50 protein-coding genes, 4 pseudogenes and 1 riboswitch (1 of these 55 cut by a window edge) are annotated in these 57,528 nt (G+C 58.7%); of the genes and pseudogenes, 27 read left to right on the plus strand and 27 right to left on the minus strand.

Features of this window, described 5'->3' with window-relative positions; all coding sequences use genetic code 11:
* Positions 1–165 precede the first annotated feature (165 nt).
* Positions 166–1,170 carry a low-specificity L-threonine aldolase gene (gene ltaE / locus ACIOYV_RS21440; protein WP_401326824.1) on the minus strand — a complete coding sequence of 335 codons (1,005 nt, stop codon included), beginning with the start codon at positions 1,168–1,170 and terminating at the stop codon, positions 166–168.
* Positions 1,171–1,366: 196 nt separating this feature from the next.
* Positions 1,367–1,537, plus strand: a riboswitch (FMN riboswitch).
* A gap of 102 nt (positions 1,538–1,639) precedes the next feature.
* Between ltaE and ACIOYV_RS21445 the strand changes: the two genes are divergently transcribed.
* On the plus strand, positions 1,640–2,149 hold the full coding sequence (locus tag ACIOYV_RS21445) for a 6,7-dimethyl-8-ribityllumazine synthase (RefSeq protein WP_054044746.1): 510 nt from the start codon (positions 1,640–1,642) through the stop codon (positions 2,147–2,149).
* 122 nt (positions 2,150–2,271) lie between these two features.
* Here the strand turns inward: ACIOYV_RS21445 and astE are convergent, their stop codons facing one another.
* The 7 genes from astE to ACIOYV_RS21480 form a co-directional block, all read right to left on the minus strand.
* Entirely contained in the window at positions 2,272–3,282 is a 1,011-nt protein-coding gene (gene astE / locus ACIOYV_RS21450; protein WP_401326828.1) for a succinylglutamate desuccinylase, read from the minus strand.
* Between the two features lie 12 nt (positions 3,283–3,294).
* Complete coding sequence (locus tag ACIOYV_RS21455) at positions 3,295–3,582, minus strand: hypothetical protein (protein ID WP_010457234.1); 288 nt, start codon at positions 3,580–3,582, stop codon at positions 3,295–3,297.
* A 51-nt stretch (positions 3,583–3,633) separates the two neighbouring features.
* A complete protein-coding gene (gene astB / locus ACIOYV_RS21460; RefSeq protein WP_401326831.1) occupies positions 3,634–4,980 on the minus strand; it encodes an N-succinylarginine dihydrolase in 1,347 nt (448 codons plus the stop codon).
* Positions 4,981–5,146: 166 nt separating this feature from the next.
* Complete coding sequence (gene astD, locus ACIOYV_RS21465; protein ID WP_401327022.1) at positions 5,147–6,616, minus strand: succinylglutamate-semialdehyde dehydrogenase; 1,470 nt, start codon at positions 6,614–6,616, stop codon at positions 5,147–5,149.
* The gene (gene astA, locus ACIOYV_RS21470) at positions 6,613–7,638 is read right to left on the minus strand and encodes an arginine N-succinyltransferase (protein WP_054044755.1); all 1,026 of its coding nucleotides are present in this window, start codon (positions 7,636–7,638) and stop codon (positions 6,613–6,615) included. Before astA ends, astD begins: the two co-directional genes overlap by 4 nt.
* Before the next feature lie 53 nt (positions 7,639–7,691).
* Entirely contained in the window at positions 7,692–8,711 is a 1,020-nt protein-coding gene (gene aruF, locus ACIOYV_RS21475) for an arginine/ornithine succinyltransferase subunit alpha (RefSeq protein WP_054044757.1), read from the minus strand.
* 196 nt (positions 8,712–8,907) lie between these two features.
* Positions 8,908–10,128, minus strand: a complete 1,221-nt coding sequence (locus ACIOYV_RS21480) for an aspartate aminotransferase family protein (protein ID WP_163912738.1) — start codon at positions 10,126–10,128, stop codon at positions 8,908–8,910.
* A 307-nt stretch (positions 10,129–10,435) separates the two neighbouring features.
* On the opposite strand from ACIOYV_RS21480, the gene ACIOYV_RS21485 reads away from it, so the two are divergent.
* Entirely contained in the window at positions 10,436–15,460 is a 5,025-nt protein-coding gene (locus ACIOYV_RS21485) for a dermonecrotic toxin domain-containing protein (protein ID WP_401326835.1), read from the plus strand.
* Positions 15,461–15,491: 31 nt separating this feature from the next.
* On the opposite strand, the gene argR is transcribed toward ACIOYV_RS21485, so the two are convergent.
* From argR to acs, 7 genes are all read right to left on the minus strand, one after another.
* A complete protein-coding gene (gene argR / locus ACIOYV_RS21490; RefSeq protein WP_401326838.1) occupies positions 15,492–16,472 on the minus strand; it encodes a transcriptional regulator ArgR in 981 nt (326 codons plus the stop codon).
* Positions 16,473–16,720: 248 nt separating this feature from the next.
* A complete protein-coding gene (locus tag ACIOYV_RS21495; protein WP_054044765.1) occupies positions 16,721–17,485 on the minus strand; it encodes an ABC transporter ATP-binding protein in 765 nt (254 codons plus the stop codon).
* Between the two features lie 27 nt (positions 17,486–17,512).
* On the minus strand, positions 17,513–18,625 hold the full coding sequence (locus ACIOYV_RS21500; protein WP_401326841.1) for a M14 family metallopeptidase: 1,113 nt from the start codon (positions 18,623–18,625) through the stop codon (positions 17,513–17,515).
* 1 nt (position 18,626) lies between these two features.
* A complete protein-coding gene (locus ACIOYV_RS21505) occupies positions 18,627–19,325 on the minus strand; it encodes an ABC transporter permease (protein WP_054044770.1) in 699 nt (232 codons plus the stop codon).
* A complete protein-coding gene (locus tag ACIOYV_RS21510; protein WP_401326844.1) occupies positions 19,322–20,011 on the minus strand; it encodes an ABC transporter permease in 690 nt (229 codons plus the stop codon). Before ACIOYV_RS21510 ends, ACIOYV_RS21505 begins: the two co-directional genes overlap by 4 nt.
* Before the next feature lie 91 nt (positions 20,012–20,102).
* Positions 20,103–20,876, minus strand: coding sequence for an ABC transporter substrate-binding protein (locus ACIOYV_RS21515; RefSeq protein ID WP_401326847.1), 774 nt, complete (start codon positions 20,874–20,876; stop codon positions 20,103–20,105).
* A gap of 959 nt (positions 20,877–21,835) precedes the next feature.
* Positions 21,836–23,791, minus strand: coding sequence for an acetate--CoA ligase (gene acs, locus ACIOYV_RS21520; protein WP_401326850.1), 1,956 nt, complete (start codon positions 23,789–23,791; stop codon positions 21,836–21,838).
* Positions 23,792–24,207: 416 nt separating this feature from the next.
* On the opposite strand from acs, the gene ACIOYV_RS21525 reads away from it, so the two are divergent.
* The 7 genes and pseudogenes from ACIOYV_RS21525 to ACIOYV_RS21555 all read left to right on the plus strand — a co-directional run bounded on the left by ACIOYV_RS21525 (position 24,208) and on the right by ACIOYV_RS21555 (position 29,655).
* Entirely contained in the window at positions 24,208–24,471 is a 264-nt protein-coding gene (locus tag ACIOYV_RS21525) for a DUF2790 domain-containing protein (RefSeq protein ID WP_163912730.1), read from the plus strand.
* A 26-nt stretch (positions 24,472–24,497) separates the two neighbouring features.
* Positions 24,498–24,692 (plus strand): annotated as a pseudogene (locus tag ACIOYV_RS21530) (hypothetical protein); the annotation flags it as partial.
* 511 nt (positions 24,693–25,203) lie between these two features.
* Entirely contained in the window at positions 25,204–26,454 is a 1,251-nt protein-coding gene (locus tag ACIOYV_RS21535; protein ID WP_054044782.1) for a ribonucleotide-diphosphate reductase subunit beta, read from the plus strand.
* Positions 26,455–26,832: 378 nt separating this feature from the next.
* The gene (locus tag ACIOYV_RS21540) at positions 26,833–27,366 is read left to right on the plus strand and encodes a Bro-N domain-containing protein (protein WP_401326855.1); all 534 of its coding nucleotides are present in this window, start codon (positions 26,833–26,835) and stop codon (positions 27,364–27,366) included.
* Positions 27,367–27,486: 120 nt separating this feature from the next.
* The gene (locus ACIOYV_RS21545) at positions 27,487–28,182 is read left to right on the plus strand and encodes an HNH endonuclease (protein WP_401326857.1); all 696 of its coding nucleotides are present in this window, start codon (positions 27,487–27,489) and stop codon (positions 28,180–28,182) included.
* A 95-nt stretch (positions 28,183–28,277) separates the two neighbouring features.
* Entirely contained in the window at positions 28,278–28,616 is a 339-nt protein-coding gene (locus ACIOYV_RS21550; protein ID WP_401326860.1) for a hypothetical protein, read from the plus strand.
* 55 nt (positions 28,617–28,671) lie between these two features.
* Positions 28,672–29,655, plus strand: a complete 984-nt coding sequence (locus ACIOYV_RS21555; RefSeq protein ID WP_401326863.1) for a hypothetical protein — start codon at positions 28,672–28,674, stop codon at positions 29,653–29,655.
* 3 nt (positions 29,656–29,658) lie between these two features.
* Here the strand turns inward: ACIOYV_RS21555 and ACIOYV_RS21560 are convergent, their stop codons facing one another.
* From ACIOYV_RS21560 to ACIOYV_RS21575, 4 genes are all read right to left on the minus strand, one after another.
* Complete coding sequence (locus ACIOYV_RS21560) at positions 29,659–30,855, minus strand: hypothetical protein (protein WP_401326866.1); 1,197 nt, start codon at positions 30,853–30,855, stop codon at positions 29,659–29,661.
* A gap of 44 nt (positions 30,856–30,899) precedes the next feature.
* Entirely contained in the window at positions 30,900–32,051 is a 1,152-nt protein-coding gene (locus ACIOYV_RS21565; protein WP_401326868.1) for a hypothetical protein, read from the minus strand.
* A gap of 34 nt (positions 32,052–32,085) precedes the next feature.
* The gene (locus ACIOYV_RS21570) at positions 32,086–33,243 is read right to left on the minus strand and encodes a hypothetical protein (protein ID WP_401326870.1); all 1,158 of its coding nucleotides are present in this window, start codon (positions 33,241–33,243) and stop codon (positions 32,086–32,088) included.
* A 105-nt stretch (positions 33,244–33,348) separates the two neighbouring features.
* Entirely contained in the window at positions 33,349–34,158 is an 810-nt protein-coding gene (locus tag ACIOYV_RS21575) for a sulfite exporter TauE/SafE family protein (protein WP_401326872.1), read from the minus strand.
* 111 nt (positions 34,159–34,269) lie between these two features.
* On the opposite strand from ACIOYV_RS21575, the gene ACIOYV_RS21580 reads away from it, so the two are divergent.
* From ACIOYV_RS21580 to ACIOYV_RS21590, 3 genes are all read left to right on the plus strand, one after another.
* Positions 34,270–35,037, plus strand: coding sequence for an AraC family transcriptional regulator (locus ACIOYV_RS21580; RefSeq protein ID WP_401326875.1), 768 nt, complete (start codon positions 34,270–34,272; stop codon positions 35,035–35,037).
* A gap of 93 nt (positions 35,038–35,130) precedes the next feature.
* Positions 35,131–35,448 carry a helix-turn-helix transcriptional regulator gene (locus ACIOYV_RS21585; RefSeq protein ID WP_054613790.1) on the plus strand — a complete coding sequence of 106 codons (318 nt, stop codon included), beginning with the start codon at positions 35,131–35,133 and terminating at the stop codon, positions 35,446–35,448.
* A gap of 11 nt (positions 35,449–35,459) precedes the next feature.
* Positions 35,460–35,720 carry an XRE family transcriptional regulator gene (locus ACIOYV_RS21590; RefSeq protein WP_401326879.1) on the plus strand — a complete coding sequence of 87 codons (261 nt, stop codon included), beginning with the start codon at positions 35,460–35,462 and terminating at the stop codon, positions 35,718–35,720.
* A gap of 52 nt (positions 35,721–35,772) precedes the next feature.
* On the opposite strand, the gene ACIOYV_RS21595 is transcribed toward ACIOYV_RS21590, so the two are convergent.
* On the minus strand, positions 35,773–36,822 hold the full coding sequence (locus ACIOYV_RS21595; RefSeq protein WP_163912707.1) for an MBL fold metallo-hydrolase: 1,050 nt from the start codon (positions 36,820–36,822) through the stop codon (positions 35,773–35,775).
* A 216-nt stretch (positions 36,823–37,038) separates the two neighbouring features.
* Between ACIOYV_RS21595 and ACIOYV_RS21600 the strand changes: the two genes are divergently transcribed.
* The 5 genes and pseudogenes from ACIOYV_RS21600 to ACIOYV_RS21620 all read left to right on the plus strand — a co-directional run bounded on the left by ACIOYV_RS21600 (position 37,039) and on the right by ACIOYV_RS21620 (position 41,147).
* Positions 37,039–37,647, plus strand: coding sequence for a TetR/AcrR family transcriptional regulator (locus tag ACIOYV_RS21600; RefSeq protein WP_401326881.1), 609 nt, complete (start codon positions 37,039–37,041; stop codon positions 37,645–37,647).
* Positions 37,648–37,806: 159 nt separating this feature from the next.
* A complete protein-coding gene (locus ACIOYV_RS21605; protein WP_401327024.1) occupies positions 37,807–38,883 on the plus strand; it encodes a diguanylate cyclase in 1,077 nt (358 codons plus the stop codon).
* A gap of 283 nt (positions 38,884–39,166) precedes the next feature.
* Positions 39,167–39,844: pseudogene (locus tag ACIOYV_RS21610) on the plus strand (PAS domain-containing protein); the annotation flags it as partial.
* 114 nt (positions 39,845–39,958) lie between these two features.
* A pseudogene (locus ACIOYV_RS21615) lies at positions 39,959–40,396 on the plus strand (methyl-accepting chemotaxis protein); the annotation flags it as partial.
* A 202-nt stretch (positions 40,397–40,598) separates the two neighbouring features.
* A pseudogene (locus ACIOYV_RS21620) lies at positions 40,599–41,147 on the plus strand (DUF1003 domain-containing protein).
* Here ACIOYV_RS21620 and ACIOYV_RS21625 read toward each other — a convergent pair.
* Positions 41,144–42,085, minus strand: coding sequence for a LysR family transcriptional regulator (locus tag ACIOYV_RS21625; protein ID WP_401326884.1), 942 nt, complete (start codon positions 42,083–42,085; stop codon positions 41,144–41,146). The pseudogene ACIOYV_RS21620 and the gene ACIOYV_RS21625 sit on opposite strands and share 4 nt — an antisense overlap.
* Before the next feature lie 15 nt (positions 42,086–42,100).
* Between ACIOYV_RS21625 and ACIOYV_RS21630 the strand changes: the two genes are divergently transcribed.
* Together ACIOYV_RS21630 and ACIOYV_RS21635 are read left to right on the plus strand one after the other, a co-directional pair.
* The gene (locus ACIOYV_RS21630; RefSeq protein WP_401326887.1) at positions 42,101–42,808 is read left to right on the plus strand and encodes a CTP synthase; all 708 of its coding nucleotides are present in this window, start codon (positions 42,101–42,103) and stop codon (positions 42,806–42,808) included.
* Positions 42,805–43,128: an antibiotic biosynthesis monooxygenase family protein gene (locus ACIOYV_RS21635; RefSeq protein WP_401326890.1), complete on the plus strand. Its 324-nt coding sequence runs from the start codon at positions 42,805–42,807 to the stop codon at positions 43,126–43,128. Before ACIOYV_RS21630 ends, ACIOYV_RS21635 begins: the two co-directional genes overlap by 4 nt.
* Before the next feature lie 125 nt (positions 43,129–43,253).
* Here ACIOYV_RS21635 and ACIOYV_RS21640 read toward each other — a convergent pair whose 3' ends face one another.
* A complete protein-coding gene (locus ACIOYV_RS21640) occupies positions 43,254–43,580 on the minus strand; it encodes a DUF2025 family protein (RefSeq protein ID WP_401326893.1) in 327 nt (108 codons plus the stop codon).
* Positions 43,581–43,815: 235 nt separating this feature from the next.
* Between ACIOYV_RS21640 and ACIOYV_RS21645 the strand changes: the two genes are divergently transcribed.
* Entirely contained in the window at positions 43,816–44,943 is a 1,128-nt protein-coding gene (locus ACIOYV_RS21645) for a glycerophosphodiester phosphodiesterase (RefSeq protein ID WP_054044815.1), read from the plus strand.
* A gap of 188 nt (positions 44,944–45,131) precedes the next feature.
* Positions 45,132–45,437: a PepSY domain-containing protein gene (locus ACIOYV_RS21650; protein ID WP_401326896.1), complete on the plus strand. Its 306-nt coding sequence runs from the start codon at positions 45,132–45,134 to the stop codon at positions 45,435–45,437.
* A gap of 218 nt (positions 45,438–45,655) precedes the next feature.
* Here the strand turns inward: ACIOYV_RS21650 and ACIOYV_RS21655 are convergent, their stop codons facing one another.
* A complete protein-coding gene (locus ACIOYV_RS21655; protein ID WP_163912690.1) occupies positions 45,656–46,096 on the minus strand; it encodes a hypothetical protein in 441 nt (146 codons plus the stop codon).
* Between the two features lie 110 nt (positions 46,097–46,206).
* Positions 46,207–47,829 carry a methyl-accepting chemotaxis protein gene (locus ACIOYV_RS21660; RefSeq protein WP_401326899.1) on the minus strand — a complete coding sequence of 541 codons (1,623 nt, stop codon included), beginning with the start codon at positions 47,827–47,829 and terminating at the stop codon, positions 46,207–46,209.
* Between the two features lie 439 nt (positions 47,830–48,268).
* On the opposite strand from ACIOYV_RS21660, the gene ACIOYV_RS21665 reads away from it, so the two are divergent.
* The 4 genes from ACIOYV_RS21665 to ACIOYV_RS21680 all read left to right on the plus strand — a co-directional run bounded on the left by ACIOYV_RS21665 (position 48,269) and on the right by ACIOYV_RS21680 (position 52,984).
* Positions 48,269–49,291, plus strand: a complete 1,023-nt coding sequence (locus tag ACIOYV_RS21665) for a transporter (RefSeq protein ID WP_054044822.1) — start codon at positions 48,269–48,271, stop codon at positions 49,289–49,291.
* A gap of 212 nt (positions 49,292–49,503) precedes the next feature.
* The gene (locus ACIOYV_RS21670) at positions 49,504–51,117 is read left to right on the plus strand and encodes an inorganic phosphate transporter (RefSeq protein WP_054044824.1); all 1,614 of its coding nucleotides are present in this window, start codon (positions 49,504–49,506) and stop codon (positions 51,115–51,117) included.
* A gap of 281 nt (positions 51,118–51,398) precedes the next feature.
* Positions 51,399–52,265: a hypothetical protein gene (locus ACIOYV_RS21675; RefSeq protein WP_163912684.1), complete on the plus strand. Its 867-nt coding sequence runs from the start codon at positions 51,399–51,401 to the stop codon at positions 52,263–52,265.
* Complete coding sequence (locus ACIOYV_RS21680; protein WP_054044827.1) at positions 52,262–52,984, plus strand: TylF/MycF/NovP-related O-methyltransferase; 723 nt, start codon at positions 52,262–52,264, stop codon at positions 52,982–52,984. The genes ACIOYV_RS21675 and ACIOYV_RS21680 overlap by 4 nt, the downstream gene beginning before the upstream one ends.
* Before the next feature lie 375 nt (positions 52,985–53,359).
* On the opposite strand, the gene ACIOYV_RS21685 is transcribed toward ACIOYV_RS21680, so the two are convergent.
* Positions 53,360–54,256 (minus strand): LysR family transcriptional regulator, encoded by an 897-nt coding sequence (locus ACIOYV_RS21685; protein WP_401326906.1) that lies wholly within the window; start codon positions 54,254–54,256, stop codon positions 53,360–53,362.
* A gap of 118 nt (positions 54,257–54,374) precedes the next feature.
* Between ACIOYV_RS21685 and ACIOYV_RS21690 the strand changes: the two genes are divergently transcribed.
* Positions 54,375–55,133 carry an SDR family NAD(P)-dependent oxidoreductase gene (locus ACIOYV_RS21690; RefSeq protein WP_401326909.1) on the plus strand — a complete coding sequence of 253 codons (759 nt, stop codon included), beginning with the start codon at positions 54,375–54,377 and terminating at the stop codon, positions 55,131–55,133.
* 119 nt (positions 55,134–55,252) lie between these two features.
* Here ACIOYV_RS21690 and ACIOYV_RS21695 read toward each other — a convergent pair whose 3' ends face one another.
* Complete coding sequence (locus ACIOYV_RS21695) at positions 55,253–56,104, minus strand: NAD(P)H-binding protein (RefSeq protein WP_401326912.1); 852 nt, start codon at positions 56,102–56,104, stop codon at positions 55,253–55,255.
* Between the two features lie 113 nt (positions 56,105–56,217).
* On the opposite strand from ACIOYV_RS21695, the gene ACIOYV_RS21700 reads away from it, so the two are divergent.
* Entirely contained in the window at positions 56,218–57,144 is a 927-nt protein-coding gene (locus tag ACIOYV_RS21700) for a LysR substrate-binding domain-containing protein (protein WP_401326914.1), read from the plus strand.
* Positions 57,145–57,294: 150 nt separating this feature from the next.
* Here the strand turns inward: ACIOYV_RS21700 and ACIOYV_RS21705 are convergent, their stop codons facing one another.
* Positions 57,295–57,528: the 3' portion of a multidrug/biocide efflux PACE transporter gene (locus ACIOYV_RS21705; protein ID WP_054044836.1), read on the minus strand. It continues 204 nt past the right edge of the window; only the last 234 of its 438 coding nucleotides appear in the window; its start codon lies off the right edge, out of view; its stop codon occupies positions 57,295–57,297.

Raw genomic sequence — 57,528 nt, forward strand, 5'->3', positions numbered from 1 at the left:
GGATCTCTGCGCTGTTCATTACGTTCTTCCACGGCGGCTGCGGCCAAAGGCCTGTGCGAAACGTCAACAGACGAAGCGACGGCAAAGGGCCGCATTATATCGGCCCTGCGCGCGGGGTACAGCGTGTTTATACGATAGAAACGGTCAATTGGACGGCTAACGCTGTCAGTTGCGCGAAAACTCGACGAATGTCGCGATGACCTGCTCGATTTGTGCACGGCTGACGTCCATGTGCGTGACCATCCGCAGACGGCCGGCGGCGCTTAGCTTGATACCGCGCTCGCCCGCGAATGCCTTGATCGCCTCGGCTTGGTCGCCCATTTGCACGTAAACCATGTTGGTCTGCACCGGTTCGACGTCGTAACCGGCCTTACGCAGGCCATCAGCCAGAAATTGCGCATTGGCGTGATCGTCGGCCAGTCGCTGAACGTTGTTGTCCAGAGCATACAACCCTGCCGCCGCCAGAATCCCGGCCTGACGCATACCGCCGCCGACCATTTTACGCAGGCGACGCGCCTTGGCGATCAACTCGGTCGTGCCGCAAAGCACCGAACCAATCGGCGCACCCAGGCCTTTGGACAGGCAGACCGAAACAGAATCAAAGTGCTGAGTGATCTCCCGGGCATCGACACCCAGTTTGACGGCGGCGTTGTAGAGGCGCGCGCCGTCCAGGTGCAGGGCCAGACCGTGTTCGCGGGTGAAGCTGCGCGCCTTTTCCAGGTACTCCAATGGCAGGACCTTGCCCTGCATGGTGTTTTCCAGCGCAAGCAAGCGAGTGCGCGCGAAATGGAAATCGTCGGGCTTGATCGCGGCGGCCACGTGGGCCAGGTCCAGCGAGCCATCGGCCTGCACTTCCAGCGGTTGCGGCTGGATCGAGCCAAGTACGGCCGCACCGCCACCTTCGTACTTATAGGTGTGAGCCTGCTGACCGACGATGTATTCGTCGCCACGCTCGCAATGCGCCATCAAGCCCAGCAGGTTGCTCATGGTGCCCGTTGGCACGAACAGCGCGGCGGCAAAACCCAGCCGTTTTGCCAGTTCAGCTTCCAGACGATTGACCGTTGGATCTTCACCGTAAACGTCGTCACCCGTGGCCGCGGTGGCCATTGCGTCGAGCATCCCTGCGGTCGGTTGGGTGACGGTGTCGCTGCGAAGATCGATAACGCTCATAAATCTGGCCTCGGTAATCAGGGGAAATCATTTTCCAAGTGGAATTACTGCGGGCATGCCGGCGAATAATCAACCCTTAGGCGAGGAAAAGGCGCATTGCAGCTTCGAAAAACCCGATATCAATCATCAGAAAGCAGCAATGCGCGGGCGAGAAATATGTGGTAAAAACGCTTCGCCGCCAAACAATCTGGCGGCAAAACGTTCTCAGGGCGGGGTGCAACTCCCCACCGGCGGTAATTGCGCGCAATGCGCATAGCCCGCGAGCGCTTGGTGACAGCACGGCTTCGGCAGTGACTGGCGGCAAGGTCAGCAGACCCGGTGTGATCCCGGGGCCGACGGTCATAGTCCGGATGAAGAGAGAACGGGATTGGCGCCAAAGGGCCGTTTGCACGCATTTTTGCGAGCGCGCGCACCCTTAAATCCCATTCGATTCATAAGCCCTGTTTTTCACACAAACAGGAACCAGAACATGCAACCCACCGCAATCGACAGCAAAAGCAAAAACCATCAGGGCGAGCGCGTCGCGTTCATCCAGGCCTGCTGGCACAAGGAAATCGTTGACCAGAGCCGTAAAGGCTTCCTCGCCGAAATGATTGCCCAGGGCTACCAGGAATCGGATATCGATTTCTTCGAAGTCGGCGGCGCCTTTGAAATCCCGTTGCACGCCAAGCTGCTGGCTAAATCCGGTCGTTACGCCGGTATCGTTGCCGCAGGTCTGGTGGTGGACGGCGGGATCTACCGTCACGAATTCGTCGCCCAATCGGTGATCAGCGGCCTGATGCAGGTTCAGCTGGAAACTGAAGTGCCGGTGTTCTCGGTGGTCCTGACCCCGCATCACTTCCATGCAGGCGAAGAACATCAGAAGTTCTTCTTCGAGCATTTCGTGCACAAGGGCCAGGAAGCGGCGAAGACCTGTGCGGATACGCTGCACAAGACGCGAGCGCTGCGTCGCAATGAGCCACGCGCGGTAGCGGTCTAAACGAACAGGCCCTTGTAGGAGCGAGGCTTGCCCGCGAAGGCGATTTCAGATCAACAGTGATGTTGAATTTTAAATCGCCTTCGCGGGCAAGCCTCGCTCCTACAAGTGGTCAGCGTTGTATGTCAGGCCAGGTTTTCGTCGGTGGCCGGCACGATCAGGATGCCGGCGCGCAGGCCGTTCTTGACCTTGGGGTTCGGGAAGATGATCCGGGCGCCCTTCTCTTCGATGATCCAGCGGGTCTGGGCGATGTCTTCGGCCAGTACGTAACCCACTTCCAACTCCGAAAAGTTCTCGATGTCCGCTGGCAGGTTCAAGCGGAAACTGTCGCTGTGCTTGATGATTTCCCGCGCCACGCTGAACAGCTGCAAACCGTCCAGCGATGCTTCGGCCAAGGGCGGCTCGTTACCTTCAATAATCTGTTTGAGGCGGGTTTCCAGCAGATCGACGTTGACCCCGGAGTTCTGTCCGAATGGCCGGGCCTTGCCCAGTTCAAGGGTGAAGGACTCGGCACCGAGCTTGTCGTAGGTGTAGGAACTGAACACGATGGACGGTTTGTTTTGCAACAGCACCGCTTCCATGCCGGCGGCGCGCAGGCGAGCCAGTTCCCGGCGTGAATGCTGGCGGTCTTCTTTCCACGGGTACAGCGCGAACTGCTCGATTTTCGAGCCACGAATCGCGGTATGCAGGTCGTAGTGCAAGCGGTCGCGGTCCGGCAGGCTGAAGAAACTTGCCGCCAGTCGCTCCAGCTCACAGGCGCGCAGGGCTTCGGAACCACTGCTTTGCTCGTGACGGCCGTTGAACAGCCGATTGACGTCCTGCTCGATGAAACGCTCACCGCGGCGGATCGCCTCGGGGTTACCGAACAGGAACAGAATACGTGCGCGCGGCTTGAGGTCGCCGCGAGCGATATCATGCAACAGACGATCGAGCAACTCGATCGGCGCTGTTTCGTTGCCGTGGATACCCGCTGACAGCAGCAAGTCCAGGCCATTGTCGCGAGCTTCAGGTGGCCGGACTTCCAGCGCACCTTCGCTCAACCAGCGCATCCGCACGCCTTCGACAGTCAGTTGAGTCTTCTCCGCCGGTTCGCGGCCGGCGAGGGTCAGTTCAAGCAGTTTGCCGAGGGCGAGCATAGAGCGGTTTCCTTAGTGGTCGTGTGCGCAATCCGGGCCGTGCACGTGGTCTTCGTCACCGACTTCGGCCGGTTCCATTTCCAGTTGCAGACTTACCAGATTAGTCGCCAATGGGCGCAGCAGCAGGTTTGCGTATTCAGCATCGCCTTCTTCGACGTCCACGCCGATCAGCAATTGGCCGCGGCCGTCTTGCTGGATCCACAGCTCTTTGCCTTGCCACAGGACCGCGACGCGGGTGCAGGAGGTTTCCAGTTGCGTGCCGTCGGTGTCTTCAAGGATCAGCTGCAGGGTATCGCTCATGTCTATTACGCTCTCGTCTGGAGATAAAAGCGGCGCTCGAAGCGCCAGCCTTTAATTGATCTGGAATGGATAAACCGCGCCCAGTTTAAGGATTTGCGTCAGTTCATCCAGTGCCGTCCGGCATTCAAGCAGCAATTGCGGGTCCGCGAGATCGTTTTCGGTCATGCGGTCGCGGTAGTGCTTGTCGACCCATTCGGTCAGCGTGCCGTACAACGGTGCCGTCATGATAACCCCTGGATTGACCGCTGCCAGTTCGGTTTCGTTGAGCGCCACGCGAAGTCTCAGGCAAGCCGGGCCACCGCCGTTCTGCATGCTCTGCTTCAGATCGAAGACTTTCACTTCGCGGATCAGCCCGCCAGAGCTGGTCAAACCTTGCAGGTATTGCCAGACACGTTCGTTGCCACGGCATTCTTCCGGCACGATCAACAGCATGGAGCCGTCAGGACGCGACAGCAGCTGGCTATTGAACAAGTAGGAACGAACCGCGTCCTCTACGCTGACCGCCGAACGCGGTACACAGACAGACTGAAATTTCCCACCGACTTTGGCGAGTTTTCCGGAAAGCTCAGCCAGCATCTGTTCGGTGTCGAGGAACGCATCCTCGTGATAGAACAAAACCTCGCCGTTGCCCACGGCGATCACGTCGTTGTGGAACACGCCCTGATCGATCACCGAAGGGTTCTGCTGGGCATAAACCACGCCGTCGTCGCTCAAGCCGTGCAAACGCGCAACAGCCTGGGAGGCTTCGAGGGTCTGGCGTGCCGGGTATTTCTGCGGTGCCGGGTAGCGGTTATCGAACGCGCTGCGACCGAACACGAAGAACTCGACGCCGGCCTCGCCATATTCACGGCAGAAACGGGTGTGGTTGGCCGCGCCTTCGTCGCCGAACTGCGCCACCGCCGGCAATGCGGCGTGGTGCGCGAAGTGCTTCTGGTCGGCGAACATGGCGCCGAGCACGCGGCTGGTGGTCGGGTGCTCGATGCTGCGGTGATATTTGCAGTTCAGGTTGGCGGCGGTGAAATGCACGCGGCCATCGGCGGTGTCGGCGCTCGGGCTGACGGTGGCGGCGTTGGCCACCCACATGCTCGATGCCGAGCAACTGGCGACCAGCAGCGGCATTGCATCTTTAGCCGCCTGCTGAATGACCTGAGCGTCGGTGCCGCTGAAACCCAAACGGCGCAAAGCGGCGACGTCCGGACGTTCTTGCGGTGCCAGCACGCCTTGCTGGAAGCCCATTTCCATCAGGGCTTTCATTTTTGCCAGGCCCTGCAACGCCGCTTCCTTCGGGTTCGAAGACTGCTGGCTGTTGCTCTGGGACGCGACGTTGCCGTAGGACAGGCCGCCGTAGTTATGGGTCGGCCCCACTAGACCGTCAAAATTGACTTCATAGGATTTCATCAGCGAGGCTCCACGAGAATCTGTTTTTATAGGCATCAGGTAACAATTCAATAAGACCGAGGCGCGGCTTTCGCGGGCAAGCCTCGCTCCTACAGGATATGTGGTGTGTGCCGATCATGCGGACGACACAAAACCTGTAGGAACGAGGCTTGCCCGCGAATGGCCGTTACGCCATCCGCACGCCAGGCGTCAGGGTCGCAGGCAACACCAGGCTCGGGGTTTCCAGCGAAGCCACCGGGTACGCGCAGTAATCTGCGGCGTAGTAGGCGCTGGCGCGATGGTTGCCCGAGGCGCCGACGCCGCCGAATGGCGCGCTGCTCGCAGCGCCGGTCAGCTGTTTGTTCCAGTTGACGATACCGGCGCGGCTTTCCAGCCAGAACTGCTGATAACGCGCTTCGGAATCCGAGAGCAAACCGGCTGCCAAGCCGTAATCAGTGTCGTTGGCTTCAGCAATCGCCGCTTCAAAATCAGCGTAGCGGATCACTTGCAGCAACGGGCCGAACAGCTCTTCGTCAGGACGGTCGGCAACGGCGGTAACGTCCAGAATGCCCGGGGTCAGCAACGCGGCCTGAGCCTGAGGCTGAGTCATTTCCAGTAGCGCTACTGCGCCAGTGGCCAACAGATGTTCCTGGGCATCCATCAACGCTTTCGCAGCGCCGAGGGAAATCACCGAGCCCATGAACGGTGCCGGCGTCTGGTCGAACGCACCGACGTCAATCGTCGAGCTGACCGCCACCAGACGCTCCAGCAACGTGTCGCCCCAAGCGCCTTGCGGCACCAGCAAGCGGCGGGCACAAGTGCAACGCTGACCGGCGGAAATAAATGCCGACTGAATGATGGTGTAAACCGCGGCATCCAGATCGGCGACTTCGTCGACCACCAATGGATTGTTGCCGCCCATTTCCAGCGCGAGGATTTTGTCCGGGCGCCCGGCAAATTGTTGATGCAGGTGATTGCCGGTGCGGCTCGAACCGGTGAAGAACAAACCGTCGATCCCCGGATTCGCCGCCAGGGCGATACCGGTTTCGCGAGCGCCTTGCAGCAGGTTCAACACGCCCGCTGGCAACCCGGCTTCGATCCAGCACTTGACCGTCAGCTCGGCAACTTTCGGCGTCAGTTCGCTTGGCTTGAACAGCACGCTGTTACCGGCCAGCAGCGCCGGGACGATGTGACCGTTCGGCAAGTGGCCCGGGAAGTTGTAAGGACCAAACACCGCGACCACGCCGTGCGGTTTGTGGCGCAGCACGGCGGTGGCGTCGCCCAGCGGGCCGCTCTTCTCGCCGGTACGTTCGCGGTAGCTCTGCACCGAGATCGCAATCTTGTTGACCATGCTGGTGACTTCAGTTGCCGATTCCCACAGGGGTTTACCGGTTTCTTCACCGATGCAGCGGGCCAGTTCGTCAGCGTGGTTTTTCAGGGCGGCGGCAAAGGCTTCCAGCACCGTGATGCGCTCGTCGAGGGTGCGACGGGCCCAGCCCGGGAACGCCTGACGCGCGGCTTGCACGGCGGATTCAACCTGAGCGGTGGTGGCGCCTTCGCCGGTCCACAGTACTTGTTGGGTCACCGGGTTCAGCGATTGAAAGGCTTCACCCTGGCCGGCCAGCCATTCACCTGCGATGTATAGCGAATTCATTATTTCGACTCCCGAGCAGCAGACAACGGAACGGCGCGTACTTGATCGCCGGCGTTGAGATGAAGGCGTTTGGCGGTCAACTGATCAACCACCAACGTGCCGGCGGCGAAGCGAGCTGGCGCGGCAGTGACACGGCAGTCTTCGCGCTTGCGGTTGTGAATCAGGAAAGGTGTGGCGTCATCCCCCGGCGTGCCGATGGCCAGCACCAGCGCCTGGCTGTCGCGGACCGCGCGGATTTTGCCGGTTTCACATTCCACCGACGGGCCGGCGTCGAAGATGTCGACGTAGCCCTGATAGCTGAAACCTTCGCTCTTGAGCATCGACAGGGCCGGCTCGGTGTCCGGGTGAACCTGGCCGATAACGTTGCGCGCGTCTGGCGACAGGAAGCAGGTGTACAACGGAAATTTCGGCATCAGTTCGGCGATAAACGCCTTGTTGCCGACGCCGGTCAGGTAATCCGCCTGGCTGAATTCCATCTTGAAGAAGTGCCGGCCCAGACTTTCCCAGAACGGCGAACGCCCGGCGTCGTCGGACACACCGCGCATCTCGGCAATGATCTTGTTGCCGAACAGCTCCGGGAATTCGGCGATGAACAGCATCCGCGCCTTGGCCAGCAGCCGGCCATTGAGGCCATTGCGGAAATCGGCGTGCAGGAACAGCGAGCACAGCTCGGAGTTGCCGGTCAGGTCGTTGGCCAGGAACAGCGTCGGAATTTCGCGATAGATGTTCAGTTCTTGCGAGGCGCTGACCGTCAGGCCGACCCGGAAGTTGTACCAGGGCTCACGCAGGCCGACCGCGCCAGCGATGGCGGAAATCCCCACCACCCGGCCGTTGTCGTCTTCGAGCACGAACAGGTAGTCCGCATCGCCCCGCCCGGCTTCGCCGCGAAAGGTTTTCTCGGCCCAGCCGACCCGATGGGCCAGACGTTCTTCGTTGGCCGGCAAGGTGGTCAGGCCGGTGCCGGTGCTGCGGGCCAAGTCGATCAGAGCGGGTAAATCGCTGCTGCGTACGGGACGAACGATCATGCTATCTCCTCAAACGGGCCGCTTGCGCCACCCGCGAAACACTCTGAAAGGCTTTAAACCGCGACCAGGCGCACGCTGGCACCTTCACCGACGCCCAAGGCTTCGGCCGCTTCTAGATCCAGGGTCACGGGTTTGCCCGGCGCGTAATCGAGCTCGAGCAATACCGCGCGGTAATCCTGCAACTGGGCGTTGGCCACCAGGTACTGACGACCGGCGCCTTTGACCGGCTCACCGATTTTCACTGGGACCACACGGCTCTGGGCAATCGAACGGATCCCGGAGACGCGGGCGTGCAAGGTCGGGCCGCCGTCGAAAATATCGATGTAGTGATCGGTCTCGAAGCCTTCGCGCATCAGGATGTCGAAGGTGATCTGCGCGCGTGGATGCACCTGGCCCATCGCTTCTTGAGCGGTGTCCGGCAGCAACGGCACGTAGATCGGGTAATGCGGCATCAGTTCGGCGAGGAAGGTCCGGCTCTTCAGGCCGCACAGACGCTCGGCAGCGGCGTAGTTGAGGTCGAAGAAGTTGCGACCGATCGCGTCCCAGAACGGCGAGTCGCCATTTTCATCGCTGTAGCCGACGATCTCGGTCACCACGGAATCGGCAAAGCGCTCCGGGTGGCTGGCCACAAACAACAGGCGGCCACGGGAGTTGAGTTCCGCCCACGGCGAACCCACCAACTCAGGTTTCACGTAGAAACTGGTCAGCAAGCTGTTGCCGGTCAGGTCGTGGCACTGCGAGAGCACGTGGATCTTGTTATGAATCTTCAGCTCGCGGGAGGCGTGCACGAAGGTTTCATTACGGAAACTGTAGAACGGCTCGGAATAACCGGCCGACGCGACGATCGCCGAGCAGCCCACCAGTTTGCCGGTGGCACTGTCTTCGAGGACGAAGAAATAGCTCTCTTCACCGTTGAAGCTGACTTCAGCGGAAAACGACGCTTCGCTCGCGGCGATCTTGTCGCTCAGGCGTTCAACGTCATCCGGCAAGGAAGTGACACCAATCGGGCTGTCCGCAGCCAGACGCTGTACCTCGCCCAGATCAGCCATTTGCGCGGGGCGCATCACCAGCATGGTGTCACTCCTTTCTCGTAACTCTTTTTGGGGGAAATAAGCCGAACCTTGTAGGAGCGAAGCTTGCTCGCGAAGGTAGGTCAGTCGACATCACGGTGACTGACACACCTTCGCGAGCAAGCTTCGCTCCTACAGAAAAGCGGGTCCGGCATAAAAATTTGGATCGACGCCTGAAGTTCAGGCGTCGATGGGTCTATCAGGCTTGAGCCAGTTTCGCCGCAGCGCGTTCGAAACGGTCCAGGCCGGCATCGATGTCAGCGTCTTCAACCACCAGGCTTGGGGCGAAACGAATCACGTCCGGGCCGGCTTGCAGGATCATCAGGCCTTCACGCTCGGCGGCGTTGAAGATGTCCTTGGCCTTGCCTTTCCAGGCATCGTTCAGCACGCAACCGATCAACAAGCCCAGGCCACGAACCTGAGTGAACAGGCCGTACTTCTCGCCGATCTGCTCCAGGCGCGCCTTGAACTTGTCGTGCTTGGCGTTAACGCCGCTCAGCACTTCCGGGGTGTTGATCACGTCGATGACAGCTTCCGCAACGGCACACGCCAGCGGGTTACCGCCGTAAGTGGTGCCGTGGGTGCCGACGACTAGGTGTTTGGCCAGGTCTTCAGTGGTCAGCATCGCCGCGATCGGGAAACCGCCGCCCAAGCTCTTGGCGCTGGTCAGGATGTCCGGGGTCACGCCGTAATGTTGGTAGGCGAACAGCTTGCCGCTGCGGCCCATGCCGGTTTGCACTTCGTCGAACACCAACAGCGCGTTGTGCTCGGTGCACAGTTCGCGGGCGCCTTGCAGGTAGGCCAACTCGGCCGGCATCACGCCGCCCTCGCCCTGGATCGGCTCCAGCACCACGGCGCAGGTCTTGTCGGAAATGGCCGCTTTCAGCGCCGCCAGATCGTTGTAAGGCACGTGGGTGATGCCGGTGATTTTAGGACCGAAACCGTCGGAGTACTTCGACTGGCCACCGACGTTAACGGTGAACAGGGTGCGGCCGTGGAAGCTGTTCAGCGCAGCGATGATTTCGTACTTCTCGGTACCGAAACGATCGAAGGCGACTCGACGGGCCAGCTTGAAAGCGGCCTCGTTGGCTTCGGCGCCGGAGTTGCAGAAGAACACGCGCTCGGCAAACGTGGCGTCGATCAGCTTATGCGCCAGGCGCAGGGCCGGCTCATTGGTGAACACGTTGGACACGTGCCACAGCTTGTTCGCCTGTTCGGTCAAGGCACCGACCAGCGCCGGGTGCGCGTGGCCCAATACGTTAACGGCAATCCCGCCGGCGAAGTCGATCAGCTCGCGGCCAGACTGGTCCCAAACGCGGGAACCGGCACCACGCACAGGGATGAAAGCGGCAGGCGCGTAGTTGGGAACCATTACCTGGTCGAAATCGGCGCGTTCTACCGCAGCGTGCTCAACGGACATCGGAGTCTCCTGAAGAGGAACACTCGCCTGAAACTGGCGAGCGATGAGGGGATTGTAAGGACAGTTTTCAGCCCGGCCTTGCCGCCAAGCGACAACTTCTTATAGCGCAAACCCCGGTTTCAGCCGGGTTTACGGCAATGCGACATATACCGTCGCAAAGGCGCAGTTTAAACCGATGCACGGGATTAGCGGCAGCGCGGGCGACATTAGATTTCAAGCCGTTGGCGAATGTGCGGTAACTATGTACCGCACATGCGTTTGGCAAAACGGGTTTCCTTGAGCACCGACCCTTTCAAGGACGAAACCCGTGGATCATTTCAAATCGCCAATATGGCCAAACCATCCAGACAGTCATTTCGATCATCTGGCCAATAACCTGCCGCAGTGGCTGCTCAAGGCCTCCGCCAAACGGCGGACCGCGCTGGGCAAAACGCCGTCGCGCCTGCGAGAGGAATTTCGCAACACCTCCGCCGGCCAACACCTCGTGCTGAAACGCCTCAACGCCGCCTATTGGACTGCCCAGAACCGCGTGGACGAGCGTCTCGAACACCTGCAAGACGCCCGCGCCTTTGGCGAGCCCTTGCTGCGCGCCGCCCTCCAGCAACGCTACGGCCTGGACCTTGACGTGACTGCCACGTTTTTGCGCCTCTATATCCCAGACTCGATTCCCTGGTTCCCGATCAGGTCCGGCGCCGCCCGGACCTGGACCGTGTCGCTGCTCGACGCTGCCTTGCACAACTTCGAAGTGTCCGAGACCCGCGCAAGCGCCTACGAATCCGACTCAACCTTCATTACCCAGCCGTCAGCCTCCGGCCAGTTCGAGCCCCTGAATCACATCAAGGACACCCTGACGATTGCCGCTTTCGCCACGTTGTGTCGCGAACTGGATATCGGCGGTAACTATCATGCCTGGCTTGAAGACAACCTCGGCGTGAGCAACCCGGTAGCCGCCGCCGTTCTCCGCCCGCCAATCAAGGAAAGCCAGAAAGCCGCATTACGTATGGCGCTGGAACTGGCGCTGCTGCACAAAGACACGCTCAAGGAAGACGCCTATCGCGCCATGCTCGGGATGGTGAGCGGCGTGCAAGGCATGATGCTCAATGGCAAAACCCTGCTTTGCCACGACCTGACGATGATGTCTGCGCGCCTGACCGGCATCGTCCTGTTCGCCCCTGATCTGGAGCAGTACCGAGGCACCGAAAGAGTCATCGCTTACATCCCCGACGACCCGCAACACCCGATCAAGGAATACCCGTCCAGCGGCCACTTCATGGCCGAGCTCAGTGGAAAATTGCGCTCTCATGATTACCAGCAGTTCTTCAGCCGCTTCGTCGATCATGCTGATCGCGGCTACTTCTTCGCCAACCTGAACAGCCGCCTGACGCAAATCACCTGGCATCCGCGCGCGTCCGGCGATCCACTGCCCTCTTGGCGTGAATCACCGACCAAACATGCAAACCTGCAATTTTCTGCCACGCCGATTCCCGGTGATCTGTGGCAACACCTTTATCAGCGCAAGCTCGACAAGATTCTGAATGATGCGCGCACGCTGGCCGTGTCCTCCGCCAGCGCTGACCGCAAGGCGCGATGGGAGCTGTGGGATTCCTTCACCCGCATCGCGTCGACCCTGCTGCAAGTTGCCGCCTTCGTGGTCCTGCCATTTGTGCCGGTCCTGGGCGAAATGATGATGGCTTATATGGTGTATCAACTGCTGGACGAGGCTTTCGAATCCATCGTCGAATGGTCCCAAGACCTGACCCAACAAGCCCTCGAGCACACCCTGGCGTTCATTGAATCCATCGTCCAACTGGGCGCCTTCGCGGCCGGCGGCAGCATTGTGGCGGGGGAGTTTCGCAACGTCATGCCCAAAGAGTGCGTGGACTTCATTGACCGCTTCCTCCCCGTGAAATCAGTTACCGGGAAAACCCGCTACTGGAACGGTGATCTCAAACCTTATGAACAGAACGTCACTTTGCCGGCCGGCAGCAGCCCCGATACGCTCGGTCTGCATACCCACGCCGGAAAGAAAATCCTGCTGCTGGACAGCACACACTATGAGGTCACGCAGGGTTCAACTCAGGACCGGTTCCGCATCGAACACCCGACCCGAGGCGACGCCTACAAACCATTGCTGGAGCACAACCACAACGGCACCTGGCACACCGAACTCGAACAGCCTCTGAAGTGGGATCGCAACAAACTCCTTCAGCGCCTGGGTCATGCCGCCGATTCGCTGTCCGAGGCCGAGCGCGAACAAGTGCTCAGGATCAGTGGCCATCACGAAAACAGCGTACGGCGGATGCATGTCGATCATGAAACCTTGCCGCCGCTGCTGGCTGACACTCTTGTGCGCTACAGGATCGACAAGGACATACGGACCTTTATCGAACGGATCGGCAGCGATCAGTCCGAGACTTATACGACTGCCGACGCAAAGACCCAGTTGCAGCTGCTGACTGAAAACTTCCCATGGCCGGCGAACAAAAGCCTTCGATTGGTTGACGACAAAGGTGAGGTGTTGTGGCAAACCACTGAAGGCCGTCAGCGCACGTATGACATTCAAGCAAGCAGCGACGATGTACTGAAAGCCACACTGAAATGCCTCACAGAAGACGAAATCAAAGCGTTGTTCGAAGAAACCTTCGGTGCACCGGCACTGGCCCTTGAAGTACGCAGCAAACACTTGAGGACCCGACTTGCCCGGATCGCGACGTCCCAGCGCAGCTCGTTGTTCGATGCCCGTTACCGCGCCCAGGCACCCGCCGTGGACCCACTGGCCCAGCGCCTGATGGATGCCATCCCGGGCCTGCCCGGCCCTGTTGCCGAGGAACTGCTGAACTCGGCCAGTGGTATCGAATGGCAGCAACTGGAACAAGGCACGCTCGCCCCTCCACTCAAGGAACTGGCACGCTGGGCGCAACAACAGGTCCGTGCCGTGCGCGCCCGCGAAAGTCTGGAGTTGGGGGCCCCGAACAACCCGGATGCCGATCGGCTGGCGCTGCATTCCATGCCCCGACTGCCTGGCTGGTCGGGGGAAGTGCGGATCGAGGTCAACCGTTATTCATTCAACGGCGAAACCATCGACAGCATCGGCCTGCCCGACGCGCCCCAGCGCAAAGTGCTGGTGCAACTCGAAGACGGCGACTACCAGGCGTTTGATGAGATCGGCCAGCAACTCTCCGGCACCGAGGATTTTTACAATGGTTTGCTGCGGGCACTGCCCGATAGCGAGCGCAGAGAGCTAAACCTGCAAGTCGGGCAAGGCCCGCGACTCAAACAGGTCATCACCGAACACGCACTGAACCACGCGGAACTGCAAGACATCCTGTCACAGCAACCGCTGCTCAAGCCCCACTACGATCCTAACGTCATGCGACTGCCCGGCGGTACCGATGGCTATCCACGTATCCATCCCGGCGCAACGTCACTGCAAGAGTACGTTCAGACGCTTTATCCATCCTTCAACGCGGGCGAGGTCGAGGCCTTTATCCGTGAACTGCAGCGGCATCCCTCGGGAGCGCGGGTAGAAATTTCACGCCTGTACAACGAATTTGAACGGCTGAGCCAGGACCTGCGTACCTGGCTCGAGGCCACGCCACTCCATCACACTGAAACCGGCTCTCTGCTCAGCACCCGGCAACTGACCGCCGTGCGCCGCAACCACCTGCTGCTCGCGGAAGAATTGCAACGCTGTTGGCGGCGCCAGACCGCGCTTAACGACGGCGACATGGATGCCGGCAATCGCGGCTATATGCTCCGGTTCACGCGCCCGATCATGGGCGAGTTACCGACGTTTGCAGCGGACTTCAGCCACATTGCCTACCTGACCCTGGAAGGCAGCGAGACGACACGCGGCGCCCATGCGTTCCTGCGCAACTTCACCGGCCTGCGTCGCCTGGAAGTACGTAACATTGCGCTGACCACCCTGCCCGACATCCTGCCCGCATTGCCGAACCTTGATCAGTTAATTCTCAGCAATTGCGCGATCACGTTGACCGCCGACGCCCAGGCTACGCTGGCATCCTTGAGCCAGATGCGCACGCTGGAACTGTACAAAAACCCCTTGGGCGGGGTGTTCAGTGTCGAGGCCATGATGCAACTGGACTACATAGATCTGGGTGATACCGGCATCTCCAGCCTTCCTACCGGCCTGCTCGATCTCCCCAGCCTGGAGACCGCGATTTTCTCCGAGAACCAGCTCACCGAATTGCCCGCACACCTATTCCTGCTACCCGCCAGTAAGGCCGAAGGTTTCGACTTCTCCGGCAACCCACTGTCGGTCGATACACGGAACCAGGTGAAAAACTACTTTAAGCAGACGCGTGAGAATCTGGGCGTACAAGCCGACCAGGCCGATATCGACCGGGTGACCGCGCTTTACCCAACGATGGAACGCGAACAAGCCAGCGATTTTGTGTACAGCCTGCCTGGCACACTGGAGACCGGACGAACCGCACTCACCCGCCTGGAAGCCGAATACGTCACCTTGTGCGATACGCTTGCGGCGTGGAGCGGCAACCTCCCAGCCGTGCACCCGAACTCCGGTGAACCTTTCAGCCCCCGGCAGCGGTTGGTTGAGCACTACGCCCGGGATGAATTCAAAAGCACCGTTGAACAAGCCTGGCGCCGGGAAACCGCGCTGGATGACTTCAACCCTGGGCCTGAGCCCTCCCATGAACTCAGCCTGTCGCTGGTGATTAGCGGTGAGTTGCCCACACTGAGCGCTGATTTCAGTCACGTCTCCCACCTTTACCTGCACAGCTACGCCGGGCAAACGTCAGTCACCGATGGCTTCCTGAAATGTTTCCCCAAGCTCAAGGGGCTGACTATTCGTGACTATCGCTTGGGCAATATTCCCCAATCTGTATTCAACATGGGCGAACTGACCGCACTGGTGCTCCCCGACTGCCGCATCAGCCTGACAGCCGAAACAGTGGCTGGGCTGGCCGGCATGGAGCACCTGGACTTCCTCGACCTGAGCAATAACCCGCTGATGCTGACACCCGATATCAGTCAGATGCCGGACCTGTCCACGCTGGTTCTCAATGACACGCACATTACCGAGCTGCCACCGGGATTGTTGAAGTTGAAAACGCTGGATATCGCCAACCTGAGCAATAACGCGATCCGAGAGCTGCCCAGCGACATCCTCGAACTGCCCATGGAAACCGGCGAAAGCATCAACCTGCGCGGCAATCCGTTTTCCGAGCAGAGCCTGCAATTGCTGCACGCCTACTTCAGGAAGAACGGCACTGATTTTGGCGCTGAGGAAATCATCGAAACCGCCGAGATGGAGGTTTCGAATTCGGATGATTCAGAGGCTGAGCAATGAGGCGTTAAACGCCCGCAAACCGGACGTTAGATCAACCGCGCTCTGAAGGCACCGACGACAACTCGAACGGGCTGCTGCTACGCCGCTGGTTGCGATCTTCCCGCGGCGTGGCGCCGAAGAAGTTGCGGTAGGCGCTGGAGAAGTGCGGCCCCGAAGAGAAGCCACAGGACAGGCCGATCTGGATGATCGATTTGCTGGTTTGCATCAACATCTGCCGGGCCTTGTTCAGGCGCAATTCCAGGTAGTACTGGCTCGGCACACGATTGAGGTATTGCTTGAAGATCCGCTCCAACTGCCGACGGGACACGCACACGTGCTGAGCGATTTCGTCGGTGGTCAGGGGTTCTTCGATGTTGGCTTCCATCAGCAACACCGCTTGGGTGAGCTTTGGATGGCTGGAGCCGAGGCGGTTTTGCAGCGGAATACGCTGGCGTTCGCCACCCTCACGAATGCGTTCGACCACCAGTTCTTCCGACACTGCACCGGCCAGTTCGGCGCCGTGGTCGCGAGCCAATACCGCCAGCAGCAAGTCGAGTACCGACAGGCCACCGCACGCGGTCAGGCGATCACGATCCCAGTCGAACAGATGACTGGTGGCGATAACTTTCGGGAAGCGCTCGGCGAAATCGTCCTGCCAACGCCAATGCACGGCCGCACGATAACCGTCGAGCAAACCGAGCTGCGCCAATGGATAAACGCCGGCGGACAAACCGCCAATCACGCAACCGGCACGCACCAGTTGTTTCAGTGAACTGCTGAGGGCCGGCGCGAGCGCGGTCGGCGGCTCGTCGGCGAGCAGAAACAACTTCTGGAAGTTTTCGAGCTTGCCGGCCCACGGTTCACCGGGCAATTGCCAGGCGCCTTCGATCGGCGGCTCGGCCTGCAAGAACGACAGTTCGTAGACAACGTCCGGATGCACACGCTGGGCAACACGCAAGGCCTCCTCAGCCAGCGCAAGCGTCAGAGCTTTAGTGCTGGGCCAAATCAGGAAACCAATTCGATGGGCAGTCATGGTGGGCAATCCGAAACTCAAACAGTGATGAAGGCATGGGCCAATGCTAGCCCGTAAATGAACGCAAATCTCAAAACCGGCTGCAATCCCCTGTAGGAGCGAGGCTTGCCCGCGAAAGCGGTGTATCAGCCAACATCATTGCTGTCTGAACCACCGTCTTCGCGGGCAAGCCTCGCTCCTACAGGGGGGCGGGGCCAGCCTTTAGGCTGCGAAGCATGCACTATCCCGGTGCGCAGCGGGAGTTCGGTTTACTTCAGGCTGCCCGAGAGGAATTGTTGCAGGCGTTCGGACTGTGGATTGACCAGCACCTCACGCGGGTTGCCGCTTTCTTCAACGATGCCTTTGTGCAGGAACACCAGTTGGTTCGACACTTCACGGGCGAAGCCCATTTCGTGGGTCACCACCACCATGGTCCGGCCTTCCAGCGCCAGGGCCTGCATGACTTTCAGCACGTCGCCCACCAGTTCCGGGTCGAGGGCCGAAGTCGGTTCGTCGAACAGCATCACCTCAGGCTCCATCGCCAGCGCACGGGCAATCGCCACGCGCTGTTGTTCGCCGCCGGACATGTGGCCCGGGTAAGCGTCTTTACGATGCGCCACACCAACCTTGTTCAGGTAGTGCTCAGCCTTTTCACGAGCCTCGGCCTTGGACATGCCGAGCACGTGGACCGGCGCTTCCATGATGTTTTCCAGCGCGGTCATGTGCGACCACAGGTTGAAATGCTGGAACACCATCGACAGGCGCGAACGCATGCGCTGCAGCTGTTTCGGGTCAGCCGCCTTCAGCGCGCCGTCCTTGTTCGAAACCAGTTTCAGCTCTTCGTTGTTGAGCAGGATCTTGCCCGCGTGCGGCTGCTCGAGCAGGTTGATGCAGCGCAGGAAGGTACTTTTGCCGGAGCCACTGGAGCCGATGATGCTGATCACATCGCCAGCCGCCGCTTTCAGGGACACGCCCTTGAGCACTTCGTGACTGCCATAGCGTTTATGCAGGTCTTGGACTTCAAGTTTGTACATGCGGTCGGTTCTCACAAAAACAGTCAGTCAGTCGTTGAGCAAGCGCCCGTGACGCAGCGCTTCGCGCCCCGCCACCTTGGCCAGCCAGAAACCGGGTTGGGCATAACGTAGCCGTTCAATGGCAAACAGCACCCCGGACGTACCAGCACACACCGTGCTGACCCGATCCGCCAACGGATCGATCACTTCGAAAATCTCATCGCCGGCTTCAATCCACTCACCGGGTTTACGCAGGAAACTCACCACACCGGGGTGCGGTGCGAACAACAATTCGGTGCCTTCGAACGGCATGCCTTCACAGGCTTCGTGTGCCGGTTTCGGCCACTCGCCGCTGATCAGGCCTTGCTCGGCCAGGAAGGCCAGAATGCCTTCGGCCTGGAATTCAGCTTGCGGGCGACCGGTGTCAGCCTGACCACCCAATTCAATGGTGGTCGCCAGGCACGCAAATGGAATCTGCGCATCCGGGAAGTGGCGCGACAGACGCAACCACGGCAGCGAACAGGCTTCATCGAAGGAGCTGCCGCCGGAATCTTCCGCCAGCAAACCCACCTTCACATCCAGGTGCGCAGCCAGCGAACGCCATTGCGGCCAGTGTTGCGGCAAGGCGTACATGTGCAGCGCGGCTTCGGCATCGCAATGCAAATCCAGTACAACGTCGGCGGTGCAGGCATGGCTGAGCAAGATGCGCTGCATGCCTTGCAACTGGCTGCTCGCCGCTGGCAATGCCGCCAGATGATCGCCCATGGCCTGACGGATCAAGCGGATATTGGCATGCGGATCATCCCCCAGACGCCCTTCCAGTTCGGCGGCCACTGGCGCGCTGAGCTCGACGAAATCACGGTTGAAGTTCTTGCCGCTGCCCGCCTCGAAACGCCCTTGATGATTGCCTTGCAGTAGTTGACCGAGGCCCAGCGGGTTGGCCACCGGCACCAGTTCAATCACACCGTTGAGCAAGCCTTGGGCTTCGAGCTCGGTCAGACGCTTTTTCAGCTCCCAGGCGGTGCGCATCCCCGGCAGCTCATCGGCGTGCAGGCTGGCCTGGATATAGGCCTTGCGCTCGCCGGTCCCGAAACGGAACACCGAAATCTGGCGTTCGCTGCCCAGGTGGCTCCACGGCAATACGTGATCGATGCGTTCCATATCAATGCTTCCGCGGGGCCATGTAGCCCAGCCAGCGGCGCTCGGCCAGTTTGAACAGCTTCACCAGGATGAAGGTCAGGCACAGGTAGAACACACCGGCGGTGATGTAGGCTTCGAACGGCAGGTAGAACTGGGCGTTGACCGTGCGCGCGGCACCGGTGATGTCGATCAGGGTCACGATGGACGCCAGACTGGTGGTCTGCAGCATCATGATCACTTCGTTGCTGTACTGCGGCAGCGCCCGGCGCAGGGCCGACGGCAACAGGATGCGCTTGTACATCTTGTAGCGCGACATGCCCATGGCCTTGGCTGCTTCGATCTCGCCGTTAGGCGTAGCGCGCAGGCTACCGGCGATGATTTCGGCGGTGTAGGCGCTGGTGTTGATCGCAAAGGCCAGGCACGCACAGAACGTCGCGCTGGACAGCCATGGCCACAGGAAGCTTTCACGCACCGCTTCGAATTGCGCCAAACCGTAGTAGATCAAAAACAGCTGCACCAGCATCGGCGTGCCGCGAATGACGTAGGTGAACAGCCAGGCCGTCATGTTGACGACAGCGTTCTTGGAAACGCGCATCAGCCCCAGCGGCAGGGCCGCCAGCAGACCGAAAAACAGCGACAGCGCGAGCAATTTGAGGGTGGTCACCAGGCCGCCGAAGTACAGCGGCAGGGACTCCCAAATGACGTTGTAGTCGAAGATCATAGATCAGCCGCCCTTACGCCTACCGAGTAGCGCTTCTCAAGGTGACGCAGTGCCAGCAACGAGACACTGGTGATCACGAGGTACATCGCCGCCACTGAGAGGAAGAAGGTGACAGGCTCGCGGGTGTCATCTGCCGCCTGCTTGGCCTTGTACATCATGTCTTGCAGACCGACCACGGAAATCAGCGCGGTAGCCTTGGTCAACACCAGCCAGTTGTTGGTGAAACCCGGAATCGCCAGACGAATCATCTGCGGCACCAACACCCGGAAGAACACCTGAAAACTGCTCATGCCGTAGGCCATGCCGGCTTCTGCCTGACCTTTCGGGATTGCCATGAAGGCGCCACGGAAGGTTTCCGACAGGTACGCACCGAAGATGAAACCGAGGGTGCCGATACCGGCGGCCAACGGGTTCAGGTCGATGTAGTCGTTAAAGCCGAGCATCGGTGCAACGCGGTTGAGCAGGTCCTGACCACCGTAGAAAATCAGCAGGATCAGTACCAGGTCGGGAATGCCGCGGATCACCGTGGAATACAGGTCGCCCAGCCAGGCCAGCCAGCGGATCGGGGACAGACGCAGCGAAACGCCGATCAGACCCAGAACGATGGCCAAGACCATGGACGACAAGGCGAGCTGAAGCGTCAGCCATGCGCCATCGAGGATGACAGCCCCGTAGCCTTTCAACATGATTCAGGTCCTCGAAAGTTGGGATGAAAAAATGGCGCAAACCTCAGAGATCCTGTTGCTTGCGCCATTTCGGACTTGTCGCTGGAACGTGTTACTTGCCGTAGATATCGAAGGCGAAGTACTTGTCCTGGATTTGCTTGTATTTGCCGTTCTCGCGAATGGCGGTGATCGCACTGTTGATCTTGTCTTTCAGTGCATCGCCTTTACGAACCGCGATACCTACGCCGTCGCCGAAGTATTTAACGTCGGTGAAGGCCGGGCCAACGAAGGCGAAACCTTTGCCAGCGTCGGTTTTCAGGAAACCGTCATCCAGCAGCGTAGCGTCTGCCACGGTGCCGTCGAGGCGGCCAGCGGCCACGTCGAGGTAGATTTCGTTCTGCGAACCGTAAGGCTTGATCTCGGCACCCAGCGGGGCCAGGACTTCGCGGGCGAAACGCTCGTGGATCGAACCACGTTGCACGCCGATGTTCTTGCCCTTGAGCTCGGTCAAACCTTCGCTGACCTGAGTGCCGGCCTTCATGACCAGGCGAGCCGGGGTGTTGTAGTACTTGTTGGTGAAGTCCACGGACTTCTTGCGATCTTCAGTGATCGACATGGACGACAGGATCGCGTCGATCTTGCGCACTTTGAGTGCAGGGATCAGACCGTCGAACTCTTGCTCGACCCAGACGCACTTGACCTGCATCTGCTCGCACAGAGCGTTGCCGATGTCGTAGTCGAAACCAACGATGCTGCCGTCCGGTGCCTTGGAGGCAAACGGAGGGTAGGCCGCTTCGATACCGATCTTAAGAGGCTTTTCATCAGCGAAAGTCGGCAGGGACAGCACGGACAGTGCCAGGGCGCCAAGCAGCACAAGTTTCTTCATCTTGGGACTCCATCGGTAAAGGGCGAAAACGGCAGAGTGAGCACAAGCCCAATATGCGAATGGGTTAAACCGCAAAGCGATGCTGCGTCCTGGGAAACCCGCGTTATTTTCAACGCGAGCAACGACGAGCGAGTGATCGGCATTCTAACGACAGGCCCGAAGCCGATATTTCTTCAATGCGACAACAAATTACAGATGCACTGAGAAAGCCGCTTGGGCACGTTGACAGCCTTGCAATTTCATGCAAGAGCAAAAGATTGTGAACCGATCTATGCTGCAAATTGCGGGCCTATTATTGGCAAACCCTTCTAATCCGGCAAGCGTAGCGTTGTGTCTTATTTTTCATGGGTGGTTGAGAGGCCCTGAAACGGGGCTTTGCGTTTCCCAATGCCCCGTCGTTGGGCGCGAGGTTACACATTCAGTTACTTTCGCGAAGTCGGGTAACAGTGGGAAATCGCCTGCGGGTGATGCCGATAATTATTGGCCGTTGTTTATGTGGCGTCTGACAGATCGCCTTCGCGGGCAAGCCTCGCTCCTACAGGGTTTGGGTTGATCGTTGCATTTGTGTACGACACAAATCCTGTAGGAGCGAGGCTTGCCCGCGAAGAGCCCCGCACAACCAACACAAACCATCAGCCAATAAAAAACCCCACCAGGCGCACACCTGGCAGGGTTTCAATGACACCGAACGCGACTTACGCGACGTTCATCGTCTTGTGCGTATCAATCAAATGCTGCACCACACCCGGATCCGCCATGTGGTGCCTGGCAGATCGCCTTCGCGGGCAAGCCTCGCTCCTACAGGGTTTGGGTTGATCGTTGCATTTGTGTACGACTCAAATCCTGTAGGAGCGAGGCTTGCCCGCGAAGAGCCCCGCACAACCAACACAAACCATCAGCCAATAAAAAACCCCACCAGGCGCAACACCTGGCGGGGTTTCAATGACACCGAACGCGATTTACGCGACGTTCATCGTCTTATGCGTATCAATCAAATGCTGCACCACACCCGGATCCGCCAAGGTGGAGATATCCCCCAACCCATCGTATTCGGCGGTAGCAATCTTGCGCAGAATCCGGCGCATGATCTTGCCCGAACGGGTTTTCGGCAGCCCCGGCGCCCACTGGATGACATCCGGCGAAGCAATCGGGCCGATCTCTTTACGCACCCAGTTTTTCAGCTCCAGGCGCAATTGCTCGCTCGGCTCTTCACCACCGATCAGGGTGACGTAGACATAAATGCCCTGCCCCTTGATGTCGTGCGGCACACCGACCACCGCCGCTTCCGCGACTTTCGGGTGGGCAACCATCGCGCTTTCAATCTCGGCGGTACCCATGCGGTGACCGGACACGTTGAGCACGTCATCCACGCGACCGGTAATCCAGTAGTAACCGTCTTCGTCACGACGCGCACCGTCACCGGTGAAGTACATGCCACGGAACGTCTTGAAGTAGGTATCGACGAAGCGGTCATGGTCGCCATACAGCGTGCGCGCCTGGCCTGGCCACGAATCGAGAATCACCAGGTTGCCCTCGGCAACGCCTTCAATGATGTTACCCAGGTTATCCACCAACGCTGGCACCACGCCGAAGAACGGACGTGCAGCAGAACCCGGCTTGAGCGCGTGCGCACCCGGTAGCGGGCTCATCATGTTGCCGCCCGTTTCGGTCTGCCACCAGGTATCGACGATCGGGCAACGGGACTGGCCGACGTTCTTGTAGTACCAATCCCACGCTTCCGGATTGATCGGCTCACCCACCGAACCGAGCAGGCGCAGGCTGCTGCCATCAGCGCCTTCAACGGCGGCCTTGCCCGACGCCATCATCGCGCGGATCGCCGTTGGTGCGGTGTAGAGGATGTTGACCTTATGCTTGTCGACGATTTTCGCCACCCGGGTGATGTCCGGGTAGTTCGGCACACCTTCGAACAGCAGCGTGGTCGCGCCATTGGCCAGCGGGCCGTAGACGATGTAACTGTGGCCGGTGACCCAACCGACGTCGGCGGTGCACCAATAGACTTCGCCCGGACGGTAATCGAACACGCGCTCGTGAGTCATCGCCGCGTACAACAGGTAGCCGGCGGTGGTGTGCTGCACGCCCTTCGGCTTGCCCGTCGAGCCGGAGGTATAAAGGATGAACAGTGCTTCTTCGGCGCCCATCTCTTTCGGCGCGCACACACTGCCCGCCACTTTCATCAGGTCTTCGTACCAGATGTCGCGATGCTGGTTCCACTTGATGTCGCCACCGGTGCGCTTGCACACGATGACTTTCTGGATGCTGCTGGTTTCCGGGTTGGTCAGCGCGTCGTCGACGTTGGACTTGAGCGGGATCTTCTTGCCGGCACGAATGCCTTCGTCAGCAGTGATCACCACCTTGGAACGGCAGTCGATGATGCGACCAGCCAGGGCTTCCGGCGAGAAACCGCCGAACACTACCGAGTGAATCGCGCCGATCCGGGTGCAAGCCAACATGGCGACCACGGCTTCGGGGATCATCGGCATATAGATAGTCACCACGTCGCCGCGGTGCACATCCTGGCCGCGCAAGGCGTTGGCGAACTTGCAGACTTGTTCGTGCAGCTCGCGGTAGGTGATGTTGCGGCTCTCGGCAGGGTCATCCCCTTCCCAGATAATCGCGATTTGATCGCCGCGCTCGGCCAGATGACGGTCGAGGCAGTTGTAGGAAACGTTCAGCGTGCCGTCGGCGAACCACTTGATGTCGACATGGTGATCGTCGAAGGACGTCTGTTTCACCGTGGTGAAAGGCTTGATCCAGTCGAGGCGCTTGGCTTGTTCGCGCCAGAAGCCATCCGGGTTGACGACCGACTGCTGGTACATGGCCTTATAGGTGGCCTCGTCAGTCAGCGTATTGGCTGCTACCTCGGGACGAACGGGATACAGAGAAGCCGCACTCATCTTTCTTACCTCGGTGGAATAGTTGTTTTTGTATGACCCTGTTGTAGCCGGGCCGGGCCTATAGAACCATTCGACGATGGTAGTAACAAGCCCCTACAAAATGCTGTGAATATCCCGTTAAACCGCTCCAAGCCCCATATTCCGTGGCTCGCCGCCCCCCGTAGGAGCTGGCGAAGCCTGCGATCTTTTGATCTCCCCAAGGATTGTTACCAAATCCGCGAAAGGTGTTTATCAAAACCATGGGTATATGAATGTAACCCCCACGCCTAAAATCAGCCTCGCCAACAAGGCAAACCTGATTAACCAAGTTGCAGCCCCCACGAAGGCAGTTAATCAAACAACCAAGTACTGAAGTTCCACACGCAATCTCAAAAGGATTGCGTGATCCCTCACGACTTTAGAAAGGTAAATTTGAAATGAAAGCTTTATTAGTTCTGGCCCTCAGCAGTCTGTGCGCAACCGCCATGGCCGACGAGGTTCCGACTGATGTCGCGCAGCAGCAACCCGCAGTAGAGGAATACACGTACTCCACCCATCTGGACATCGCCAACATCGTGTCCATGAGCGAAGTCCCGAATGTGTGCGAAGTGGTTCCGATGAAAATGGAATACGACGACTCCAAAGGTCAACGCCACATCCTGCGTTATAGCGTCATGGGTAATGGCTGCACTAACGGTTAATCCTCTACGCACCTGGAGTCATTCATATGAAAACCAAACTGATCATCGCCCTGACCCTTTCCGTACTGGCCGGTAGCGCTTTCGCTGCTGATGGCTACGACCGCACCGGCTCGGCGGCTTTTACCAGCGGTGCGCCTGTCGCTTCTGACGGTGCTGATCACGTTGGCGCCGCCAAGGTCGCTGCCGATGGCGCCGATCACGTCGGGGCTGCTCGCCTCAGCTGATCGCTGAACGCGACATTAGGGCCCGACTCCGGTCGGGCTTAGTTGTGTCTGGGGCCATCGAAAAGCCTCTTGAAACACTACATATAGTGAAAAACCCGTTTTTCTGGCTATTTTTTGAACAAAAATCCAGGCCACCAAAAATTATGAAAAAAAATCTGCGACTGCGATACCCAGCCAAAGCCCTGTAAACCCTCGCTCCGATCAAAAAACCGCCCCCGCCGTCCGTTCTCAGTGCCATTTCGTCGCACCACAGCCCTGTTTTTTTCCCTATAATGCGGCCTTAAACGGGCCTGCAATATTCCCTTACAGGGGTAAGCAGCCAGTCCGAAGCCCCACGCAGAAGCGATTCACTTTCTCTGCGCCCATCGGCGGCTCGGCTCCGTAAAAAATTTCTGTTTTTGCCTGCGGTAGCTGCAATTACATTTTCCTTAGATCCAACGCGGCCAGTACGACCGTGTGACAAACCATCACATGGGCAATCTGGCCCTCACGCAGGAGACGACACGTCATGCTGAGCTGGGACGAATTCGACAAAGAAGACACGGGCGAAGTGGCAGTAAAAGGCGCAAACGCCGGCCACGCGACTGAAGCCAACATGGACCGCCTCGACACCGCCGGCGGTGTTGCCGCCCAAGAAGCGCGTGCCGTGACCGCCACTGACTCCGCTGCGATCGCTCGTGCCAAGGCTGCCTTGGACAACCTCGACGTTGCCGAAGGCCTGGCCGAACTCGAAGGCGCCTCCGCCCGTGTCGCTGTCGATGAAAAGCGCATGATCAACTGCCGCGCCGACCTCAACCAACTCGTACCTTTCAAGTACGACTGGGCCTGGCAGAAGTACCTGGACGGTTGCGCAAACCACTGGATGCCGCAAGAAGTCAACATGACCGCCGACATCGCCCTCTGGAAAGACCCGGAAGGCCTGACCGACGACGAGCGCCGCATCGTCATGCGCAACCTCGGCTTCTTCTCCACCGCCGACTCCCTGGTTGCCAACAACCTCGTCCTGGCCGTGTACCGCCTGATCACCAACCCGGAATGCCGCCAGTACATCCTGCGCCAGGCTTTCGAAGAAGCGATCCACACCCACGCCTACCAGTACTGCATCGAATCGTTGGCCATGGATGAAGGCGAAATCTTCAACATGTACCACGAGATCCCATCGGTCGCGAAAAAAGCCACCTGGGGCCTGAAGTACACCCGTTCGATCTCCGATCCGAAGTTCGAAACCGGCACCGTCGAAACCGACAAAGAACTGCTGCGCAACCTGATCGCCTACTACTGCGTTCTGGAAGGCATCTTCTTCTACTGCGGCTTCACCCAAATCCTCTCCATGGGCCGTCGCAACAAAATGACCGGCGTCGCCGAGCAGTTCCAATACATCCTGCGCGACGAATCCATGCACCTGAACTTCGGCATCGACGTGATCAACCAGATCAAAATCGAAAACCCGCACTTGTGGGATGCTGAGATGAAGGAAGAGGCTTCGCAGATGATTCTGCAGGGGACTCAGCTGGAGATTGAATACGCTCGCGATACCATGCCTCGTGGGGTGTTGGGGATGAATGCGGCGATGATGGAGGACTACCTGAAGTTCATCGCTAACCGTCGTTTGTCGCAGATTGGGTTGAAGGAAGAGTATCCAGGGACGACTAACCCGTTCCCTTGGATGAGCGAGATTATGGACTTGAAGAAAGAGAAGAATTTCTTTGAGACGCGGGTTATTGAGTACCAAACAGGTGGTGCGCTTAGCTGGGATTAACTCCTAAGGCTAATCGAAAACCTGAAAGCCCCGAGCTAATCGGGGCTTTTTATTGCCTAGAAGAACCCCTTTGTCGTCCCTACATCACTTCGCTACAACTCCTACAGCACTTCCAGCCTTTTCCCGATTGATGCCAAGTCAATGCACCTCTAAGCTCAATCCAGGTGCCTAAGAAACGCCCAACGTAGAAGCTGACTTACTTACACAGACCCACGCGTTGTCTCAGAGACAAATGCGCGACCTTGTGTGAATGAGTTTGCTGTTGGGATTTCTTACGTCCTCTACGTCGGGTTTTGGCTCTGCCCAATTTCATTCGTAGAGGTAAGGATATGCCCACTCAAAAACCATTCCGCTCTCCTGCATTTTCGGAGATCGGTCATGCTTGATCCGTTCATCCCCACAGTCTTCATCCGCCAAAACCTTAATCTTCACGCCCTCCTTCTAGAAAATCAGCCATGGTTCTGTGCCCGCGATCTGGGACGCTTAATGGGATTTCATCTGAATGATCGTGTCGTCAGCAAACTGGACGAGGATCAGCGGCATACATTGCTTATCGACTACCACGGCCAACCAGAGAAGCGGTTGATGCTCAGCGAGTCTGGCGTGTATGCATTGCTGGTCTATCACTACGCGCCCGGGAATCGGTTGTTGCGTGAATGGCTGACGCATCAAGTGGTGCCAGCCTTGCGTGATGCGGGGCAGTCGAAGAATTCTGATCGACCGATGCTGAGTTTGTTGGATTGGCCGGAGATGTCGTTGAGTCTGTTGCATTGGCAGGACGAAGGTTGGATTCGACTGCGAGACATGCCTTATCTGCTGCTCAATCGAACGCGGCGGCGGGTGCCGGTGGTTAAGCCTTGGTGGCGGAGGGTTGTGGAGGTGTTTCAGTCTTCGAAGCAATCTGTAGGTTAGTGCGGTGGCGTCTTTGTAGGACCGATTGAGCGAAGCGTCGGTCTTTTCTGTAGGAATTTTCGTAGACAGTCGTAATGGCCAATCAGTATCGTCCGAGGGTTTTCAACCCTCGGCGATTGTATGGACATTGGAAAGAAGAACGAAGATTGGAGCGAGGCGGAGATAAAGGCGTCAGTCGGTGCCTATCTGACGATGCTCGCTCTTGAGCAGAAAGGGCAAAAATTCAATAAGGCGCTAGAGAATCGCTTGCTTCGTCAGGGCGCATTGGCTGATCGCACCGAAGGTTCTGTTGAGTTCCGGATGCGCAACATATCCACCGTCTTGCAACGGATGGGGCGTAGTTGGATTGAGGGATACAAACCTGCGACGAATGTAGGCGCCAATGTCGAACGGGGCATTCGTGAAGCACTTGCCTCTGACGACTTTGAACCGTCTGCCGACGAAGACACTCTTGAGCGTCGTGCGATTGCTCTTGAGCAGAAGCCGTTTGAGAACACACCAAAAGGGATCTTGAAACCCAAGCAAGCTGTTTCCAGCAGAGTTGCTTACATTCGCGATCCTGAAGTCAGGGCTTGGGTTCGGCAGGAAGCTAAAGGTATCTGTGAGGGCTGCGGTCAGCCTGCACCGTTTGAGAAAGACGGGTCGCCGTTTCTTGAAGTCCATCACGTTAAACATTTGGCGCAGAAAGGTTCGGATCGGACGAGCAATGCCGTCGCACTTTGCCCGAATTGCCATCGACGTTGTCATCATTCGAACGACAGGGAAGCCTTTACCTTGGAGCTTTATACGAGGGTGAAGCGGCTGGAGCGTGAGTAATCGCGAACCGCTCCAGCAGTACTTCACTGGTTTCTCATCATCCAGAAATTTTATGGACAATATTTACTGTGGCTCGATAGCTCTCGAACACACTCATGGACGAACACCGCATGCAACGACCAACGGCTGACTCAACCAATCCCGGGCCATCCCGACTCCTGATCTCCTCTTGTCTTATCGTCTTTTTTGGCCTGCTCCTTATGGCCCTGCGTATTGCTCAAAAAAACGAAATCATGGCGATTGGCGCGGTTTGGGTGGCGAACGCACTAACGATGGTGCTACACGCCCTATATTGGAAGCGTTATGGCGTGTCCGGCGGTTTTAAAATTGCGATCGTTATTCAGTTGGTGCTTACCATTCTGCCGTTTTGTTTTGGAAGCCTCGGAATCATGGCAGTGCTCTTGATGTTGGGTGGAGAGATACATTACTGGTAACCCACTCCACCTCCCGCTATTAATACCACTCCCCACTCAAGGACCCGAGCCCACCATGAAATTCGACCTCGCCTACTGCCTCAGCCTCGACGACAAGCTGTCGATCTATGACGTGCGGGATTTGAATTTTGACGAGACGATGGAGTTCGATTCCGCCAAGGAACACTTCCAGTGTCCCAATGACGCCTGCAGGGCGGCGTTCGATGCGGCGAATGTGTTGACGACGTTCAACGCCAAGAATGTGAATTACGTGCGCACCCCGCACTTCAAGAACACGCCCAGCACGCGGCATGTGGCGGATTGTCCTTATGTCAGTTTGAAGACGCCGGCGTCGGGGCTTGAGGCTGACGGGGCGGAAACGGATGACAGTCGCGAAGAGCATTTTCCGTCGGAATTGTTACTGACTCGGCGTGAGTATGTGCGCAAGCCGTCGAGCCCGGCGGTGGCGGCGGATGTGCTGCGGGACGATCCGAAGCCAACCACTGCGGCTAGCAACACAGAACACCCGAGCCGTGAAACAGCGCCGGACAAGACCAGTGTCTTCGCCCACCCGGTGGAGTGTTTTGTGTCGAACTTCGAGGACAAGGAGTTGCTCAAGCGCATGCCGCTGAAGATTGGCGAGCACACCGCGCCTTATGGGTCGTTCTTCAAGAAGATTGAATATCTGCTGGACAACAAGGGGCTGATTTACTGGGGCAAGATCAAGGAGATCAAGGATTACACGCAGAGCTTTCGCATCGATTTCGAACAGAAGGTCTGGTTCAAGCAAGCGGACGAGGCGAAGAAGAAGCCGTACTCGGTGAATGTTTACTTGAGCAAGAAGCTGATCGACAACTACCGCAAGCGCAAGGCGTTCCTGGAAGAGATCAAGCACGCTATCGAGAGCGGGAAGGAGTTGTTTTGTTTCTTCTATGGCGTGACGCCGGAGTTGAAGCAGGTGCCAAGCAAGAAAAACCCCGAACAAACGTTCGGGGTGTTCAGTGCGAATATTGAGAACCTGGATCACTTTATTGTTCGGGAAGCACCGGGGTTGGAGTAGCGGTTAATCCTTGGGCAGTTCCAGTTTGACTGCGCCGGGGTGCTGTTTGATTAAAGAGTACGGCAGCACTGGCCAGTCTGGTGCATCGCACGAACGCTGCACTCGGGCGAAGTAGGCGCCGAGGTACAGGCCTTTCGGGGTGAAGCGCCAGGACGAGTAACCCCAGACACTTTCGTCGGTAAAGTCGCAGCCGTCTTCGTCGCCTTCAGCCGGTTTTTTCATTTCGTCTGGGTATAGCGCAGTAAGTTGTTTGATCAGCCACGGCACGAACACTTCGCGTTGGTAGCGCGAGCGCGTTTCGTCCTCTTCCTTCGTCAGGGGTGTATCGCCAGCATTGTCGCGGTCGGCATGCAGCAGCGGTTTATCCTCGCCCACCCACAGCACATCTTCCAGGGACAAGGTATGGCCGGTGTGTACGTCTAGGTTGATCGGTGAGTCTCCGAAGTCCGGATGGGCGCCGCCACAGTAATAGCTGGTGGAGACGTTCAGGCTGACCACGTCCGGTGACAGCAACGCCGGTTCGACATGCTGGTTAAACTCGACGTTCTCGCCGCCCTGCAACTGGCAGCCGTGATAGCTGATGACCTCGCTCCACAGGCGTCCTAACAACTGCTGATTGACTCGATCCTGATCAGCCTTCGGGTAACCGGACTCGACGCTGAACATCGAAATCTTCGACTCCGGCTCAGTCCACCATTGCAGGTTGTAGCCCATCAGTGATTCTTTCTTGCCCGGCTTGAGCTTCAGCCCTTGCAGGCGCAAATATTCGTATGGATCGCTTTTCGGCAACGCGGCGATGAAGGGCAAGGCATCCGCCGCTGGCGTTTTGGGTTCAGCCTCAGTCAATTTCACCGGCAGGGTTTTGCCCTTGGGGCTTGTCCATTCACCCTGCCAGCCGCTGGCGGTTTGTTTCAACTTCAGGGTTGGCAGTGGCTTGTCATCACCGTAGCGGTTGTTGCCCTCGCTGAGCGTCAGGGTCTGGCCCACCAGCGTGCCGCCCAGCTCCAGATCCCGATGGAATTTTTCGTAGAAGTAGCGACCGGTCACTTCGCTCGCGTCGCGGGTATTCAGTTCCACGACAATCGGCATCTTGCCTAGGGTGCCGGTGAACACCTGCCCGCCGAATTCGGCATGAGCGGTTGAGACCAGCGTAAGTAACAAAGCGGCGCAGGATACGAGCCGCGACAGATCTTTAAACATCAAATCTTCCTTGGATAAGAGAGCGGGAAATGGCGGTGTGCAGTTCAAGGTAATTGCAGTGTTACGCCGCCAGGGTTTTGTTTGATCAGGTTGTACGGCAGAACGCTCCAGCCAGTATTTCGGCATGCCGCGGCCGAGTGCATATAGGACGGCGCTAACTTGATGCCTTTTTCAGTGAAGTACCAACCCGGATAACTCCACGGGTCCTCACTGTTGTAGCGGCAATCGTTGTCTTCTGTTTCTGGCTTTGCCGTCATTTCATTGGGATAGAGCCTGAGCAACTGCGCTAAGAGCCAAGGCGTCCATTCTTCAGTGCGATAGTCGGACCACGCTTGGGAGGAATCATCCTGATAATAGTTGCGCTCGAAATGCAGTGGCTTGCCCTGCCCTACCCACAGCACATCCTCAAGCGTCAGAGCGTTGCCCGTTTTTGCGTCGAAATTGAGCGCCTCATTATCTTGGTCAGATAAAGAACCGCCGCAGTAGGAGTCGGTTGAGATAACGGTGCTCATCACAGAGGCCGTCATCCACATAGGCTGGCTCAGTTGATCGTAATTGGTCGCTGCATTGTCGTTGGCGCATTCGAAATACCCTGCGACGCCTCGCCACAAACGCGCCATCAATTGCTGATTAATACGCTCACGCGCTTGCCCGGAATAACCCGAAACCACTTCAAACAGCTGTATTTTTGATTGCGGCTCGCTCCACCATTGCAGCGTGTAGCCCATGAAGTTTTCAGTCTGGCCTTGCTTCAGTTTCAGGCCTAGCAAGCGCAGATATTCGTAGGGCCACTTGTCATGAAGCTGGACGAGATAGGGCAAGGTATCGGCGGGGACTGGCGCAAGTTTGGCTTGCTGCAACTCCACTTTCAGCACTTTGCCCTTGGCACTGGTCCACTCGCCAGACCAGCCATCCGGCGTGGGTTGCAGGCGCATGCTCGGGTGAGGCTGAGTCTCGTCACCCTCTTCCAGTACGAGCACTTCCCCTTCTTTCGTACCGCTGAGAACCAAGTCCTTGCGGTACTTTTGGTAGAAGTAACGTCCGTCGCCAGTGTCGGGATTCACCTCTAGCACAATCGGCGTTTTGCCCAAGGTCCCGGTGTAGACCTGTGTGCTGCTGTCAGCCCGTAGCGCAGACGAAAACGTTGAGCACACGAGCACCACAACTCCGGTAAAACGACACAATCCCTTCAACATCAAATCTTCCTTGGGTCAAAGACCGTACACCGTTTTAAGGCAATTGCAGCACTACACCACCAGGGTGTTGCTTAACGAGGCTATAAGGCAAAACACTCCACTCCACATGCCCACACGGCGCTTCCGCATGAGAGAAGTAAGGCTCTAACCTGATTCCCTTTTCCGTGAAATACCAAGTAGGAAGCTGCCACCGGATGACTTCGCCGTAAGCACAGTTCTCATCGCTGCCAGGTATCTGATCGGGATGAAGCTTATGCAACTGCTCAACTAGCCAAGGGCCAAGTTCATTGGTGCGGTACTCGGAATAGGCTGCGTGTGCCTCCTGGGTCTCGTCGTCATTCCGCTCTTCGTAATGCAGTGGTTTGCCCTGCCCGACCCAGAGTACGTCTTCCAATGTAAGGGGTTTACCGGTTTTGGCATCCAGGTTGATGGGAGACTCGCTGTAATCCGGGTGCTGGCCGCCACAGCGACCCTCGGTTTCGACGTTCACACTGATGACCGATGGGGTGATCATCAGCGGTTTGACTGCTTGAATAAGGGACGTATCGCTACCGCCAGCGAGACACCCGTAGTACCCCACCACTTCCCGCCACAAACGTTCCATCAACCGCTGATTAATGCGATCGCGCGCTTCAGGGGTGTAGCCGGAAACGACTTCAAATATTGCCAACTTTGTTTGCGGCTCACTCCACCATTGCAACGAGTAGCCACTAAAGGTCTCTGTCTTGCCTTGTTTGAGCTTCAGACCTTGTAGACGCAGATATTCATAAGGTTCCTGATCATGGAGCCGCACTAGATAGGGCAAAGTATTGGCGGGTAGCGGTGGGAGTTTGGCTGGCGCCAACTCGATCTTCAGCACTTTCCCTTCAGGGCTGATCCATTCACCGGCCCAGCCAGCAGGCGTGGGCTGCAAGCGAATTGTCGGGTGCGGCTGGTCATCACCGTCAGGCTGTTCACCCTCATTAAGAACAAGGGCTGCGCCTTCCTTTTTACCGTTAAGCACCAAATCCTTGCGGTACTTCTGGTAGAAGTAACGACCGGTTCCCGTGTCGGGGTACATCTCCAGCACAATCGGCGTTTTGCCCAAGGTCCCGGTGAATACCTGAGCGCTGTTTTGAGCCCACAGTGAGGACGAAAACGTAGAGCACAGGAGTACGACAACGCCAGTCAGACGACACAATCCTTTGAACATCAAATCATCCTTGAACGAGGCGAGCGTGTGCTCGCTAGTAGTGGACGCGGATTATGGCGAATAGCTGTCGAACAATCGATGCCGCAATGTCAGATCACGCCAACCTTACTTGACCCACATACTCAGCATCACTAACACCAGCAAGCCGATATAAACCCGCGCATGAATACGATCCGGTATCCGCCCGATCCACGGCGTCGCCAACCGAATCCCGATGATCGATCCGGCCGTTAGTAGAACGAATGCCAACACATCCACATACCCAATAAACCAAGCCCCCAAATCAAACTCGGTGAACCCGGCCATCGCCATGTAAGTCAGCGTTCCGGCCAGGGCCACGGGCAAGCTCAACGGATTGGCCATGGATGTCGCTTGCGACATGCTCAAGCCACATCGTCTGAGCAACGGCACGGTCATGACGCTGCCACCGACACCGAGAAACGTTGCGATAGCGCCGATTCCTACACCAAAGACGTCCGCCCTCCCCAACCGCCGTGGGATTTGGTTATCAGGTTGTGTGAGAAAACCGCGTCTGAACAAGCAGTCCAGAATCGTAATGCCCAGGTAGGCGATAAACGCATACCGAATCACCTCACCATTGGCACACGTCGCGGCGACGGCGCCGATGATCGCCCCCACGCCGATGAACCCACCTAACGGCCAGAGGTAATGGCGAATGAGATTACCCGCGCGGTGATGTTTTCGGGTGGCGATCACGGCGTTGACGATCATCACGCAGGTCGAAGTCGCCACGGCAATGTGCATCGCCGATTGGCCAATGGGGTCATCGCCGCCGTGGCTGACCATGAGCATTCGATAGAGCAACGGCACCACGACGAAGCCGCCGCCGAAACCGAACAGCACGGCGGTGACGCCAGTCATGCAGCCGAAGAGTGTCAGTAAGAGATAGAACATCGCGCATCGTCCGTCGTTGAGGAGTTGTCGACGATAGGGCGATGCGGCTTGGCCTGCTTCAGCAAGTCAGCCAATAATGTTCGCGCTTACGCCAATCACGAGTACTGCTCGATGCGCAATGTTTCGATCAATTTGCTGGACGACACGCCACGCCCGGTGGTCGCTATCGGTACGGATTATTCCCACGGCCATGTGTTGCCCCGTCATACACATCGACGGGCACAACTCCTATACGGCGCAACGGGGGTGATGCAGGTCAGCACCCACGACGGCAATTGGGTGGTGCCGCCGCAGCGGGCAGTGTGGATTCCGGCGGGGGTGGCCCATGAGGTGTTGATGCTCGGGGTGAGTACACGGAGTTTGTACATCGAGCCGACGGCAGTGGATTTGGGGAGTCGCTGCCAAGTGATCAATGTCTCGCCGTTGATGCGGCATTTGCTGATGGAGGCAGTGGAGACTCCGCTTACCTACGACGAGGCCGGGCGCGACGGTGCGTTGATCAGTTTGTTGCTGCACGAATTGGCCCGCAGTGCTCATCTGCCGTTGCACATTCCGCTGCCGGTCGAAGGACGAATGCTCGGGTTGTGTCAGATGTTTCTGCAGCAACCCAATATCCATCAGGCGCCGCAGCACTGGGCCGATCAGTTGCACATTAGCCTGCGCACCTTTAATCGCCTGTTCCGCCAACAGACCGGCTTGAGTTTCAGCCAATGGCGGCAACAAGCTTGCGTGGTGTTGGCCCTTGCGCGGCTGGCGGTGGGTACGCCCGTGACGCGGATTGCCCTGGATTTCGGTTATGACAGCCCAGCGGCGTTCTCGACGATGTTTCGCCGGGTGCTGGGGCAGGCACCGTCCGTCTGGATGACTGCGGCGAAATAGCAGAAATCAAAAAATGCGTTTGATCCGGGATCAAAACAACTGTACAAAAACACAGTACATTTTAAATCAGCACTCTCGAGCCCGGAGAACACCATGGCCTCTCTTGCGATGAAAATCACCCTGGAACGTATCGCCCTCTTCCAATTCACCCCGGCCCACAGCGCCCAGGCCCGAGCGATGCTGGGTTGGAGTGTGGAAGAGTTGTCTCGGGAATCCGGGGTTTCGGTGGACGCCATCGAGCGTTTCGAGGCCGAGCGTGATGTGCTGGACGTCACGCGGCTGGCGCTGGCGTATCGGTTTGAATCGGAGGGGCTGGTGTTCTTCCCCGGGTTTGCACCGGGACGAGGGATGAATGTGAAAGGGTCGACGCCGAACCCGGTGGCGCGGGCGGATTATGCGATGGTTGAGTGAGGTGGACACAGATGAATGAGATCGAAGGAAGCGACCGCTGCATTTATGAAGCTTTAGGCGATCCTGATGCTGGCGAGATGCGCGCTAAAGCTGAATACGTCATGAAAATAGGCATGCTCCTCGAAACAGGTCGTCTGAGTCAGGACGAGGTTGCGCAAAAGCTCGGACTTTCTCAGGAGGAACTGAATGAAATGCTCCGCGGGAAATTTCGCAATCTAACCGTGGCGAATATCTCGGAATACCTAAACCGCTTAAAGGATGAAAGCAGTTAGTCCAGTGATGCAAACAAGGCCGCTTTCATGGCAAGCGGCCCGTCATCACGACCTACGCCGTCACCTGATCCCCCACATTCTCCACCCCCAACCACCACGCACTCCCACGCTGCGGATACATCACGTTGAACGCCTCACCCATTTGCGGCGTACTGATCGAGACATTCCGCTCCCAGGCCAAGGCCAGGATTCGGTCGAAGGGTTCGTACCAGGCGTGCATGGACAGGTCGAAGGTGCCGTTGTGGATCGGTAGCAGCCAGCGGCCCTTGAGGTCGATGTGGGCTTGCAGGGTTTGTTCGGGTTGCATGTGCACGTGTGGCCATTCGACGTTGTAGGCGCCGGTTTCCATCAGGGTCAGGTCGAACGGGCCGTACTGTTCGCCGATGCGTTTGAAGCCGTCGAAGTAGCCGGTATCGCCGCTGAAGAAGATGCGGGTGTTGCCCTCGATCATCACCCACGAAGCCCACAGCGTGCTGTTGCTATCGAACAGGCCGCGGCCGGAAAAATGCTGCGACGGTGTGGCGATGAATTGGATGCCATCGACTTCTGTGCCCTGCCACCAGTCCAGTTGACGGACTTTGTTGGCATCGATGCCCCACTTGATCAGGGTGTCGCCGACGCCCAACGGGGTGAGGAAGTATTTGGTCTTGTCCGCCAGTTTGAGCACGGCCTGATGATCGAGGTGGTCGTAGTGATCGTGGGACAGGATCACCGCTTCAATCGGCGGCAATTCTTCCAGGCTGATCGGCGGCTGGTGAAAACGCTTGGGGCCGGCCCATTGCACGGGCGAGGCGCGCTCGGCGAAGACCGGGTCGGTGATCCAGAACTTGTCCCGCAGTTTGAGCAGGACGGTGGAATGACCGAGGCGGTAGACGCTGTGGTTGGGTGCGGCGATCAGCGCAGCCTGGGTCAGGGTTTGTACCGGGATCGCAGCGCTCGGCCGAGTGCTGCGCGGTTTGTGGAAGATCATGTTCCACATGATGCGCAGCATTTTGCGAAAGCCTTCGCGCTGGACCGGCTGGTGGTTTCGGAAATGCCCTTCTACCTGACGGGAAGCTTCAGGTCGAATGGCGATTTCCACTGAAGAATTTGAATTGGCCATGAAGGAATGACTCCAGAAAAACCGCGCAATTCGCAGTTTTCTACGGTGGGACGATAAATGGCCAAGGCACGCACGCATCAGCCGGAAATTCTATTCTTCACTGGGCAGGATTAACGGAACATTACACTGCACAGTGTAGTTTCTAGGTTGCATCAAACTCGATCACAAGTAAACTGCCGAGTGTAACTCTCCACTTTTTCCTGCCGAAGCGTACTTATGACAGCTCCACAGCGCCTCACCGACCGAAAACGCGAAGCCATCATCCAGGCGGCGATTACCGAATTCCGTGCCAACGGTTTCGAGATCACCAGCATGGACAAGATCGCCGCCACTGCCGAGGTGTCGAAGCGCACGGTGTACAACCACTTTCCGAGCAAGGAAGAGTTGTTCGCTGAAATCCTTAATCAATTGTGGGCGCGGGTTACAGGCGAACAGGAAACGTCCTACCGCCCTGACCTGCCCCTGCGCGATCAGCTGCGTCAGATCCTGCTCGCGAAAGTGCAGATGATGGGCGACAACAACTTTCTCGACCTGGCGCGAGTGGCGATTGCCGCCACCATCCATTCCCCCGAACGCGCACAGAACATGATTACCCGCATGGGTGAACGTGAAGAAGGCCTGACCCTGTGGATCCGCGCAGCCCAGGCCGATGGCCGGCTGAAACCGGTCGCCCCGGACTTTGCCGCGCAGCAAGTCCAGGGGCTGCTCAAGTCCTTCGCATTCTGGCCACAGATTTCCATGGGCCAGACCGGTCTTTCACCGGATGTACAAAGCACGGTCGTCGAGTCGGCGATAGACATGTTTTTGGCCTGCTATCAGCTCTAGATCGAGTCTCTGCCACGCCCGCGCCCCTCGTAATATGGCTCCCAAGGACACTGATTATTCCTGTTGGAATAAATGACAATGTCTGCCGCATTACCGATGAACGGTAGCTCTGAATAAAACACGGCAAAGTGTTTCAGAATGAAACTGGCGCAGGGAATTATGGAAAACCAACGCGGCAAGGGCCTTTCGTTTGCCCGACGCATCTACATGCCCAGAACTGTCGGCCTGGGCATTGGCTGTATCTGTGTGACCGCTGCGCTGTATCCGCTGAACATGCCGGGCTGGGTCTGGATCCTGATGCTGCTCAATGGATTCGTCTGGCCGCATTTCGCTTATCAGGTGGCTTCCCGCTCGCCCTATCCCTATCAAGCTGAACGTCGCAACATCATCAGCGATTCGCTGTGCGGTGGTTTCTGGGCTGCGGCCGTTCAGTTCAACCCGATCGTGACCGTCACCATTCTTTCCATGATGACGATGAACAATGTCGCGGCGGGTGGCCCGAGGTTGTTTCTGCAGGGCGCCCTGGCGCAGATAGTCGGTGTGGGCATTGCCTGGCTGGTGTTCGGCCCGGCGTTTACGCCGACGGCCACGCCGATCCAGGTCTGGGCCTGCATACCGTCGCTGACCATTTACCCGTTGGCGGTGGGGATGGTGTGTTATCGACTGGCGTTCAAACTCTCCGAGCACAAACGCGCCCTGAGTGCTTTGAGCCGTACCGACAGTTTGACCGGCCTGCTCAACCACGGCGCGTGGAAGGACCTGTTGCACGTCAAGTTCCAGCAGTGCCGGCAAAACCACGTGGCGTCGGTGATTGCGTTGATCGACATCGACCACTTCAAGGCAATCAACGACACCTACGGGCATATCGTCGGCGATACGGTGCTGCGTCAAATGAGCTTTGAACTCTGGCGCAACCTGAGTGAACTTGATCTGGCCGGCCGTTATGGCGGCGACGAGTTTTGCGTGATCTTGCCCAACCTGTCGTTGCATCAAGCCTGGGAAGTCATGGAACGCTTGCGCGAAGTGCTCAATGAGTATCGCCACCCGCATGTGCCCGAGCTGCGAATCAAGCTGAGCATTGGACTGGCCACCTACCAAACCGTGTTTAGCGATGCGATTGCCTGGCTCAACGACGCCGATAAAGCCCTCTACACTGCAAAAAACACCGGGCGCAACAAGATCAGTGTGGCGTCGGGCTCTTCAAGCGGCGGCTCAACCAAGCGCATGTCCGCCTGAAAACTTGTACAAGCAGTCATAAAATCGACTTCTTGTACAAGTTTATGAAGTTTTGTATAAGTATCGAGCTGTCAGCCAGGGACCGCTGACATTGAGCAGACAACGCCGAAGACAGCCTTGGTCTTCGGCCTGCAGGCGCAGGAATAGGGATGACTCCTTGGTTGTTCCCCACTTCTCGTTGAGCGCTGCCACCATGCTATTCAATCGCCACAAATCCGCCCTTGAAGCACTCCAGCACACTGTTGCCAGTCAAACCGGCCTTTTGGACGCGATTGATCGCTCCATGGCGGTGATCGAGTTCGATCTTGACGGCGTCGTGTTACGCGCCAACGACAACTTCCTCAAGACCCTGGGCTATGAACGCGATCAAGTGCTGGGCAAGCATCATCGCCAATTCTGCACTGCGGAATTCGCCCGCAGCAGCCAGTACGCCCAACTGTGGTCGCGACTGAAAAGCGGCCAATTCGAGTCGGGCACTTTCGAGCGGATCAACAGCAAGGGGCAGCCGATCTGGCTGGAGGCCAGTTACAACCCGGTCAAGGATGCCTCGGGCCAGGTGGTGTCAGTAGTGAAGTACGCCATGGACGTGACGGCCCGGGTGCAACATGAAAGCGAATGCAACGCGAAGTTGCAGGCCGTCGACCGCGCCATGGCGGTGATCGAGTTCAATCTGGACGGCAGCATCATCACGGCTAATCAGAATTTCCTGAGCCGCATGGGTTACAGCCTGGCCGAGCTCAAGGGCAAACATCATCGGATCTTCTGCACCCCGGAGCTCGCCAACAGCGGCGCGTATCAGGACTTCTGGCGCCGGCTCAATCAGGGCGAGTTGTTTAATGGGCAGTTCGAGCGCGTCGATAAACGCGGGCAAACGGTCTGGCTCGAAGCCAACTACAACCCGGTGTATGACGCCGGTGGTCGTTTGTGCAAAGTGGTGAAATTCGCCTCGGACGTCACCGCTAGGGTCGAGCAACATGCCCAGGACGCCCGCAGTGCCACCGAGGCTTATCACATTTCGGTGGAGACCCGAAAAGTCGCGGAGCAAGGCACGCAGGTGATCCAGCAGGCGGCCAGCGAGATGCGTGAAATCGCCGCCAATATCGAAGAGTCTTCGACCTTGATCGCCCAACTCGGCGAGCGCTCCGAGCAGATCACCGCCATCGTCAATACGATTAGGGCGATTGCTGACCAGACCAATCTGCTGGCGCTCAACGCAGCCATCGAAGCGGCCCGGGCGGGTGAACAAGGACGAGGGTTTGCGGTGGTGGCGGATGAGGTTCGGCAACTGGCGGCGCGGACCAGCGGTTCCACGGCGGAGATTTCGACGATGATCGGCTTGATCCAGAGTGAAACCCGGCAAGCGATCAAGAGCATGGGTGGCACGCGGGATCGGGCGGCTGAGGGGGTTGAGCTGGCGAATCAGGCAGGGACGGTGATTTTGCAGATTCGCGATGGGGCGAGTAATGCGGTGCAGGCGGTGAGCATGTTTGCTAATGAGCGGGCGCCGGGGTGAGGTTGAGAGGGGGATTGGGTTTTTTGCCAGGCAAATGACCGTGTTGCCTCATTCGCGAGCAAGCTTCGCTCCTACAGGGGATTTGTGTTGTTCATAGATCCTCTGCTCGCGAAGGCGGACTCTCATTCAACATCGATTCAGCTAACGAACGCCCGTGCAGGACTATAGTGACGCCAAGTCCCAAATCCTCGCCGAGCGCACCATGAATTCAACCAAGTCCGACACCAAACCTGCCGCTGCCCCAGTCGATCACCTGCGCTTCCACCGCCCGCACGCTCACCTCGCGCCGACCTTCGGCAATGACAAGTTCGCCCTGCGCGCCGAGGCGTTTGCGCGGTTCTTCGGCACGCCGACGTTTCTCGGGGCGTAAACCCTGATCGTGGTGTTGTGGGTCTGCCTGAACCTGTTCGGCGTGGCGCACTTCGACCTATACCCGTTCATCCTGCTCAACCTGGCGTTCAGTCTGCAATCGGCCTACGCCGCGCCGTTGATCCTGCTAGCCCAGACCCGCCAGGCCGCGCGGGACAAGGCTCAATCCGACGCCGACGCACAACACCGTGAAGCCTTGGCCGTCGCCAACAGTGAGCGTCAGGCCCAGGCCGCGCATAACACCGCGCAGTTGCTGGAACTGCTGGAACAGAACACTCGCCTCACCGAAATGACCAAGGCCCTGACCGAGCGCATTGAAAACCTGACCTCGGAAATGCATCAACAATTTGTACGCAAGGAAGAGCCCAAGGCGCCGAATTAAGGCAAGCGCAGCGCCTGGCCCAACTCATCGAACAACGTCACTACCGAGCGCAAGGCGCGACAGTCCGGGCGGGTCAACAGCCAAAGGGCCGTGTCGCAACCTTGCAGCGGCCCGGTCAACGCCTGCAAACCATCGCCGATCAGAAAGTCGGGCAACGCCGCCACACCCAGCCCCGCCCGCACCAACTCCGTCACCGACAACATGCTGTTGCAGCGATAACCCGGCACTACACCGGGCCATTGCTGACGACGCCACGCAATCGTCGGGTGATCGGGCAGGAAGTCGTCCGGGGCGATCCAGGTCAGAGCTGCCAGATCTGTGGCATCAACGGTTTTCAGATAAGCCGCACTGCCGCAGACCCGATACGCAACCTGCGCCAGGCAGCGCCCGACCAGATGCTCGGGCGGTGTGCGGGTCAGGCGCAGGGCAATGTCGGCATCCCGACGGCTGAGGTTGGCGAAGTCGTTGGAGGTGCTGAGCTCGATGGTCAGCGCCGGATACGACGGCATGAACTGCGCCAGTGCCGGCAACAGCAATCCTTGCAGGACCGAATCGGTGCAGGTCAGGCGCACCGTTCCGCTGATCACTTCACCGCCCTGCTCCACGCCGACGCGCGCCGCGTCCAGCGCCTGTTCGGCGCGCTCAGCCTGTTCGGCCAGGGATTGCGCCAAGGTCGTCGGCAAGTAACCGGCACGGCTCTTTTCAAACAATTGCTGCCCCAGAGCGGCTTCCAGTCGGCGCACGGCCCGGAACACCGTCGACACATCGACTTTCAACAGCTGAGAAGCCCGGGCCAGAGAGCCGCCACGGACCAAGGCCAGGATCAGCACGAGGTCCGGGTAGTCCAGCCGATAGTGCGTTGGTGCATTGATCAATTGGGTTAACGCCAATATTGAGTGCGTGAACGCCAATCTATAGTGAGCACCAGGAATCAACAAGCACAGGGAACATTCATGCAAACCACAGCTGTCCGCATCGCCCTGATCGGTGACTACGACCCCCAAGTCACCGCTCACCAAGCCATCCCCATCGCCCTCGGCATGGCCGCCGAGCACTCGGGCCTAGATGTGCAATTCCAATGGCTGGCCACTGACCAGATCAACGCAGCGACCCGATTCAACACCTTCGACGGATTCTGGTGCGTGCCCGCCAGCCCGTATCGCAATACCGACGGCGCATTACAGGCGATCCGCTTTGCCCGCGAACAAAAACGACCTTTCCTCGGCACCTGCGGCGGTTTTCAACACGCGGTGCTGGAATATGCCCGCAACGTTCTGGGCTGGGCCGATGCAGAACATGGCGAGACCTCTCCCGATGCCGCACGGCCATTGCTCACGCCGCTGACATGTTCGCTGGTGGAAGCGGTCGACAGCATTCATCTGGTTGAAGGCTCGTTGCTCGCCAAGGCGTATGAAAAGTCCGAGATTCACGAAGGTTATCGCTGCCGCTACGGCGTGAATCCTGAGTTCGAGCAGGCACTGCTGAGCCAGCAACTCAACGCCGTCGGTCACGATTCGAATGGCGATTTGCGCGCAGTGGAACTCAAAGGTCATCCGTTCTTTGTCGCCACCCTGTTCCAACCGGAACGCGCCGCGCTCAAGGGCGTGTTGCCGCCGCTGGTTCGCTCATTGGTCGAAGCCTGCGCGAGGCAAAAATCATGATGGCCAACACGCCGTCACCTCACTACTACGCGGTGATCTTCACCTCCCTGCGCACCGACGGAGATCAGGGTTACGCCGAGGCGGCCGGGCGCATGGTGGAACTGGCGCGCGAGCAACCGGGATTCCTCGGTGTGGAATCGGCCCGGGGTGAGGATGGGTTGGGGATTACCGTGTCGTATTGGGTCAGTGAGGCGGCGATTCTGGCGTGGAAGCACCATCCCGAGCACAGTGAGATTCGTGAGCGTGGGCGGGCGACGTGGTATGCGCAGTGCCATACGCGGGTGTGTCGGGTTGAGCGGGCTTATGAATTCAAGCGGTAAGTGATGTGGTGTTTTTGAGGCCGCCTTCGCGAGCAAGCCCGCTCCCACATGGGATCGGAGAACGACACAAATCCCCTGTGGGAGCGAGCTTGCTCGCGATGAGGCCAGCACAATCACCGCAAATCTCAACCCTGAACCAAACTCCGAACCGCCGAAATCTCCGGCACTTCCCGCCGATTCATATACACCCGCAACGGCTCAGTCACATTGATCCGGTCATCAATATTCTGATCCAGCAACAACTGGATCAACTCACGCTTGAGCGTCATCGCCTGCTCCGGCCCCGGTGCCCAAACGAATTCGCTGGTAGGAATAATGCCGTCATCGGCCACGTCCATGCCGAACGAATCTTCGCTGAAACGCACGATGTAGTGGCCGGTCTTGCGATTGAGGCCGACGAAGCCTTTGAGTTGGTCGGCGGCCTGGCAGATGAGCTGGGAAGTGATGCGCATGATAAACCTCACAAAAGGTCGCAAAGGGACCGGTGATCGATGGTTTACACGCAAGGTTTCGAAGGGATTTCCCTCTGCCGGGGAAACTGCCGGGGCCAAGAGTACTGCAAAGAACCGCACAAAAGCGCTGAAAAAAATCGCTTTAAACACGTTTATGTCGGTCTCGCGATAGCGCTCGCAGCGCTCAGTTGTTAAAAGGTACGTCTTTGAAAACCTCTGCGAAAGGACCTCGACCATGCCTGTTACCTTCACCAAGAGCGCCCTGCTGCTGAGTCTGCTGCTCGGCCTCGGCCAGGCACAGGCCGCCGGCCAGCCCAGCCCCACCGCACTGGCGACCACTTTAGGCATCCCGCATCCAGCGGTCATTGCCCACCGTGGCGCGTCGTTCGATGCCCCGGAATCCACCGCCGCCTCCTACAAACTGGCCCGCGATCTGGGTGCCGACTACCTGGAAATGGACTTGCAGCGCAGCAAGGATGGCGTGCTGTTCGCCCTGCACGACAACAATCTGCAGCGCACCACCGACGTCGCCACCAAGTTCCCTGATCGTAAAGACGCCCCGGCCAACCAGTTCACGATCGGCGAGCTGAAAACCCTCGATGCCGGCAGCTGGTTCAACGCCGCTTACCCGGATCGCGCGCGTCCGTCCTACGTTGGCTTGAAGATCCTGACCCTCGACGAAATCATCGACATCGCCGAGAGCAATCCGCTGCACAAGCCTGGCCTGTACATCGAAACCAAAGAGCCGAAGCAATTCCCCGGCATCGAACATGACCTGAAGGAGAAACTCCAGGATCGTGGCTGGCTGAGCCCGGCCGGTTCGAAACTGGCGAAGAGCGAACTGGCGGTCGGTCAGGGCAAAGGCAAAGTCGTGCTGCAAACTTTCGAGAAGAGCAGCCTCGAACTGCTGCAAAAAGAAATGCCGAAGGTGCCGAAGATCCTGTTGTTGTGGGTCGGTGAAGGCAGTATCGAGCCGAAATCCAAAGTGACCTTCGCTGAATCCGGCGACAAGGACAAAGCCACTTACTACGCCAAGCAAGAGCCGAAAGACAAAGCCGAATTCCAGCAATGGGTCGAGTACGCCAAGTCCCAGGGCGCAATCGGCACCGGTCCCTCGGCGGCGCTGACCAAGGGCGGCGATCAAAGTTACTCGGACCTGGTCAAGCCATGGATGAACCAGTACACCCACGATCAGGGCATGCTGGTGCACGTCTACACCATCGACGATGCCGTGGATTATCAGAAAGTGATGGACGCCGGCGTCGACGGCATCTTCACCAACCGCGCCAGCGAACTGCTGAAGTTCTACAAACGTCCGGCGGCGGGGACTGTTGCGCAATTGCTGCAGAACAACGGTTACTGATCTGTAGCCGATAGCGGCACCGCGTCGACTTCTTCGCGAGCAGGCTCGCTCCCACAGGATTGCGCTGGACCTGTGGGAGCGAGCCTGCTCGCGAATGCTTTTAGCGATCACCGCTGAATTTAAGGGTGAATTAAGTTGCGCTGGATAACCTGAGCTCACTTAAACAGATCACCCAAGGAAAGAAGCTTATGAAAACCCTGACTGCCCTGTTCACCGCCGCTGCCCTGACCCTCTCTGCTGGCATCGCCCAGGCCGATGTACGCGTCGACCAGATCCCTGAGCTGGTCAAAAGCGGCAAGATCAAGCCTCTGGAAGAATTGAACCAGGCTGCCCTGAAACTGCATCCGGGTGCGACCATCACCGACACCGATCTGGACAACCACTTCAACGGCTACGAATACGAAGTCGAACTGCGCGACGCTCAAGGCATTGAATGGGACGTGGATTTCGATGCCGCCACCGGCAAAGTCCTGAGCAACAAGCAAGACACCTGATCACCACAACCCCTGCGGGACACCGCAATCCCTGTAGGAGCAAAGCTTGCTCGCGAAGACGGCGGCACATCCGACATCGATGCAAGCTGACCCACCGCTTTCGCGAGCAAGCTTCGCTCCTACAGGTTTGATACATAATCACCGCTCCCACATGGTTTTGCGATGACTCAAAGAACGCACGATTTTCGGATTGTGCGTTTTTTTATGTCTTCAGCCGATCAAGCCGTCGTACTGACCACCGACCCGGCCGTGCTGCCACCCTCATCCTGCAACGCCTGCAACAACGCCGCCGTGGCGGTCTGCAACGAGCCGGACGTGGCTGATATCTGCGACTGAACCGCCGCGACAGAGGCCGCTTTCGCATCGGCGCTTTCCTGCTTGGCCTGGGCCGCTTGCAGTTGCTGCTGTTCCTCCTGCAATTGCTTTTGCAGCTCGGCGATCTGCTTGCGCAATTCTTTCACCGTGTCGGATTCAGAACTGCTGCTTGAACTGCTACCGCCACCAGCGGGCGCAGCACCACCAGATGCCTTGGTGGTATCGCTGGAATCTGTGGTGCTGGCAGTGGCGGAGGTGGTGTCTTCGGTGCCGTCGCTGATCGAGGTTTTGCTCGTCGGCGTCGAGAGGGTTTGATTGATCGTGACAGAGGTGATGCTGACCATGGGACTCATCCTAGGTGGGTTCAGGTTAAGTCCATCATCGACATCGGTTGGCCGCACTTGAGATCGACTGTGTACCGGCTCGGTAAGCGAACCGATACAAAGCCTTTCCGTTATGCGCTGAGGCGCGCCGTCACTTCATTCAACTGCCCCGACAAGCCATGCAGGTTGTGGCTCGCCGCTTCGGTGCGCTGAACGTTGTCCAGGTTGGTGCTGGCTATCGTGGTGATCTCGGTCAGGTTGCGTGAGATGTCTTCGGCCACCGAGGTCTGTTCTTCGGCGGCGGTGGCAATCTGGCGGTTCATGTCACGAATGGCTTCCACGGCATGGGTAATACGCTCCAGCATGGCGCCGGCCTCGGTCACTTGCGCGACGCTTTCTTCGCTACGCGACTGACCGCTTTCGATGGCTTGAGCCGCGTCCACCGCACCGGTTTGCACGGTCTGGATGATCTGGTTGATCTCGATGATCGATGCCGCCGTGCGCTGGGCCAGGCTGCGTACTTCGTCGGCCACCACGGCAAAACCGCGCCCTGCTTCACCGGCACGGGCCGCTTCGATCGCTGCGTTGAGCGCCAGCAAATTGGTCTGTTCGGCAATGCCGCGAATCACTTCCAGCACCTTGCCGATGCGGCCGCTGTCGGTTTCCAGACGACGGATGACCGTGGCGGTATTGGCGATTTCGCCGCGCATCTGGGTGATGGTGTGAATGGTGCCCTGCATGACCTTCTCGCCTTGCTGGGCCGACTGATCAGCATCATCGGCGGCACGTGCCGCGTCGGCGGCATGACGCGCCACTTCCTGGGCGGTGGCGGACATTTCGTTCATTGCCGTGGCCACCTGATCGGTGCGGCTGAACTGCTCATTGGTGCCGCTGGCCATCAGGCCGGCGATAGCGTTCAACTCGCCGCTGGCGCTGTCCAGATCCTTGGCGCTGCGCTGCAAGCGGGTGAAGGTTTCGGCGAGGAAATCGCGCAAGGTGTTGGCGGCCATGGCCAGTTTGCCCAACTCGTCTTGACGGGTGCTGGCGACGCGCTCGGCAAATTTGCCCTGACTCAGTTGTGCCACGTAGTCGATCAGTTTGCGGATCGGGTCCACCAGGTTGCGGTTGATCAGCCACAGGCTCAACAGGCCGATCAACAGACCGGAAGCGAGCATCACGATAATCCCCAACATCACCGTGCGCCCGGCACTGGCGCTGATTAGCGCGGACTGTTCGGAACCCTGTTTGCGCAGTTCGCCGACCAGTTCGCTCATCTGATCGCTGGTGGCGCGGTCCACGCCTTTGACCGCTGTGTCGCCGGCGGTTGGATCGGCACCGGCGGCGACGTAGGCATCGCGACCTTTCTGGTAAGCGCTGCCCAACTGACGGTGTTCGTCACGCAGGCGTTCGATACGGGTCTTGAGCTGACCATCCAGGCCTTTCTGGCTGGCCAGTTCGCCGAGGATGCCCTGTACGTCGCTTTGACGATCCTGAAATTGCTTCCAGTATTTATCCAGGTCTGCTGGCTGTTTGCCGCGAAGCAATACGTTTTTCCATTCCTGAACCTGAACCTTGAATTGCAGGTTGGCTTCATCGATCAATTGCGAAGTGTGCAGCGGACCGTCGATCAGGTTGGCGTAGTTTTGCACGCCACTGGACAGGAAATGAAAGCAGGCCAAAGCGATCAGCAGCATCGCCAACAGGCTGCCGCTCAACAACGCGAGGATTTGGGCTCTCAGGGATTTTTGCAGCATCGGATGATACTCACGACAGGAAATAGGCACGCCTGATTGGGCGTGAAAGACGTCCAAACTTCCCTGTCTGCGGTCCCGGTTCGTGGCCGGGGCCGAGCAACCTAACACCTGCGTCATCGGCGTGCCAGAGCGGTTCTTGAGTCGATCCCGACCATCGGTAACGCACACGTTTGCGTCGCCACGCAACTGTCACAAAACCGTCAAGACACCTTGCGATGATGCCCGGTAGCAATCGCCGTACCTGCCGTAGCAGCTGTCGAGCAACGCGAGGCTGCGTTCGGCGGCGAAGCCGTCGTCAGATTTGAGCACGCGGTTTACCTGAAGCACCGCGATGCATGATTTCACGACGGCTTCGCCGCCGAACGCAGCCTCGCGCTGCTCGACAGCTGCTACAGGTGCTACAGGCGCTACGGCCGGACGCCCCTCTCAGCGAGACCTCATGAACCACGCCATCGATCACACCCATCGCGATACTGACTTGTTCGGCCTGCTTTACGGCTTCCGTTTTCGTCCCGGTGAGCGCGGTCGGGAGATTGATTCGGCCGAGGCGCTGCGCTGTTTGCAGCAATCGGAGGACAGCGATGAATTCCTCTGGCTGCACCTGAACCTGGCGCACGCCGCGTGCGAACGCTGGATGAAAAGCCATCTGGAATTGCCCGAGGAATTTTTTGAGGCGTTGCACGAAGGTTCGCGTTCGACGCGTATCGAGCATGTCGATTCGGCATTGCTGGCGGTGGTCAACGATGTGGTGTTCAACCTCAGCAGCATGGTCTCGTCGGATGTGTCGACGCTGTGGGTGTGTGCCCGCAGCAAGTTGATCATCAGCGCGCGCCTGCAACCGCTGCACTCGGTGGACAAGTTGCGTTCGTCGGTGAAGGCTGGCGAGTGCTTCCGTTCGCCGCTGGAGTTGCTGGTGCACCTGCTGCGCGATCAGGGCGAAGTGCTGACGCAGATCGTGCGCAAGACCAGCCAGAGTGTCGATCAGATCGAAGACGAATTGCTCTCGTCGCGATTGTCGACCAACCGCGCCGAACTGGGCGCCAATCGCCGGGTGCTGGTGCGCCTGCAACGGTTGTTGGCGCTGGAGCCGGGCTCGTTGCTGCGCTTGCTCAACCGGCCGCCGCAATGGTTGCAGAAGGAGGACGTCAAGGAGCTGCGCAAATCCACCGAGGAGTTTGCGCTGATCATCAACGACCTCACGGCCCTCGGTGAACGGATCAAGCTGTTGCAGGAAGAGATCGCCGCCAACCTCAACGAGCAAAGTAACCGTACGCTGTTTACCTTGACCGTGGTCACGGTGCTGGCGTTGCCGATCAACATCATTGCCGGTTTTTTCGGGATGAACGTGGGTGGGATACCGCTGGCGGGCGATCCGGAAGGGTTCTGGATTCTGGTGGCACTGGTGGCGACATTTACCGTGCTGGCCGGGCGTTGGGCGTTTCGTAAGCGCCAGGATTATTGAGCCCCCCCATTCCCCTGTAGGAGCGAGGCTTGCCCGCGAAGAACGATCACGCGGTCATTCAGATAGACCGAGGCGTTCCATTCGCGGGCAAGCCTCGCTCCTACGGGACGGGTGGCTACACAAAATACTTAAACACTGACCCACCGCAGTCTCTCTGTCACATTTTGAAACGATCATGGGCGACACTCCTTCCCTCCTCAGGATTGTCCGGCATGGCTACTCCTTCCTATACGACTGCCCAGGCGCCCGCCAGCAGCGCCAGACCGCAGCTAAACAAAAAACCCGGCCTGTTTACCCTGGTGGTTTTCTTCGGGGTATTGGCCAGCGGATTGTTGTTCACCGCTTACAGCCTGATGCACGACATGCACGAACTCGGCACGGTGGTGACCACCTGGACCCCGTTTCTGCTGCTCGGCGTGGCACTGTTGATCGCCCTCGGCTTTGAATTCGTCAACGGTTTCCACGACACCGCCAACGCCGTGGCCACGGTAATTTACACCAACTCGCTGCCGCCGAACTTTGCGGTGGCCTGGTCCGGGTTCTTCAACTTCCTCGGCGTGTTGCTGTCCAGCGGCGCGGTGGCGTTCGGCATCATCGCGTTGCTGCCGGTGGAGCTGATTCTGCAAGTCGGCTCCTCCGCCGGTTTCGCCATGATCTTCGCCCTGTTGATCGCCGCGATCCTGTGGAACCTCGGCACCTGGTGGCTGGGCTTGCCGGCCTCGTCGTCGCACACCTTGATCGGTTCGATCATCGGCGTCGGTGTGGCGAACGCCTTGATGCACGGCCGCGATGGCACCAGCGGCGTGGATTGGGCGCAGGCTACCAAGATCGGTTATGCGTTGCTGCTCTCGCCGCTGGTGGGTTTTGGCTGTGCCGCATTGTTGCTGCTGGCCTTGCGCGCCTTCGTCAAGAATCGCGCGTTGTACAAGGCACCGGAAGGCGATGCCCCGCCACCGTGGTGGATTCGCGGCCTGTTGATCCTGACCTGCACCGGCGTGTCCTTCGCCCACGGTTCCAACGACGGCCAGAAAGGCATGGGCCTGATCATGTTGATCCTGGTCGGCACCTTGCCGATGGCCTATGCGCTGAACCGCACCATGCCAGCCGATCAGGCGTTGCAGTTCGCTGCCGTGGCTGAAGTCACCCAGCAAGCCTTGGTGAAAGCGTCGCCGCTGCCGGCTCCGGCGGATCCGCGGCCGATCCTTTCCGACTATGTGCGCAGCAAGGAAGCCACGCCACAACTGGTCCCCGCCCTCGCCGCCCTGACCGGCAGCATCGGCGCCGAGGTCAAGGGTTACGGTTCGCTGTCGAAAGTCCCGGCCGAGGCCGTGGGTAACGTGCGGAACGACATGTACCTGACCAGCGAAACGATCCGCCTGATGGACAAGAACAAGGTCGGCAACTTCGACGCCGACACCAGCGGCAAACTGCAACTGTTCAAGCAACAGATCGACAACTCCACGCGCTTCATTCCGTTGTGGGTGAAGATCGCCGTGGCCATCGCGCTGGGGCTGGGCACCATGGTCGGCTGGAAGCGCATCGTGGTGACGGTCGGTGAAAAAATCGGCAAGACTCACCTGACGTATGCCCAAGGCGCGTCGGCGGAAACCGTGGCCATGCTGACCATCGGCGCCGCCGACATGTTCGGTTTGCCGGTATCGACCACCCACGTGTTGTCCTCAGGCGTGGCCGGGTCGATGGTCGCCAATGGCGGCGGCTTGCAGATGAAGACCATCCGCAACCTGCTGATGGCGTGGGTGTTGACCTTGCCGGCGGCGATCCTGTTGTCGGGCAGCTTGTACTGGTTGTTCACCAAACTGTTCTGACCCACCCCGGAACCTGTAGGAGCGAGGCTTGCCCGCGAAGGCGGCGTAACATTCAACGCAAATATTGACTGAGTGACCGTCTTCGCGAGCAAGCTTCGCTCCTACAAAGACCAGCATCCCGGCTCATCTCCCGAGCCGGGATTTTTTTTGCCCGGACAACGCATTTCGTCGCCATTTCTGCCAATTTCATCTTTATTGACCTGCGAGGCGATGGATCGCACTTCAGTTTGCTAACGTGGTGCCGATTCCTTAGAGACTCGATGCATTCAGGAGTGAGAACCGTGAACCTGTACATCAATCAGCTTCAGAAAAAAGCTGACTTCAAAGAAGCCATCTACGCCGGTGACATCTTCTTGAACACTGAGCTGCGTGCCGCCAAAGAGCTGTGCGCGTTTGCCCAGGAAAGCATCACTGCCGCCTTCAACGGCGAGACCAACCACCAGGCCCTGCACACCTTGATGCCGGTGGAAGAATTCGTGGTGCTGGTGACCCGCCTCAAGGGCCAGTTCACCAACAGCCAGCGCGCCAAGGAATTGATCCTGGCGTTCATCGATGAAATCGGTGTCGACCCGCGCGAATACATTTTCGACGTGCCGCGGATTCGCGTAGTGCCCAACTACGAGTACCTGCACGCGGGCGTCAGCTACGCCTACAAACCCCATCGCGATACCTGGTACGGCAGCGTCGATTGCCAGATCAACACCTGGATGCCGGTGCACACCATCAGCCCCGACCAGACCATGATGATCAACGGCGGCTACTTCGACGTGCCGGTGAAGAACACGTCCAGCGAATGGAGCCTCAACGACTGGATCAGCAACCAGCGGCACAAAGCCAAGGAAAACCTCAAAGAGGAAGCCCGCGTGCACCCGGTGCCGCTGGAAGCGATCAATACCGCTTCCGAAGTGCGTGTGGCCGGCAACACCGGTGACATGCTGATCTTCTCCGGTTCGCACCTGCACGGTACTGTGCCGAACCACACGCAACAGACCCGCTTCAGCGTGGACTTCCGCCTGATGCACCTCGACGACCTCAAGCATCAGCGCGGCGCGATCAACGTCGACAGCGCGTGCCCTGACGTCGGCGCCGGTTTCAAAGACTATTTCCACGCCCACGACTTTTCGAATTTCCAAGGAATCCAGCAATGACCAAGCGTCGCATCACGCCCGCCGAGGCCCAGTACAACGAAACCCGTGCCAACGTTCTGAAACGGGTCGATGCCGAGTACGTGGCCGACGCGCCGTTCGTCTTCGCTAACCGCATCGGCGTGACCGCCGCGCTGTCGCGCATGGAACTGTTCAAGAAAGTCGCCGAAGTACCGGGCGCGATCATCGAGTGCGGCGTGTACAAGGGCAACTCGCTGATGCTCTACATGCACTTGTCGATGATCCTGGAACCGTACGCGATCAACCGCTCGATCGTTGGCTTCGACACGTTCGAAGGCTTCCAGAGCATCGACAAGAAAGAAGACCCGGCGGACGTCAACGAGACCATGTTCTCCGACACCGACCAGTCGCTGATCCAGGACATGATCGACGCCAACGACCTGCTGCGCCCGGTCAACCGCATCCCGCGTTGCGAGCTGGTGAAAGGCGACATCGTCAAGACCGTGCCGGAGTGGGTCAAGACCCGTCCGGACCTGGTAGTGGCGATGCTGATCCTCGACACCGACCTGTACGAATCGACCAAAGTCGCGCTGGAAACCTTCCTGCCGTACATGCCAAAAGGCGCGGTCGTGGTGCTGGACGAAGTCGCCTACCGCAACTTCCCGGGCGAAACCAAAGCCCTGCGCGAAGTGCTGGACCTGAACAAAATCGAACTCAAGCGCCTGCCGTTCGATTCGTGCGTGGGCTACTTCCACGTCTGACGCATCACCCTGTGGGAGCGGGCTTGCTCGCGAAGAGGCCGTGTCAGTCAACTTCAATGCTGACTGACCCACCGCCTTCGCGAGCAAGCCCGCTCCCACATTGGTATTCGATGCACCCAAAATCCGCGCTCCACAGCGATCCCTTTGTAGGAGCGAGGCTTGCCCGCGAAAGCGGTTTCACAGTCAACGCAACTGTTGCCTGACACACCGCCTTCGCGAGCAAGCTTCGCTCCTACAGGATTTTCGGTGAACGCTAAATCTGTGCCCCACAGCGATGCCTTTGTAGGAGCGAGGCTTGCCCGCGAAGACGGTTTCACAGTCAACGCAATTGTTGACTGACACACCGCTTTCGCGAGCAAGCTTTGCTCCTACGGGTCAATGGGTGCTGCGGATAACGTGTTCCACCCAATCCATGAACGCCCGCACTCGCAAGGGCAGATGCCGTTGCCGTGCGTACAGCATCGATACCTCCATCGATGGCGCACGCAGTTGCGGCAACACCTCTACCAGTTCACCGCTGAGCAAGTACGGCTGCATGCCCATCAATGGCGCCTGGACCAGACCGAAACCGCCCAGGCACGCCGATTCGTAGCCGTCGGAGTTGTTGACCGTAATGCAGCCAGCCATCGCCACGCGGTGCAGCTTGCCCTCCTCCTCGTACTCAAAACCTTCCGAACGCGCACCCAGCACGTTGACGTAATGCACCAGCCGATGTTGTGCCAAATCTTCGAGGTTTCGCGGCACGCCGTAGCGTTTCAGATATGCCGGACTGGCGCAGTTGACCACGGCAATGTCGCACACCCGCCGCGCCACCACTGACTGATCCGGCTGCGCCCCGACCCGCACCACGCAATCAAACCCCTCACTGAGCAAATCAACCCGGCGGTCGGTGCTGCTGATTTCCAGTTCCAGATGTGGATGCTTGTCCATGAATTCCGGCAGGCGCGGCATGACGAAACGTCGGGCCATGATGCTCGGCATGTCGATGCGAATCCGTCCGGCCAATGATGCTTCGTCTTGCCTGAACAACCCTTCGATTTCATCCATGTGCGACAGCAAATCCTTGCTGCGCTCGTACAACACCAGGCCGTCCTGAGTCGCCTGAACCTTGCGCGTAGTGCGTTGCAGCAGACGCGTGCCGAGCAATGTTTCCAGGGCCTGGACATGCTCGGACACCGTAGACCTGGGCAAACCCAAGCTCTCACCAGCAAGAGTAAAACTCGACATTTCGCTGACGCGAACAAAGGTGCGCAGCAGTTCCAGCTTGTTCATGGGCGACCTTCTATTGTTCGACTTAACCGACCAGTGATTCCGATTTACCTCTGTTTATCACCATGAGCCGGATAAATAAACTTCCTCACATCGCTCACACACTGCTTGAGGAAATCCCATGACCCGTAAAATCGCATTGATCACTGGCGCCAGCCGCGGCCTGGGTAAAAGCGCCGCACTGCACCTGGTCGCCCAAGGCATCGACATCATCGGCACCTACAACAGCCGCGCCGATGAAGCCCAGGCACTGGTCGCCGAAATCGAAAGCCTGGGTGGCCGCGCCGCCATGCTGCAACTCGACGTTGGCCAAAGTGAAAGCTTTGCCGCGTTCAGCGGCGAAGTCGCGAACGTGCTGAAAAACCACTTCGATCAACAGCGCTTCGACTTCCTGATCAACAACGCCGGGGTCGGTGTGCACGCGAACTTCGTCGACACCACCGTGGCGCAGTTCGATTTACTGATGAATATCCATCTGAAAGGGCCGTTTTTCCTGACTCAGCAATTGCTGCCGCTGATGAATGACGGCGGGCGCATCGTCAATGTGTCCAGTGGTCTGGCGCGTTTCAGCCTGCCGGGTTACGGCGCTTATGCGGCGATGAAAGGCGCGATGGAAGTGCTGACGCGCTACCAGGCCAAGGAACTTGGCGAGCGCGGGATTGCGGTGAACGTACTTGCGCCGGGCGCCATCGAGACTGATTTCGGCGGCGGTGCGGTGCGGGATATCGCGGCGGTGAATCAGATGGTGGCGAGCAATACGGCGCTGGGTCGCACCGGTCAGCCGGATGACATTGGTGCCGCGATTGCGCTGCTGCTGTCGCCGGGTGGCCAGTGGATCAACGGCCAGCGCATCGAAGCGTCGGGCGGGATGTTTTTGTAAGCCACACCAAGATTGAGCAGACGTTTGTAGGAGCGAGGCTTGCCCGCGAAGGCGGTTTTACACTCAACGAAATGGTTGACTGACACACCGCCTTCGCGGGCAAGCCTCGCTCCTACAAGTTAATTCGTCAGCAGTTGCTTGAGGACGGTCAACAACTCGATCCGGCCCTTGCGCGGCTCACCTTCAAACTCGATCCAGCCTTCGTTGAAGCCGTCGATCATCTGCATCCGTGGCAGCGGATATTTCATCCCCTGACTTTCAAACAATCCCTGCCACGTCTCACGAGGCACAACCTGCATGCGCACCGGTTTGCCGAGCAATTCGCTGAAACCGGCGCCCAATTGCAGCGGCGTAATCCGTTGCGGGCCTTCCAGTTCGATGATGCGCTGACCGCTCCACTCCTCCAGTAACAGCTCTGCGGCGACGCGACCGACGTCGGCGGTGGCAATCATCGGCACCGGTTTATACAGAGGTTGCAGGAAGCTTGGAACAGTTCCCGAACCAACCGCGTGCTCGACATCCCACAACGCGTTTTCCATAAACCAGGCGGGGCGCAGCAGGGTGACCGGCAGCGCCAGCGTGGCCAACGCCAGCTCCAGCAAACGCAATTGATTGAGCAGGTTCGGTTGCGAGGCCTGGGCGCCAATGGTCGACAGCCCCACCACTTTGCCTGGCTGAGCGGCCTCCAGCGCCGAGCGAATGTTCTCCACCACTTGCCGGGTTTCCGGGAAGCCCGGCGACGGGTCGAAATTCGACGGCATCATCACAAACACCCCGGCCACACCGGTGAACGCCTTGGCCATGGCGTCGCGATCATCGACATCGGCCACCGTCAGTTCACACCCCTGTTGCGCCCACACCGCACCTTTATCGGCACTGCGCACCACCGCGCGGACCTTATGCCCGGCGGCCAGCAATGTGCGGGCGACCGCGCCGCCGACTTTCCCGGTAATCCCCATGACTACGTACATCAGCTGTTCTCCTGCTGGATGGCGACGGTTGTCGCGATGGGCAGAATAGTGAGCCGAGCGTTGAGATTCTCCGATAGCATGAATGTCATTGCATAAATGATCGGGAGTCACCAATGAGCTTTGATGCCAGCCTCGCCAGTGGCATGGGCGTGTTCAGTGCGGTGGTCGATGGCGGCAGTTTTGTCCGGGCCGCCGAGGTGCTGGAACTGACGCCATCCGGGGTCAGCCGGGCCATCGCTCGACTGGAGAAACGCCTGGGCATCCGCCTGTTCGACCGCACCACCCGCACGGTCACGCTCACCGATGAAGGTCGGCGCTTCCATGGCGAAATCGCGCCGCTGCTGGCCAGCCTGGAAGAAGCCGCCAACTCGGCCTCGACCAGCGCCACGCAAGTGCGCGGTCGGTTGCGGGTGAACATGGACCCGTATTTCTCGCGACTGATTCTGGGACCGAAGCTCGGGCAGTTCATGGCGCGTTATCCGGAGCTGTACCTGGAACTGCAAACCCGCGATCAACTGGGCGACATGGTGGCGGACGGCTTCGATCTGGCGGTGCGTTTCGGCCATCCGCAGTCTTCGTCGCTGGTGGCACGCAAGTTGTTGGACGTGCGCGTGCTGACCCTCGCCGCTCCGGCGTATCTGAAGCGTCACGGCCGACCGCTGGCGCCGCTGGACATGGAAGATGAGCGGCATGTGTGCGTGCAGTTTCGCGACCCGCAGACGGCGCGGCCGTTTGGCTGGGAGTTTCATCGCCCGGGGCGCGCGGTGCTGCATGTGCAGCCGCATTGCCGGTTGCTGGTTAATGATGTCGGTACGTTGCACAGCGTTTGCGAAAGTGGCGAGGCGATTGCCCAGGTTTTGGATTTGGGGATTGCCCCGGCGCTGGCAGCAGGACGATTGGTGGAGTTGTTTCCGGACTGGCCGGACGAGCGATTTCCGTTGTATGCGTTGTACCCGTCGCGGCATTTACCGGCGGCGAAGGTGCGGGCGTTTTTGGCGTTTGTGAGTGAGTTGTGTGGCGGGACGACGGGCCCCGTGTAGCAGCTGCCGAGCACCGCGAGGCCGCGTTCGGCGGCGAAGCCGTCGTGAAATCAGACTATGCGGTGTGTCAGGTAGACCGCGTATTCAGGGTTTACGACGGCTTCGCCGCCGAACGCGGCCTCGCGGTGCTCGACAGCTGCTACAAGGTCATTAGCCTTGGCAAGAACTGCGCAAGACCAACCGCTCCCGCACCACGTCATACCCCCAGTGGTAAACATAGGTGTACGGCAGGAAAAACAGCAGCACGCCGATGTCCAGCAGGAACGCCTGCCACAGGCTGATGCTCAGCCACCAGGCAATCAGCGGCACGCCCATCACGATCAAACCGCCTTCAAACAACAGCGCGTGCACGACCCGGACCCAAGCATTGCGCACGATCTCGAA

The organism is Pseudomonas sp. NPDC087342 (assembly GCF_044744265.1).
GTDB classification, from domain to species: Bacteria; Pseudomonadota; Gammaproteobacteria; order Pseudomonadales; family Pseudomonadaceae; genus Aquipseudomonas; species Aquipseudomonas nunensis.

Coding starts and splice junctions, on each gene's coding strand:
- ACIOYV_RS21545 (WP_401326857.1), top strand. CDS start 27,487: ATGGACATTGGAAAGAAGAACGAAGATTGGAGCGAGGCGGAGATAAAG.
- ACIOYV_RS21695 (WP_401326912.1), bottom strand. CDS start 56,104: ATGTACGTAGTCATGGGGATTACCGGGAAAGTCGGCGGCGCGGTCGCC.
- ACIOYV_RS21685 (WP_401326906.1), bottom strand. CDS start 54,256: ATGAACAAGCTGGAACTGCTGCGCACCTTTGTTCGCGTCAGCGAAATG.
- ACIOYV_RS21540 (WP_401326855.1), top strand. CDS start 26,833: ATGCTTGATCCGTTCATCCCCACAGTCTTCATCCGCCAAAACCTTAAT.
- ACIOYV_RS21650 (WP_401326896.1), top strand. CDS start 45,132: ATGAAAACCCTGACTGCCCTGTTCACCGCCGCTGCCCTGACCCTCTCT.
- acs (WP_401326850.1), bottom strand. CDS start 23,791: ATGAGTGCGGCTTCTCTGTATCCCGTTCGTCCCGAGGTAGCAGCCAAT.
- ACIOYV_RS21630 (WP_401326887.1), top strand. CDS start 42,101: ATGCAAACCACAGCTGTCCGCATCGCCCTGATCGGTGACTACGACCCC.
- ACIOYV_RS21555 (WP_401326863.1), top strand. CDS start 28,672: ATGAAATTCGACCTCGCCTACTGCCTCAGCCTCGACGACAAGCTGTCG.
- ACIOYV_RS21550 (WP_401326860.1), top strand. CDS start 28,278: ATGGACGAACACCGCATGCAACGACCAACGGCTGACTCAACCAATCCC.
- ACIOYV_RS21645 (WP_054044815.1), top strand. CDS start 43,816: ATGCCTGTTACCTTCACCAAGAGCGCCCTGCTGCTGAGTCTGCTGCTC.
- ACIOYV_RS21500 (WP_401326841.1), bottom strand. CDS start 18,625: ATGGAACGCATCGATCACGTATTGCCGTGGAGCCACCTGGGCAGCGAA.
- ACIOYV_RS21635 (WP_401326890.1), top strand. CDS start 42,805: ATGATGGCCAACACGCCGTCACCTCACTACTACGCGGTGATCTTCACC.
- ltaE (WP_401326824.1), bottom strand. CDS start 1,170: ATGAGCGTTATCGATCTTCGCAGCGACACCGTCACCCAACCGACCGCA.
- ACIOYV_RS21565 (WP_401326868.1), bottom strand. CDS start 32,051: ATGTTGAAGGGATTGTGTCGTTTTACCGGAGTTGTGGTGCTCGTGTGC.
- argR (WP_401326838.1), bottom strand. CDS start 16,472: ATGACTGCCCATCGAATTGGTTTCCTGATTTGGCCCAGCACTAAAGCT.
- ACIOYV_RS21535 (WP_054044782.1), top strand. CDS start 25,204: ATGCTGAGCTGGGACGAATTCGACAAAGAAGACACGGGCGAAGTGGCA.
- ACIOYV_RS21670 (WP_054044824.1), top strand. CDS start 49,504: ATGGCTACTCCTTCCTATACGACTGCCCAGGCGCCCGCCAGCAGCGCC.
- aruF (WP_054044757.1), bottom strand. CDS start 8,711: ATGCTGGTGATGCGCCCCGCGCAAATGGCTGATCTGGGCGAGGTACAG.
- ACIOYV_RS21680 (WP_054044827.1), top strand. CDS start 52,262: ATGACCAAGCGTCGCATCACGCCCGCCGAGGCCCAGTACAACGAAACC.
- astA (WP_054044755.1), bottom strand. CDS start 7,638: ATGATCGTTCGTCCCGTACGCAGCAGCGATTTACCCGCTCTGATCGAC.
- ACIOYV_RS21515 (WP_401326847.1), bottom strand. CDS start 20,876: ATGAAGAAACTTGTGCTGCTTGGCGCCCTGGCACTGTCCGTGCTGTCC.
- ACIOYV_RS21585 (WP_054613790.1), top strand. CDS start 35,131: ATGGCCTCTCTTGCGATGAAAATCACCCTGGAACGTATCGCCCTCTTC.
- ACIOYV_RS21595 (WP_163912707.1), bottom strand. CDS start 36,822: ATGGCCAATTCAAATTCTTCAGTGGAAATCGCCATTCGACCTGAAGCT.
- ACIOYV_RS21505 (WP_054044770.1), bottom strand. CDS start 19,325: ATGATCTTCGACTACAACGTCATTTGGGAGTCCCTGCCGCTGTACTTC.
- ACIOYV_RS21700 (WP_401326914.1), top strand. CDS start 56,218: ATGAGCTTTGATGCCAGCCTCGCCAGTGGCATGGGCGTGTTCAGTGCG.
- ACIOYV_RS21560 (WP_401326866.1), bottom strand. CDS start 30,855: ATGTTTAAAGATCTGTCGCGGCTCGTATCCTGCGCCGCTTTGTTACTT.
- ACIOYV_RS21600 (WP_401326881.1), top strand. CDS start 37,039: ATGACAGCTCCACAGCGCCTCACCGACCGAAAACGCGAAGCCATCATC.
- ACIOYV_RS21455 (WP_010457234.1), bottom strand. CDS start 3,582: ATGAGCGATACCCTGCAGCTGATCCTTGAAGACACCGACGGCACGCAA.
- astE (WP_401326828.1), bottom strand. CDS start 3,282: ATGCTCGCCCTCGGCAAACTGCTTGAACTGACCCTCGCCGGCCGCGAA.
- astB (WP_401326831.1), bottom strand. CDS start 4,980: ATGAAATCCTATGAAGTCAATTTTGACGGTCTAGTGGGGCCGACCCAT.
- ACIOYV_RS21510 (WP_401326844.1), bottom strand. CDS start 20,011: ATGTTGAAAGGCTACGGGGCTGTCATCCTCGATGGCGCATGGCTGACG.
- ACIOYV_RS21665 (WP_054044822.1), top strand. CDS start 48,269: ATGAACCACGCCATCGATCACACCCATCGCGATACTGACTTGTTCGGC.
- ACIOYV_RS21605 (WP_401327024.1), top strand. CDS start 37,807: ATGGAAAACCAACGCGGCAAGGGCCTTTCGTTTGCCCGACGCATCTAC.
- ACIOYV_RS21445 (WP_054044746.1), top strand. CDS start 1,640: ATGCAACCCACCGCAATCGACAGCAAAAGCAAAAACCATCAGGGCGAG.
- ACIOYV_RS21480 (WP_163912738.1), bottom strand. CDS start 10,128: ATGTCCGTTGAGCACGCTGCGGTAGAACGCGCCGATTTCGACCAGGTA.
- ACIOYV_RS21525 (WP_163912730.1), top strand. CDS start 24,208: ATGAAAGCTTTATTAGTTCTGGCCCTCAGCAGTCTGTGCGCAACCGCC.
- ACIOYV_RS21495 (WP_054044765.1), bottom strand. CDS start 17,485: ATGTACAAACTTGAAGTCCAAGACCTGCATAAACGCTATGGCAGTCAC.
- ACIOYV_RS21575 (WP_401326872.1), bottom strand. CDS start 34,158: ATGTTCTATCTCTTACTGACACTCTTCGGCTGCATGACTGGCGTCACC.
- ACIOYV_RS21660 (WP_401326899.1), bottom strand. CDS start 47,829: ATGCTGCAAAAATCCCTGAGAGCCCAAATCCTCGCGTTGTTGAGCGGC.
- ACIOYV_RS21655 (WP_163912690.1), bottom strand. CDS start 46,096: ATGGTCAGCATCACCTCTGTCACGATCAATCAAACCCTCTCGACGCCG.
- ACIOYV_RS21590 (WP_401326879.1), top strand. CDS start 35,460: ATGAATGAGATCGAAGGAAGCGACCGCTGCATTTATGAAGCTTTAGGC.
- ACIOYV_RS21640 (WP_401326893.1), bottom strand. CDS start 43,580: ATGCGCATCACTTCCCAGCTCATCTGCCAGGCCGCCGACCAACTCAAA.
- ACIOYV_RS21570 (WP_401326870.1), bottom strand. CDS start 33,243: ATGTTCAAAGGATTGTGTCGTCTGACTGGCGTTGTCGTACTCCTGTGC.
- ACIOYV_RS21690 (WP_401326909.1), top strand. CDS start 54,375: ATGACCCGTAAAATCGCATTGATCACTGGCGCCAGCCGCGGCCTGGGT.
- ACIOYV_RS21580 (WP_401326875.1), top strand. CDS start 34,270: ATGCGCAATGTTTCGATCAATTTGCTGGACGACACGCCACGCCCGGTG.